54 protein-coding genes (2 of these 54 running past the window's edge) are annotated in these 56,259 nt (G+C 61.8%); 30 read left to right on the forward strand and 24 right to left on the reverse strand.

Annotated elements, in window-relative coordinates:
* The 3 genes in view from AB4874_RS03160 to trpE are tightly spaced (at most 34 nt apart) and all read left to right on the forward strand, a layout consistent with a single transcriptional unit that may run on beyond the window.
* Nucleotides 1-291, forward strand: the end of a protein-coding gene (locus AB4874_RS03160; RefSeq protein ID WP_368390901.1) for an aminotransferase. Its footprint begins 894 nt before the window's first position; the window shows 291 of its 1,185 coding nt (coding positions 895-1,185); its start codon lies off the left edge, out of view; it ends in the stop codon at nt 289-291.
* A 34-nt stretch (nt 292-325) separates the two neighbouring features.
* Nucleotides 326-2,170 carry a SurA N-terminal domain-containing protein gene (locus AB4874_RS03165; protein ID WP_295532932.1) on the forward strand — a complete coding sequence of 615 codons (1,845 nt, stop codon included), beginning with the start codon at nt 326-328 and terminating at the stop codon, nt 2,168-2,170.
* 11 nt (nt 2,171-2,181) lie between these two features.
* On the forward strand, nt 2,182-3,693 hold the full coding sequence (gene trpE, locus AB4874_RS03170) for an anthranilate synthase component I (RefSeq protein WP_368390902.1): 1,512 nt from the start codon (nt 2,182-2,184) through the stop codon (nt 3,691-3,693).
* 46 nt (nt 3,694-3,739) lie between these two features.
* Here the strand turns inward: trpE and AB4874_RS03175 are convergent, their stop codons facing one another.
* Nucleotides 3,740-5,569, reverse strand: coding sequence for a divergent polysaccharide deacetylase family protein (locus AB4874_RS03175; protein ID WP_368390903.1), 1,830 nt, complete (start codon nt 5,567-5,569; stop codon nt 3,740-3,742).
* A 192-nt stretch (nt 5,570-5,761) separates the two neighbouring features.
* On the opposite strand from AB4874_RS03175, the gene AB4874_RS03180 reads away from it, so the two are divergent.
* From AB4874_RS03180 to lexA, 6 genes are all read left to right on the forward strand, one after another.
* On the forward strand, nt 5,762-6,355 hold the full coding sequence (locus tag AB4874_RS03180; RefSeq protein WP_368390904.1) for an anthranilate synthase component II: 594 nt from the start codon (nt 5,762-5,764) through the stop codon (nt 6,353-6,355).
* A complete protein-coding gene (gene trpD, locus AB4874_RS03185) occupies nt 6,352-7,374 on the forward strand; it encodes an anthranilate phosphoribosyltransferase (RefSeq protein ID WP_295532936.1) in 1,023 nt (340 codons plus the stop codon). The genes AB4874_RS03180 and trpD overlap by 4 nt, the downstream gene beginning before the upstream one ends.
* Nucleotides 7,371-8,168, forward strand: a complete 798-nt coding sequence (trpC, locus tag AB4874_RS03190; protein ID WP_368390905.1) for an indole-3-glycerol phosphate synthase TrpC — start codon at nt 7,371-7,373, stop codon at nt 8,166-8,168. Before trpD ends, trpC begins: the two co-directional genes overlap by 4 nt.
* Nucleotides 8,165-8,635, forward strand: coding sequence for a cyclic pyranopterin monophosphate synthase MoaC (moaC, locus tag AB4874_RS03195; protein ID WP_295532938.1), 471 nt, complete (start codon nt 8,165-8,167; stop codon nt 8,633-8,635). The genes trpC and moaC overlap by 4 nt, the downstream gene beginning before the upstream one ends.
* A gap of 3 nt (nt 8,636-8,638) precedes the next feature.
* Entirely contained in the window at nt 8,639-9,823 is a 1,185-nt protein-coding gene (locus tag AB4874_RS03200; RefSeq protein ID WP_368390906.1) for a molybdopterin molybdotransferase MoeA, read from the forward strand.
* Nucleotides 9,824-9,913: 90 nt separating this feature from the next.
* Nucleotides 9,914-10,615: a transcriptional repressor LexA gene (gene lexA / locus AB4874_RS03205; protein ID WP_368390907.1), complete on the forward strand. Its 702-nt coding sequence runs from the start codon at nt 9,914-9,916 to the stop codon at nt 10,613-10,615.
* Between the two features lie 105 nt (nt 10,616-10,720).
* Here lexA and AB4874_RS03210 read toward each other — a convergent pair whose 3' ends face one another.
* On the reverse strand, nt 10,721-12,793 hold the full coding sequence (locus AB4874_RS03210) for a ComEC/Rec2 family competence protein (protein WP_368390908.1): 2,073 nt from the start codon (nt 12,791-12,793) through the stop codon (nt 10,721-10,723).
* A 153-nt stretch (nt 12,794-12,946) separates the two neighbouring features.
* Here AB4874_RS03210 and gltX point away from each other — a divergent pair, with 153 nt between their 5' ends.
* The 6 genes from gltX (at nt 12,947) to AB4874_RS03240 (ending at nt 18,680) form a co-directional block, all read left to right on the forward strand.
* Nucleotides 12,947-14,362, forward strand: a complete 1,416-nt coding sequence (gltX, locus tag AB4874_RS03215) for a glutamate--tRNA ligase (RefSeq protein ID WP_368390909.1) — start codon at nt 12,947-12,949, stop codon at nt 14,360-14,362.
* Nucleotides 14,363-14,442: 80 nt separating this feature from the next.
* The gene (gltA, locus tag AB4874_RS03220) at nt 14,443-15,738 is read left to right on the forward strand and encodes a citrate synthase (protein WP_295532943.1); all 1,296 of its coding nucleotides are present in this window, start codon (nt 14,443-14,445) and stop codon (nt 15,736-15,738) included.
* Nucleotides 15,739-15,979: 241 nt separating this feature from the next.
* Nucleotides 15,980-16,213 carry a cytochrome P450 family protein gene (locus tag AB4874_RS03225; protein ID WP_368390910.1) on the forward strand — a complete coding sequence of 78 codons (234 nt, stop codon included), beginning with the start codon at nt 15,980-15,982 and terminating at the stop codon, nt 16,211-16,213.
* A gap of 279 nt (nt 16,214-16,492) precedes the next feature.
* Nucleotides 16,493-16,669 carry a hypothetical protein gene (locus AB4874_RS03230; RefSeq protein WP_368390911.1) on the forward strand — a complete coding sequence of 59 codons (177 nt, stop codon included), beginning with the start codon at nt 16,493-16,495 and terminating at the stop codon, nt 16,667-16,669.
* 191 nt (nt 16,670-16,860) lie between these two features.
* Nucleotides 16,861-17,619 (forward strand): gamma-glutamylcyclotransferase, encoded by a 759-nt coding sequence (locus AB4874_RS03235; protein ID WP_368390912.1) that lies wholly within the window; start codon nt 16,861-16,863, stop codon nt 17,617-17,619.
* A complete protein-coding gene (locus AB4874_RS03240; RefSeq protein ID WP_368390913.1) occupies nt 17,616-18,680 on the forward strand; it encodes a dipeptidase in 1,065 nt (354 codons plus the stop codon). The genes AB4874_RS03235 and AB4874_RS03240 overlap by 4 nt, the downstream gene beginning before the upstream one ends.
* A 55-nt stretch (nt 18,681-18,735) precedes the next feature.
* On the opposite strand, the gene purD is transcribed toward AB4874_RS03240, so the two are convergent.
* Entirely contained in the window at nt 18,736-19,998 is a 1,263-nt protein-coding gene (purD, locus tag AB4874_RS03245) for a phosphoribosylamine--glycine ligase (protein WP_368390914.1), read from the reverse strand.
* 68 nt (nt 19,999-20,066) lie between these two features.
* Here purD and xseA point away from each other — a divergent pair, with 68 nt between their 5' ends.
* Nucleotides 20,067-21,662 (forward strand): exodeoxyribonuclease VII large subunit, encoded by a 1,596-nt coding sequence (xseA, locus tag AB4874_RS03250; protein ID WP_368390915.1) that lies wholly within the window; start codon nt 20,067-20,069, stop codon nt 21,660-21,662.
* Here xseA and AB4874_RS03255 read toward each other — a convergent pair.
* Both AB4874_RS03255 and AB4874_RS03260 read right to left on the reverse strand, forming a co-directional pair.
* Nucleotides 21,659-22,075: a hypothetical protein gene (locus tag AB4874_RS03255; protein WP_368390916.1), complete on the reverse strand. Its 417-nt coding sequence runs from the start codon at nt 22,073-22,075 to the stop codon at nt 21,659-21,661. The two genes, xseA and AB4874_RS03255, sit on opposite strands and share 4 nt — an antisense overlap.
* Before the next feature lie 52 nt (nt 22,076-22,127).
* Nucleotides 22,128-23,339, reverse strand: a complete 1,212-nt coding sequence (locus AB4874_RS03260; protein WP_368390917.1) for an alkane 1-monooxygenase — start codon at nt 23,337-23,339, stop codon at nt 22,128-22,130.
* Between the two features lie 105 nt (nt 23,340-23,444).
* Between AB4874_RS03260 and AB4874_RS03265 the strand changes: the two genes are divergently transcribed.
* The 4 genes from AB4874_RS03265 (at nt 23,445) to AB4874_RS03280 (ending at nt 27,026) form a co-directional block, all read left to right on the forward strand.
* Nucleotides 23,445-24,104 (forward strand): lysoplasmalogenase, encoded by a 660-nt coding sequence (locus AB4874_RS03265; RefSeq protein WP_368390918.1) that lies wholly within the window; start codon nt 23,445-23,447, stop codon nt 24,102-24,104.
* 27 nt (nt 24,105-24,131) lie between these two features.
* Nucleotides 24,132-25,319, forward strand: a complete 1,188-nt coding sequence (ftsY, locus tag AB4874_RS03270; protein ID WP_368390919.1) for a signal recognition particle-docking protein FtsY — start codon at nt 24,132-24,134, stop codon at nt 25,317-25,319.
* A gap of 177 nt (nt 25,320-25,496) precedes the next feature.
* On the forward strand, nt 25,497-26,399 hold the full coding sequence (locus AB4874_RS03275; protein WP_295532952.1) for an EamA family transporter: 903 nt from the start codon (nt 25,497-25,499) through the stop codon (nt 26,397-26,399).
* 6 nt (nt 26,400-26,405) lie between these two features.
* Nucleotides 26,406-27,026 (forward strand): inner membrane-spanning protein YciB, encoded by a 621-nt coding sequence (locus AB4874_RS03280; RefSeq protein ID WP_368390920.1) that lies wholly within the window; start codon nt 26,406-26,408, stop codon nt 27,024-27,026.
* 16 nt (nt 27,027-27,042) lie between these two features.
* Here AB4874_RS03280 and AB4874_RS03285 read toward each other — a convergent pair whose 3' ends face one another.
* Nucleotides 27,043-27,732 (reverse strand): glutathione S-transferase N-terminal domain-containing protein, encoded by a 690-nt coding sequence (locus tag AB4874_RS03285; protein ID WP_368390921.1) that lies wholly within the window; start codon nt 27,730-27,732, stop codon nt 27,043-27,045.
* Nucleotides 27,733-27,763: 31 nt separating this feature from the next.
* Nucleotides 27,764-28,681: an alpha/beta hydrolase gene (locus AB4874_RS03290; RefSeq protein ID WP_295532955.1), complete on the reverse strand. Its 918-nt coding sequence runs from the start codon at nt 28,679-28,681 to the stop codon at nt 27,764-27,766.
* A 197-nt stretch (nt 28,682-28,878) separates the two neighbouring features.
* Here AB4874_RS03290 and AB4874_RS03295 point away from each other — a divergent pair, with 197 nt between their 5' ends.
* Together AB4874_RS03295 and folE2 are read left to right on the forward strand one after the other, a co-directional pair.
* Nucleotides 28,879-30,054, forward strand: coding sequence for an aminotransferase class V-fold PLP-dependent enzyme (locus tag AB4874_RS03295; RefSeq protein ID WP_368390922.1), 1,176 nt, complete (start codon nt 28,879-28,881; stop codon nt 30,052-30,054).
* A 95-nt stretch (nt 30,055-30,149) separates the two neighbouring features.
* Nucleotides 30,150-31,244, forward strand: a complete 1,095-nt coding sequence (gene folE2 / locus AB4874_RS03300) for a GTP cyclohydrolase FolE2 (protein WP_368390923.1) — start codon at nt 30,150-30,152, stop codon at nt 31,242-31,244.
* Between the two features lie 114 nt (nt 31,245-31,358).
* On the opposite strand, the gene pyrG is transcribed toward folE2, so the two are convergent.
* Nucleotides 31,359-33,002: a CTP synthase gene (pyrG, locus tag AB4874_RS03305; RefSeq protein WP_368390924.1), complete on the reverse strand. Its 1,644-nt coding sequence runs from the start codon at nt 33,000-33,002 to the stop codon at nt 31,359-31,361.
* Nucleotides 33,003-33,165: 163 nt separating this feature from the next.
* On the reverse strand, nt 33,166-33,624 hold the full coding sequence (gene secG / locus AB4874_RS03310) for a preprotein translocase subunit SecG (RefSeq protein WP_368390925.1): 459 nt from the start codon (nt 33,622-33,624) through the stop codon (nt 33,166-33,168).
* Between the two features lie 264 nt (nt 33,625-33,888).
* On the opposite strand from secG, the gene AB4874_RS03315 reads away from it, so the two are divergent.
* The 3 genes from AB4874_RS03315 (at nt 33,889) to AB4874_RS03325 (ending at nt 36,126) form a co-directional block, all read left to right on the forward strand.
* Nucleotides 33,889-35,184: an adenylosuccinate synthase gene (locus tag AB4874_RS03315; protein WP_295532960.1), complete on the forward strand. Its 1,296-nt coding sequence runs from the start codon at nt 33,889-33,891 to the stop codon at nt 35,182-35,184.
* A gap of 4 nt (nt 35,185-35,188) precedes the next feature.
* Complete coding sequence (locus AB4874_RS03320; RefSeq protein ID WP_368390926.1) at nt 35,189-35,422, forward strand: DUF2842 domain-containing protein; 234 nt, start codon at nt 35,189-35,191, stop codon at nt 35,420-35,422.
* A 62-nt stretch (nt 35,423-35,484) separates the two neighbouring features.
* Nucleotides 35,485-36,126, forward strand: a complete 642-nt coding sequence (locus AB4874_RS03325) for a LysE family translocator (RefSeq protein WP_368390927.1) — start codon at nt 35,485-35,487, stop codon at nt 36,124-36,126.
* Between the two features lie 78 nt (nt 36,127-36,204).
* On the opposite strand, the gene AB4874_RS03330 is transcribed toward AB4874_RS03325, so the two are convergent.
* On the reverse strand, nt 36,205-39,069 hold the full coding sequence (locus tag AB4874_RS03330; protein ID WP_368390928.1) for a hypothetical protein: 2,865 nt from the start codon (nt 39,067-39,069) through the stop codon (nt 36,205-36,207).
* A gap of 141 nt (nt 39,070-39,210) precedes the next feature.
* Between AB4874_RS03330 and AB4874_RS03335 the strand changes: the two genes are divergently transcribed.
* The gene (locus AB4874_RS03335; RefSeq protein ID WP_368390929.1) at nt 39,211-39,870 is read left to right on the forward strand and encodes a thiamine diphosphokinase; all 660 of its coding nucleotides are present in this window, start codon (nt 39,211-39,213) and stop codon (nt 39,868-39,870) included.
* Nucleotides 39,871-39,885: 15 nt separating this feature from the next.
* Here AB4874_RS03335 and AB4874_RS03340 read toward each other — a convergent pair whose 3' ends face one another.
* The 11 genes from AB4874_RS03340 to AB4874_RS03390 form a co-directional block, all read right to left on the reverse strand.
* Entirely contained in the window at nt 39,886-40,824 is a 939-nt protein-coding gene (locus AB4874_RS03340) for a LysR family transcriptional regulator (RefSeq protein ID WP_368390930.1), read from the reverse strand.
* Nucleotides 40,825-40,885: 61 nt separating this feature from the next.
* Nucleotides 40,886-42,205 (reverse strand): helix-turn-helix transcriptional regulator, encoded by a 1,320-nt coding sequence (locus AB4874_RS03345; protein ID WP_295532966.1) that lies wholly within the window; start codon nt 42,203-42,205, stop codon nt 40,886-40,888.
* 77 nt (nt 42,206-42,282) lie between these two features.
* Nucleotides 42,283-42,444, reverse strand: a complete 162-nt coding sequence (locus AB4874_RS03350; protein ID WP_368390931.1) for a hypothetical protein — start codon at nt 42,442-42,444, stop codon at nt 42,283-42,285.
* 160 nt (nt 42,445-42,604) lie between these two features.
* Complete coding sequence (locus tag AB4874_RS03355) at nt 42,605-43,036, reverse strand: hypothetical protein (protein ID WP_295532968.1); 432 nt, start codon at nt 43,034-43,036, stop codon at nt 42,605-42,607.
* 132 nt (nt 43,037-43,168) lie between these two features.
* Nucleotides 43,169-44,155, reverse strand: coding sequence for an ABC transporter substrate-binding protein (locus tag AB4874_RS03360; protein WP_368390932.1), 987 nt, complete (start codon nt 44,153-44,155; stop codon nt 43,169-43,171).
* Between the two features lie 64 nt (nt 44,156-44,219).
* Nucleotides 44,220-45,068: an ABC transporter permease gene (locus AB4874_RS03365; RefSeq protein WP_295532970.1), complete on the reverse strand. Its 849-nt coding sequence runs from the start codon at nt 45,066-45,068 to the stop codon at nt 44,220-44,222.
* On the reverse strand, nt 45,068-45,928 hold the full coding sequence (locus AB4874_RS03370) for an ABC transporter permease (RefSeq protein ID WP_295532971.1): 861 nt from the start codon (nt 45,926-45,928) through the stop codon (nt 45,068-45,070). The genes AB4874_RS03365 and AB4874_RS03370 overlap by 1 nt, the downstream gene beginning before the upstream one ends.
* Before the next feature lie 36 nt (nt 45,929-45,964).
* Entirely contained in the window at nt 45,965-46,753 is a 789-nt protein-coding gene (locus AB4874_RS03375) for an ABC transporter ATP-binding protein (protein WP_368390933.1), read from the reverse strand.
* Nucleotides 46,750-47,172 (reverse strand): VOC family protein, encoded by a 423-nt coding sequence (locus AB4874_RS03380; RefSeq protein WP_368390934.1) that lies wholly within the window; start codon nt 47,170-47,172, stop codon nt 46,750-46,752. Before AB4874_RS03380 ends, AB4874_RS03375 begins: the two co-directional genes overlap by 4 nt.
* 7 nt (nt 47,173-47,179) lie before the next feature.
* On the reverse strand, nt 47,180-48,631 hold the full coding sequence (hydA, locus tag AB4874_RS03385; protein ID WP_368390935.1) for a dihydropyrimidinase: 1,452 nt from the start codon (nt 48,629-48,631) through the stop codon (nt 47,180-47,182).
* 126 nt (nt 48,632-48,757) lie between these two features.
* A complete protein-coding gene (locus AB4874_RS03390) occupies nt 48,758-50,008 on the reverse strand; it encodes a Zn-dependent hydrolase (protein WP_368390936.1) in 1,251 nt (416 codons plus the stop codon).
* Nucleotides 50,009-50,134: 126 nt separating this feature from the next.
* On the opposite strand from AB4874_RS03390, the gene AB4874_RS03395 reads away from it, so the two are divergent.
* Nucleotides 50,135-50,797 (forward strand): TetR/AcrR family transcriptional regulator, encoded by a 663-nt coding sequence (locus tag AB4874_RS03395; RefSeq protein WP_295536098.1) that lies wholly within the window; start codon nt 50,135-50,137, stop codon nt 50,795-50,797.
* 144 nt (nt 50,798-50,941) lie between these two features.
* Entirely contained in the window at nt 50,942-51,571 is a 630-nt protein-coding gene (locus AB4874_RS03400) for an outer membrane protein (protein WP_368390937.1), read from the forward strand.
* A 158-nt stretch (nt 51,572-51,729) separates the two neighbouring features.
* Here AB4874_RS03400 and AB4874_RS03405 read toward each other — a convergent pair whose 3' ends face one another.
* Both AB4874_RS03405 and aptA read right to left on the reverse strand, forming a co-directional pair.
* Entirely contained in the window at nt 51,730-52,536 is an 807-nt protein-coding gene (locus AB4874_RS03405; RefSeq protein WP_368390938.1) for a hypothetical protein, read from the reverse strand.
* Between the two features lie 148 nt (nt 52,537-52,684).
* Complete coding sequence (gene aptA / locus AB4874_RS03410; protein ID WP_368390939.1) at nt 52,685-54,010, reverse strand: omega-aminotransferase AptA; 1,326 nt, start codon at nt 54,008-54,010, stop codon at nt 52,685-52,687.
* A 198-nt stretch (nt 54,011-54,208) separates the two neighbouring features.
* Between aptA and AB4874_RS03415 the strand changes: the two genes are divergently transcribed.
* Together AB4874_RS03415 and AB4874_RS03420 are read left to right on the forward strand one after the other, a co-directional pair.
* On the forward strand, nt 54,209-54,859 hold the full coding sequence (locus AB4874_RS03415) for a TetR family transcriptional regulator C-terminal domain-containing protein (protein WP_368390940.1): 651 nt from the start codon (nt 54,209-54,211) through the stop codon (nt 54,857-54,859).
* A 117-nt stretch (nt 54,860-54,976) separates the two neighbouring features.
* Complete coding sequence (locus AB4874_RS03420) at nt 54,977-55,561, forward strand: hypothetical protein (RefSeq protein WP_368390941.1); 585 nt, start codon at nt 54,977-54,979, stop codon at nt 55,559-55,561.
* A 34-nt stretch (nt 55,562-55,595) separates the two neighbouring features.
* On the opposite strand, the gene preA is transcribed toward AB4874_RS03420, so the two are convergent.
* Nucleotides 55,596-56,259, reverse strand: the 3' portion of a protein-coding gene (gene preA / locus AB4874_RS03425) for an NAD-dependent dihydropyrimidine dehydrogenase subunit PreA (RefSeq protein WP_368390942.1). Its footprint extends 635 nt past the window's final position; the window shows 664 of its 1,299 coding nt (coding positions 636-1,299); the start codon falls outside the window, past its right edge — the gene reads right to left on this strand; it ends in the stop codon at nt 55,596-55,598.

The raw sequence follows: 56,259 nt of genomic DNA on the forward strand, positions 1-56,259 counted from the left end.
CTCGCACGCCGCACCGCGATGGCGCAGGGGCTTGAGGCCCTTGAGGGGTGGGAGTTGCTCGGCTGTGGCGCCTATTTCGCCTATGCCACCCATCCCGACCCGCGCCCTTCGCCCGAATATGCCCGCGCGCTGGTGCGCGAGGCGGGGGTCTTGATGCTGCCGGGCACCATGTTCATGCCCCAAGGCAGCGCCCAAGCCACCCGCCAAATGCGCATCGCATTTGCCAATATCGACACCCCTGCCATCACGGAATTGATGGCACGCCTTGCAGCCCTGCAGCCAAAGCCCTAAACACCGCCAAAAGAGCGTCCGAGGAGGAAAGCCCATGAAGCTGCGCAGTCACGGCAAGAGCGTGGTCGTCTGGATCTTGCTGGCAATGCTAGTGCTGGGGCTTGGGGGCTTTGGCCTGCGCTCCTTTTCGGGCAATGTGAAATCTGTGGGCACCGTGGGTGAGACGCAGATTCCGGTCAGCGAATACGCCCGCGCGCTGCGCCAAGAGATGCAAAGCCGCTCGCAGCAATTGGGCCAAACCGTCACGATGGCACAGATGCAATCGACGGGGCTGGATCAGCAAGTGCTGAGCCGCCTTATCGGCGAGGCGAGCCTTGGCGAAGCGGCACGCCGTCTGGGCGTTTCGGTCGGGGACGCCGAGTTGCAAAAGCAAATCTTGGATGTGCAGGCCTTCCACAATGCCAGCGGCAAATTTGATCGCGAGACCTATAAATTCGCATTGCGCCAGCAGGGCTACAGCGAGCCGCAATTCGAAACCCAACTGCGCGGCGACCTGTCCCGTTCGATCATCCAAAGTGTGGTGGGTGGCGGCGTGAAAGCCCCCGAAGCGGTGACGGATGCCTACACCCAATTCGTGTCTGAAAAGCGTGGTTTTACTTGGGCCGAAATCACCGAGGCCGATCTGGCAACCCCAGTGGCCAAACCCACCGATGCGCAACTTCAGGCCTATTACAAAGACCACATCGCTGATTTCACCGCACCCGAAACGCGCGACATCACCTATGCGTGGCTGACGCCCGAGATGCTCAAGGACAAGGTCAAAATCGACGATGCGACCCTAAAGCAAGAGTATGACTCGCGCATCTCCGAGTTCAAGCAACCCGAAAAGCGGCTGGTCGAGCGGCTGGTCTATCCCGATATGAAATCGGCCGAGGCCGCCAAGGCGAAGCTCGATGCCGGCAAGGCAAGCTTTGCCGATCTGGCCAAAGAGCGCGGATTGACCCTGCAAGATGCCGATCTGGGCGATGTCAGCCAAGACGAACTGGGCAAGGCGGGGGCTGCGGTCTTCGCGCTCAAATCCCCCGGCGTGGTTGGCCCGATTGACACCGATCTAGGCCCCGCGCTGCTATCGATGAATGGCATTATCGCGGCGCAACAGACCTCGTTTGCTGATGCGCGTGAAGAGCTCGCCGGAGAGGCCGAGACCGAAAAAGCCCGCCGCGATATTTCGCAGGAAACCGAAAGCCTGTCGGACAAGCTGGCCGGAGGGGCCACGTTGGAAGACATGGCCAAGGAAACCGATATGGAGCTGGGCAAGATTGCCTTCACCGCCGACAGCAAAGACGGCATTGCGGGCTATGACGAGTTCCGCAAAACGGCGCTGGCCGTGACCAAGGAAGACTTCCCCGATCTGGCGAATCTATCAGATGGCGGCGTCTTTGCGCTGCGTCTTGATGACATCGTGCCCCCGACGCCGATCCCCTTTGACAAGGTGCGCGACAAGGTGGCCGCCGCTTGGCATGCCGATCAGGCAGTGACGGCCCAAGAAGCGCGCGCCAAAGCAGTTCTGGACGAGATCGCTGGCGGCAAAACGCTGGGCGCGACGGGGCTGCTCACCACCGTGGTGCCTAGCATTGCGCGCGGTGGCTTCTCCGATGATCTGCCCCCCGCCGTGATCGGCAAGGTTTTCGCCACCGATCCGGGCAAGGCCGCGCAGGTCAGCGCCAATGGCAAGGTTTATGTGATCGTCACCGACAAGATCATCAAAGCCGATATGACCGATGCTGACGCCAAGCTGATTTCCGGCCAGATTGCCCAGCAGCTTTCGCAGTCGCTGGCCAATGACTTGCTCAATTTCTACGCAACTGCGGTTGAGAGCGAGTCGGGCTTCACGCTTGACAGCCAGGCCGTGACAGCCGTGCAGTCGCAGATCCAATAAGGAGGCCGCAGGTGGTCGCTCTTTCGCCGTCCTTCGAGGAATTCGAGGCCCGCTGGGCCAAGGGGCAAAACCAGCTGGTTTATGCGCGCCTTGCGGCGGATCTGGACACGCCGGTCTCGCTGATGCTGAAATTGGCCGAGGCGCAGCCCAATTCCTTCATGCTGGAATCGGTGACGGGCGGCGAGGTGCGCGGGCGCTATTCGATCATCGGCATGAAGCCCGATGTGATCTGGGAATGTCGCGGCACGCAGGCACGCATCAACCGTGCCGCGCGCTTTGACGAGGCGTGGGAAGACCTGCCCGGCCATCCCTTTGAATCCCTGCGCGCCCTGATTGCCGAAAGCCGCATCGAGATGCCCGAGGGGCTCCCGGCCGCCGCTGCCGGTCTGTTTGGCTATCTGGGCTATGACACGATCCGGCTGGTTGAGAACTTGCCCAATGTGAACCCCGATCCCATCGGCGTGCCCGATGCAATGTTGCTGCGCCCGTCCGTCGTGGCGGTGCTCGATGGGGTGAAGGGGGATGTGATCTTGTGCGCGCCTGCGTTCCAATCCTCGGGTCTGTCGGCGCGCGCGGCTTATGCGCAAGCCGCCGAGCGGGTGTCGGATGCGCTGCGCGATCTGGATCGCTCCCCCACCGAAGGGCGCAATCTGGGCGAAATGCGTCAGGTCGGCGAGATGCGCTCGAACTTCACCCAGCAGGGCTATATGGAGGCGGTCGAGCGCGCCAAGGATTACATCCGCGCGGGCGACATCTTTCAGGTCGTGCCCGCGCAACGCTGGGCCGCCGATTTCCCGCTGCCGCCCTTTGCGCTGTATCGCAGCTTGCGGCGTACCAACCCCTCGCCTTTCATGTTCTTTCTCAACTTCGGTGGCTTCCAGATCGTCGGCGCCAGCCCGGAGATCCTCGTGCGGTTGCGCGAGGGTGAGGTCACGATCCGCCCGATCGCCGGCACCCGCCCGCGCGGCGCGACCCCGGCCGAGGACAAGGCGCTGGAAGAAGATCTGCTGGCGGACAAGAAAGAACTGGCCGAGCATTTGATGCTGCTTGATCTCGGGCGCAACGATGTGGGGCGCGTCGCCAAAATCGGCACCGTGCACCCGACCGAGAAATTCATCATCGAGCGTTATTCCCACGTCATGCATATCGTTTCCAACGTCGTGGGCGAGCTGGCTGATGGGCAGGACGCGCTCTCGGCGCTGCTGGCCGGTCTGCCTGCGGGCACCGTTTCGGGCGCGCCGAAAGTGCGCGCGATGGAGATCATCGACGAGCTGGAGCCCGAAAAGCGCGGCATCTATGGCGGGGCCGTGGGCTATTTCGCCGCCAATGGCGAGATGGACATGTGCATCGCGCTGCGCACCGCGCTGGTGAAGGATGAGACGCTGTATATTCAAGCCGGGGGCGGTGTTGTCTATGACAGCGACCCGCTTGCCGAGTATCAGGAAAGCGTGCACAAATCCAACGCCCTGCGCCGCGCCGCCGAAGATGCGGGCCTGTTCGTACAATCGCGCTCTAACAGCTAAGCGGCCGGGTCTTACGCGGCCTTTCCCGTTGTACGGGCGCGGTAGCTCAATTGCCCGCCGCAGCACCTTGCGTGTTTTGCAGCGCCACTGCCGACACCGGGGCAAGATCGTATTTCGTCCCCGCGTCGGGGGCCCATTGTGTCAGCGCGCTCACCGTTTCAGGCCAAGCCGACAGCATCACAACGATCTGCCCATTGCGATCTGCCTCAAACCCGGCACGCGACAGCATCCGCTCGACCACCGGGGCTTTTTCGCGCGCGCCATCCAGCACCCGCCAGATTTTCGCGCGCGGCAAATCCACCGTAGACGCGATCTGATCGGCGGAATCAAAGCCACGGTTCTGCGTGACCAGCCCCAGCCCCTCGCGCCCCAATGTCGACACCATCTGGCGCGCCAGATTGCGCGTGTTCTGGAAGACGGGCTTGGGGCGTTCAACTACAGCCACGGCTTCGGGGATCACTTGGCGCCATGCCTCCAGCGCGACCTCAAGGTCTTCGGGCGTGGCATCGGGGGGCAAATCTGCCGCCAAGATCGCGACCTCATGCCCTGCCGCGCGCAACGCCTGCGCATCCTCGGCCGCGTTCGGGCGGGTGGGATCAATCGCGATGGTGACGGGGAAATCAAGCGCGGCGATGGTGGCGGCATCAAGTCCGCCGGCCTCGATTCCCGGATCAATCAATACCACCGAATACAGCGCCTTGGCGTCGTCATGAACGAAGGGCAACGCGTAACGTTCAATCGGCGGGAGATCGGTATTATCGGCAGCGGGCGCTTGATCTGCGCCAGGGCCGCCATCCGCTTCGGGCGCGTCGGCGGGGGGCGTATCTGCGCCGGGCGCGCCGATTTGGGGCAAACGATCCACGATGACATTGGGCGCAGAGCGAAAGCCCTCAACGGGCTGGCCCGGCAGGCGCTGCGGCTCTGAGCCAAGGGTGATGACGCGCGGCTTGGCTGGCGGCATGTCGGGCATGGCTTGCCCGTCAGCATCGGGCTGAGGCACCTCTGCGGGCGCCATATCGGGTTGCGCGTTTGGCTGCGGCGCGGGTTGCAATTCTGGCTGCGGCATGTCCGCCGCGGCGATTTTCGGCAAATCGGGCAAGGCAGGCGCGGGGGCTTCACCTGACGGGGCCAGTGCTTCACTGGATGGGGCCGCCGCGCTGTCGGGCAGCGCGGTGATGCCAGCGCCGCTTGGTCTGCCAAGCCCCTGCACATCGGGTAGCGGGGGCAAATCCGCCATCTGCTGATCCGGTGTCGCCGATCCCGCATCCGTTCCTTGCGCCGGTTCGGGGCTGCTCGGCGCGGGGCTGGAGGCGGTTTGCGTGCCAGACCCTGCCGGAGCGCCTTGCGGCGCAGCCGGGGCCACGCTCGCCGCCGGTGGCGGCGTCATGGCAGGAGGCGCGTCAGGCATCGTAACCTTGGCCTCGGGTTCGGGGCGCGCCTCACTTGCACCCAGAACCGGGGTTCGCACCTCACCAGGCGGGGGCACGGGAATCGGCTGTTCTGGCGCCGGCGCTTGGACTAGCGCCTGCGAGGCCTCTCCCGCTTGGGGCTGAGGCGTGGGGGCCAACGCATCGGTCACCGGGCGCGTGCCCGGATCGCTGGCCGCGATCTGTGCGCCGACCTGATCGCTATTGGATTGGCTGACAGGCGCGCGCGGTGTCGCACTGGGCGCACTTAGCGGCGCACCTGCGGGATTGGGCATATTGGGCACCTGATCCGAGCGACCGCGCGCGAAATCCGACCCCGCGGGCACATCAACAGGACCGACGGCAGGCGGAGTGGATCGCGGCAATGGGGCCATGATCGAGGCCGTGCCCAGAACCAGCACGCTCACCCCGGTTCCCAGCGCCGCCCCTTTGAGCACCGATCGCATCATCTGCCTGCCTCCACTGCCCGCGCGCGTCGTTTTACGCGCGCATCCTTTTGCACGAGGCCTTGACCCTACCCCGTCGCTAATTGCATCTATAGCCCGACCCGATCCCCGGTTCACCCCTCTTTTGCTGCAAGGCGCAAATTTGCCTGCAACTTTCAGGGCCAGACGGGGGACCCCAAAACGCGAGGCCCGGCCATGCTGCTGCTCATCGATAATTATGACAGCTTCACCTATAATCTGGTGCATTATTTCGGTGAATTGGGCGCAGATGTGCAGGTCTGGCGCAACGATGCGCTGGATGTGAGTCAAGCGATGGGCATGGGGGCTGAAGCAATCGTGTTGTCGCCCGGGCCCTGCGACCCTTCGGCGGCGGGGATTTGTCTGCCGCTGACGCTGGCTGCGGCCGAGGCTGACCTGCCGCTATTGGGGGTATGCCTTGGGCATCAGACCATCGGGCAGGCCTTTGGTGGCAAGGTCGTGCGCCACAGCGAGATCGTGCATGGCAAGATGGGCGAGATCCTGCATCAGGGCAAAGGCGTGTTCGCTGGCCTGCCCTCGCCGCTGCATGCGACGCGCTATCATTCGCTGGTGGTCGAACGCGAGAGTCTGCCTGAATGCCTGGAAATCACCGCCGAGTTGGCCGATGGCACGATCATGGGGCTGCGCCACCGCGAAAAACGCATCGAGGGCGTGCAGTTTCACCCCGAATCCATCGCCTCCGAACATGGCCATGCCATGCTGAAGAATTTCCTGACAGAGGCAGGCGTTAGCTTGAAGGTGCCCGCATGAGCGACGCAATGAAACCGCTGATCTTTGCGGCTTCCGAAGGTCCGCTGAGCCGTGCGCAGGCCGAATCCGCGTTTGAAATCCTGTTCAACGGCGAGGCCACCCCCGCCCAGATCGCCGGTCTGTTGATGGCGATGCGGGCGCGCGGCGAAAGTGTATCGGAATACGCCGCCGCCGCCGCCGCGATGCGCGCCAAATGCGTGCCCATCACCGCGCCCGAAGGTGCGATCGACATCGTGGGCACGGGCGGCGACGGAATGCACACGCTCAACATCTCGACCGCCGCCGCCTTTGTCGTGGCTGGTGCGGGTGTTCCGGTGGCAAAACACGGCAACCGCGCGGCCAGCTCGAAATCGGGCACGGCGGATGTGCAGGGTGAGCTGGGTATCGACGTGATGGCAGGCCCCGCAGCGACCGAGCGTGGTCTGGCCGAGGCGGGGATCGGCTTCATGATGGCGCAGATCCATCACCCCGCGATGAAACATGTGATGCCGGTGCGCCTTGAACTGGGCTGCAAGACGATCTTCAACATCCTCGGGCCGCTGACCAACCCCGCAGGCGTCAAGCGCCAGTTGACCGGGGCTTTCGCGCCCGATCTGATCTGGCCGATGGCCGAGACGTTACAGATGCTGGGCTCTGAAAAGGCGTGGCTCGTGCATGGCTCGGACGGCACCGATGAAATCACCATCACCGGCGTGACAGACGTGGCCGCGCTGGAAAATGGCAAGGTGCGCGGGATGCAGATTCATCCCGAAGATGCGGGCCTGCCGGTGCATCCGTTCCGCGATATTCTGGGCGGCACGCCGGCCGAGAACGCGACGGCTTTGCGCGCGCTGCTGGACGGGGAGCCTTCGGCCTATCGCGACGCAGTCATCCTGAATGCCGCCGCCGCGCTGGTGGTGGCTGACAAGGTGAGCGATCTGAAATCAGGCGCAGAAATGGCCGCTGAAAGCATCGATTCCGGGCGTGCAAAGACCGCGCTGGAAACGCTGGCCCGGATCACGCAAGAGGTCCGCGCATGAGCACGATCCTCGACAAGATCAAGGCCTACAAGCTTGAGGAAATCGCCGCTGCCAAAGCCGCGCGCCCGCTTGCCGACATCGAGGCCGAAGCACGCGCCCAAGGCTCCACGCGCGGCTTTGCCAAAGCGCTCAGCGCCAAGGCCGCCACCGGCTACGGGCTGATCGCAGAAATCAAGAAAGCTTCGCCCTCCAAGGGCTTGATCCGCCCCGATTTCGACCCACCCGCACTGGCGAAAGCCTATGAAGCAGGCGGCGCGGCCTGCCTGTCGGTGTTGACCGATACGCCCTCGTTCCAAGGCGCGCCGGAGTTTCTGAAAGCGGCCCGCGCCGCCTGTGCCCTGCCCGCTTTGCGCAAGGATTTCCTCTATGACACCTACCAAGTTGCCGAGGCGCGCGCTTGGGGGGCTGATTGCATCTTGATCATCATGGCCTCTGTCGAGGATGCGCTGGCGGTCGAGCTGGAAGATGCCGCAATGGGTTGGGGCATGGATGTGTTGATCGAGGTGCATGACGCCGAAGAACTGGAGCGCGCCCTTAAGCACCTGAAATCGCCGCTGCTGGGCGTCAATAACCGCAATCTCAAGACCTTCGAGGTCACGCTGGACGTCACCCGCCAACTCGCCCCCGAAATCCTGTCCGCCGGGCGCGATCTGGTTTGCGAAAGCGGCATTTTTACCCGCGAAGACCTCGCCGCGATGGCTGAGGTCGGCGCGCGCCGCTTCCTGATCGGCGAAAGCCTGATGCGCCAAGACGATGTGGCCGCGGCCACCGCCAACTTGTTGGAGGTCGCATGAGCCTGAGCCATTTCGACGAGGCCGGGCAGGCCCATATGGTTGATGTCTCCGACAAGGAGGTGACCGACCGCATCGCCGTGGCTGAGGGCTGCGTGAAGATGCGCCCTGAAACCCTTGATTACGTTCTCAAAGGCAGCGCGAAAAAGGGCGACGTGCTGGGGATTGCGCGGATCGCAGGGATCATGGCGGCCAAGAAAACCGCCGATCTGATCCCGCTGTGTCATCCGCTGCCGATCACCAAGGTCACGCTGGAATTGACCCCGGATACGGACTTGCCCGGCGTGCGCATCACCGCCACGGTCAAGACCTCGGGGCAGACCGGCGTCGAGATGGAGGCGCTAAGCGCGGTGTCGGTCGCGGCGCTGACCGTCTATGACATGCTCAAGGCGGTGGAAAAGTCGATGACCATTGAAGGCATCCGCGTGGTGCTCAAAGATGGTGGTAAATCCGGACGATACGAGGCGTAGCATATGCTGTCAGTCGAAGAGGCGCTGGAGAAAGTTCTGGCATTGGTCGCCACGCTGGGGTGCGAAACCGTGGCGCTGCGTGACGCGCGTGGCCGGGTGATGGCCGCGCCCGCACAGGCGCAGCTGACCCAACCGCCGTTTTCGGCCTCGGCAATGGATGGCTACTGGATTGCCGCCGCCGATCATCGCCCCGGCGCGCGCCTGCGGGTCGAGGGCGAAGCCGCCGCCGGGCGCAGCTATCAGGGGCCGCTGGCCCCCGGTCAGGCCGTGCGCATCTTCACCGGTGCGCCGGTGCCCGGCCCCGATGGCGTCGTCGTGCTGCAGGAACATGTTATCCGCGAGGATGACACGATCACGCTGGCGCAAGACCTTGAAAGCCATGGCAATATCCGCCCCGAGGGGCAAGACTTCAAACGCGGCGACAGCTTTCACCCGAAGCGCCCGCTGAGTGCGCGCGATCTGGGACTGCTGGCCTCGATGAACGTCTCCGAGCTGAGCGTCTATCGCCGCCCCGAAGTCGCGGTGATTGCGACCGGCGATGAACTGGTGATGCCCGGCGAAACGCCTGGCCCTGATCAGATCATCTGCTCCAACAGCTTCATCGTCACTGCCTTGGCCGAGTCTGCCGGCGCGCGCGTGCGTCTGTTGCCGATTGCGCGCGATGATCGCGAGTCTTTGCGCGCGGTGTTTGATCTCGCCAAGGGCGCCGATCTGGTGGTGACCTCGGGCGGGGCCTCGGTTGGCGCGCATGATCTGGTGGGCGAGGTCGCGGGCGAACTGGGGCTGGAGCGCGCCTTCTGGAAGATCGCGATGCGTCCGGGCAAGCCGCTGATGGCAGGCAAGATGGGCGATGCTGCGATGCTGGGCCTGCCGGGAAACCCGGTCTCGGCCACCGTTTGCGCCGAGCTGTTCCTGCGCCCGATGCTGGCAAAATTGCAGGGGCTCGACCCTGCCCCGCGTATCGAGCCTGCCGAGCTGGCCACCGATGTTGCCCCCACCGGCGCGCGCACCCATTACATGCGCGCCACGCTGAGCCCCGGTGACCCGCTGCCCCGCGTGACGCCATTCGCGGCCCAAGACTCCGCCCTTCTTGGTGTGCTGGCGACGGCGGATTGCTTGCTTATCCGTCCGAAGGATGATGTGGCGCGCCGTGCCGGTGCGCGGGTCAATATCTTGCGACTCGATTAAGCGCGACAGCTAGAACACGTTGACACGGGGCGCGACCGGGGCTAGAACATAACCTGAACGCTTGCCGAGGGCCATGTCAAAGAGGTGAACATGCTGACGCGTAAACAGTTGGAATTGCTTGAATTCATTCAAAAGCGGATGAACCGCGACGGGGTTCCGCCTTCGTTCGATGAGATGAAAGATGCGCTGGATCTGCGCTCCAAATCCGGCATTCATCGCTTGATTACGGCGCTTGAGGAACGTGGCTTTATCCGGCGTTTGGCACATCGCGCGCGCGCGATTGAAATCGTGAAACTGCCCGATGTGTTAGAGAAAAAGCTCGGCGCACCGTCTGGGTTTAGACCCAAGGTGATTGAGGGCGACAAGGTCGATCCTCCGCGTAATGCGATGCCTGTCGAGGCGGTGCATGCGCTGGAATTGCCCGTCATGGGCCGCATTGCAGCCGGTGTCCCGATTGAGGCGATCTCAGAAGTCTCCCATCACGTGGCCGTGCCCGGCGCGATGGTGTCCGGGCGTGGCGAGCATTACGCACTGGAAGTCAAAGGCGATTCGATGATCGAGGCCGGGATCAACGATGGCGACATCGTCGTGATCCGCGAAACCGGAACGGCAGAGAATGGCGATATCGTCGTGGCGCTCGTGGACAGCCATGAGGCGACGCTCAAGCGGTTTTATCGCCGCAACGGGATGATCGCGTTGGAGGCCGCCAACCCGGCCTATGAGACGCGGTTGTTGCGCGACGATCAGGTCAAGGTTCAAGGGCGGCTTGTCGGGCTGATCCGGAGTTACTGATACGCATCGGCACAGGGTTTAGGGGCGTCCTGTCGGGCGCCCTTTTTGTATGCTCCGCGCCCGGACTGCGCGGTCGGATCATGAGTATTTATGGCTAGATGAAACCTAGCGGCTCCACAATCGGGGGCCGGGGCGCGCTTGGGCCATCACTTCGCCTTGGCCATCCAATGCGATTGCCCCCGTTTTGCGCAACCGAGTTTGATCCCATAGGTCACAGCCTTTCGGCGCGGATTTCACGCGCGCGTTGATCACGATCAGCGCATTATCGCGACAGGCTGTGTCGAGATTCGAGAGCGCACTTTTGCCACTTAGATGGATCAGTTTTCGCCCGGCGAAACGTGCCTCTCGCGCGCTATTAGGGCCGCTGAAAGCGGCTCTTTTGGCCCCGAGCGCAGCAGTCGCGGAATCGCCGTCGGCCTCCAGCCAGCGCGCGCCGACAAATTTGGCCGCAGGTTTGGAGAGCGCGCGGCCTTGCGAGGTCATCAACCCGACCAGTTCGCCCTCGGGTGCAATTAAAAGCGCGGGTTGGGCTTGGGGGGCGCGCAGCCATAAAACGCCGCTGAGCGCGATGAGAAGGATGGCCAAGCTGCGCCCTGCCCCGCGCATTAAGACCGCCCCGAGCGCCCCCAAACACAGCAACGGGATCACCCATGGCCCGGGCTGCGTGACGGGAACCACCGCGCCCTCAATCGTCGCGAAATAATCGGCCACCGCAAGAATCCAGCGCGTGCCAAGCCCCATCACCCAAAGGGCAGGTGCCGAGAGCCCGATAAGCGACAGGATCGCCGCAATGACACCTGCGGGCATCACCACCATGCCCATTGCTGGCACCGCCAGAAGGTTGGCGAAGACGCCATATTCCGACAAGCGGTGGAATTGTGCGGCCACGATGGGCGCGGTGGCGGCCCCTGCGATCACCGAGGTCGCAATCAGCATTGCCAGCGGGCGCAGCAAGCGGGGAATGTGGCGCGCCACACGGGCCCATGGGCCCAGCGCGACAATCAGCGCGGTGGTGGCAGCAAATGACATCTGAAACCCGGGAGCGATCAGGCTTTCGGGGTGCCAGATCAGCAGCACCGTGGCCGCCAGCGCGACCCTGCGCAGGCTGAGCGCGCGCCGATCAATCAACACCGCCAGCAGCATCACCGTCACCATGATCCAGGCGCGTTGGGTCGACACGGCAGCACCGGACAGCCACAAATATCCGGTGGCGGCGAGCAGCGCGACGATAGCGGCGATCTTTTTGACTGGCCAGACCAGCGCGCGATTGCCCCAAAGCGCCAGCCCATAGCGCACCAGCGCAAAGACGAACCCCGCCAACAGCCCCATATGCAGCCCTGAAATCGCGATCAGATGCGCGAGGTTGGAACGCCGCATCGCCTCGCGCGTGGCCTCACTCAGACCCGAGCGATCCCCCGTCAGCAGTGCCGCGGCAATCGCGCCCGGCTGGCCGGGAATACGCGCTTGAATCGCTTGCGATAACGCACGGCGGGCGCGATGCGCGCTAAGGCCAAGATCGCTGCGCTCAGGCGGAGCCGCGCGCAGAACTGGCACGCTGGTATAGCCAATTGCGCCCAGCCCGTTAAACCACGCAGCGCGGCGAAAATCATAGGCACCCGGCGCGGCAGGCGGCGGCGGGGGCATCAGATGGGCGGTGGTCATCACGAAACTGCCGGGCGGGGGCACATCACTGTCGCCCATATCGCCCAGCGCGATGCGCACGCGCTTGGGCAGGGTGCGCGCGTCGATGCGCACCTGATCGAGCGTGATGCGCAGCTTGTCCGAGGCGGCACGATCGATCCCGATCACGCGCCCCTCGACGGGGCCGTAATAGCGATAGCTTAGAACCGGGGCCGCGACCGCATGCGCGCGCGCCCCCGCCAGCAAGAACCCCGCGCAGGCCAGGGCAATGATTGCTGCACCAAAGCGCACCCAGTCTGCCCCGCGCAGCCAAAGCCAACTGGCCATTATTCCGACAATCGCCGCCATCGCGTAGCTTGGTGTTCCGGGCTCGGATCGGGCGGCGAAATAGGCACCGATGCCCAGCGACAGCGCCACGGGAACCCATAAGAAAAGCCGCGCACGAGCCCGCGTCAGCGCAAGCGCCGGGTCCGCCAATCCGCCAAGCAGAACACGCCCCAGCGCCCCGAGCAAACGCCCCGCGCGTGGCCGCGTCATCGCCCCCTCACGGGGGCTCGATCCGATCCCTTGCCAAGCCACGCTTGTCTTGCGCCCCGTCCCTGCTTATGCATCCAACCGAGAAAGCCTAAGCGCTTTATGGTTTCCAAAACGTTAACGCGCGCCCGAAGCCGCGCGGTAGAAAGGCCCCAGATGTCGGATCAGCTCTCCCCCTCGCAGATCGTCACCCGCTTTGCCCCCTCGCCCACTGGCTATCTGCATATCGGCGGGGCGCGCACGGCATTGTTCAACTGGCTGTTTGCGCGCGGCCATGGCGGAAAATTCCTGCTGCGCATCGAGGACACGGATCGCGAACGCTCTACCCCCGAGGCGACAGCGGCGATTCTGCAGGGGCTCGATTGGCTGGGGCTGGATTACGACGGGGAGGTGGTCAGCCAAGCTGCAGGCGTTGCGCGTCATGCCGAGGTGGCCCATGAGATACTTGCCACCGGTCGGGCCTATAAATGCTTTGCCAGCCAGGAAGAAATTGCCGAATTTCGGGACACCGCGCGGGCCGAGGGACGTTCAACCCTGTATCAAAGCCCTTGGCGCGACGCCGATCCCGCCACTTACCCCGACGCGCCTTTCGTGATCCGCCTCAAGGCCCCGCGTGAGGGCGCCACGGTGATCAAGGATGCCGTGCAAGGCGATGTCACGATCCGCAATGATCAGCTTGATGACATGATTTGTTTACGTTCCGATGGCACACCCACCTACATGTTGGCCGTCGTCGTGGATGATCATGATATGGGCGTGACCCATGTGATCCGGGGGGATGACCACCTGACCAATGCCGCACGCCAAATTCAAGTCTATCAGGCAATGGGCTGGGACGTGCCCGTTTTCGCCCATATTCCATTGATCCACGGCCCCGATGGCAAGAAGCTGTCCAAGCGCCACGGCGCGGTGGGCTTGGAGCAGTATCAAGCAATGGGCTACCCGGCATCCGGCATGCGCAACTACCTCGCGCGGCTCGGCTGGAGCCATGGCGATGACGAATTTTTCAGCGACGAACAGGCCAAGCAATGGTTCGGTCTGGGCGGGATCGGCAAGTCGCCCTCACGGCTGGATTTCAAGAAGCTTGAGAATATTTGCGGTCAACACATCGCGATCTCGCCGGATGCCCAATTACTAAGCGAAATCGACAGCTATCTCGCAGCCGCAGAAAAAAAATCCCTCGACCCGACGCAGCGTGAGGCGCTGTTGGCAGCCTTGCCCGTCGTCAAGGGAAGCGCGAAAATCCTGCCGCAACTTCTTGAAAAGGCTCATTTTGCGCTGACATCCCGGCCGATCGAGGTTGAGGAGAAAGCCGCGAAAGCGCTTGATGATGTATCCCGTGGTATACTGAGAGAATTGACCTTCGTGCTGCAACGCGCTAATTGGTCGCGGGAAGAACTGGAGGCAGCCGTTGGAGAAGTCGCCAGCGCCCACGGGCTTGGTCTGGGAAAGATCGCAGCCCCGATGCGCGCAGCCCTCGCCGGACGTGCCGCCACCCCCAGCGTATTCGAGATGATGCTTGTTCTTGGCCAAGAGGAAACCTTGGCGAGACTAAGCGACAAGGCGGCCTGAGGCCTGGCCGCCCTATCCGGGCCGATACCCGGACGCCTCAGACCGGCGCGGCCCAGCCGGACGATTGAAAGGGAAGATACATGGCTGAGACCTCAAAGACTGCCACGCTAACGCTGCATGGGGAGACCTATGAACTGCCAGTGTTGTCGCCCTCTGCCGGCCCGGACGTGGTCGACATTCGCAAGCTTTATGCGCAAGCTGACGTGTTCACCTATGACCCCGGCTTCACCTCGACCGCCTCGTGCGAAAGCTCGATCACCTTTATCGACGGTGACAAGGGCGAACTGCTGTATCGTGGCTATCCGATCGACCAACTTGCCGAGAAATCGCATTATCTTGAGGTCTGCTATCTGCTTTTGAACGGCGAATTGCCCAACAAAACCGAGCTTGAAGATTTCGAATATCGCATCACCCGCCACACGATGGTGCACGAGCAGATGCACAATTTCTTCCGCGGGTTCCGTCGTGACAGCCACCCGATGGCGACGATGGTGGGCGTGGTTGGCGCGATGTCGGCCTTCTACCACGACAGCCTTGATATCAACGATCCGTGGCAGCGCGAAGTGGCCTCGATGCGCCTGATCGCAAAACTGCCGACGATCGCCGCAATGGCGTATAAGTATTCGATCGGTCAGCCCTTCGTCTATCCGCGCAACGATCTGGGCTATGCTGAGAACTTCCTCAACATGTGTTTCTCGGTGCCTGCCGAGCCTTACAAAGTTGAACCGGCGCTGGCCAAGGCGATGGACCGGATCTTTACGCTGCATGCCGATCACGAGCAGAACGCCTCGACCTCGACCGTGCGTCTAGCCGGGTCTTCGGGCGCCAACCCGTTTGCCTGTATCGCCGCCGGTATCGCCTGTCTTTGGGGGCCCGCACATGGCGGCGCAAACCAAGCGTGCCTTGAAATGCTGCGCGAAATCGGCACCGTGGATAAAATCCCGGAATATATCGCACGCGCCAAGGACAAGGATGATCCCTTCCGTCTGATGGGCTTTGGTCACCGGGTGTATAAAAACTTCGACCCGCGCGCCAAAGTCATGAAGGAAAGCGCTGACGAGGTGCTTGATCTGCTGGGCGTGCATGATAACGAGACGCTTCAGGTTGCCAAAGAACTGGAACGGATCGCGCTGGAAGATCCCTATTTCGTTGAGAAAAAGCTCTATCCCAACGTCGATTTCTACTCGGGGATTATCCTCGAGGCGATGGGCTTCCCGACCTCGATGTTCACCCCGATCTTCGCGCTGTCGCGCACCGTCGGCTGGATCTCGCAGTGGAAAGAGATGATCGAGGATCCGACCAACAAAATCGGTCGCCCGCGTCAGCTTTATACCGGCGCGACGACGCGTGATTATGTGGACGTGTCCAAGCGCTAAGCCGTTGTGACAGGATTTGACGGGCCGAGGGGGAAACCTTCGGCCCGTTTTGCATGTCCAGCGCGAAAGGTCCCATCGCACCGCCCATGCGCATCGTTGCCTTGCGGGCCACCGATGTCACGCAACGGACGAGTGATCCGAGGTTGATGCTGCTGTCAAGCGGCGCCGCATATCAGCGCCTGCGCGATCCTTTCACCAAGGCCCTTCGCTCCCCCCGTCTATACGCACCAAGCGCGATCAGGTGCTTGCCGTTGCAGACCATGTGGTCGCCGATCTTCCGCGCGGCGAGGCGTTCGATTGTCTCGACCTGTATGCATCGCGCTTGCCCGCCAAGATAGTTACCACCGTGCTTGGGCTTCTCCTTAATGAAAGCCGCTGGTTTGCCCAACAGTCCAATGCGCCGAACCGTTGTCTGAGAATCCTCTATGACCTGACGAGTCACGACGAATTTGAGGCCGCGGCAGAAGCACTGTAGCACTTCACCGAGCAGGCCCTTTAGCGGCGGGCGTGCATCGTTGTCTTGGCGAAATGCTGGGGTTCGGTGGCCTTCGCAGATCGACGCCGATGATCGCACGCATTCCCTGACACAGCGCGCCGCTCTTAAAGCGGAGCGTTTCACGCAAGGTTCGCGGCACCGCGAGACACTCGGGCGATCCGTCACATCAAAGACCGACCAAGCCGCCCCTTTGGCGCGTGCCCACCCTCGGCAGATGATGCGTGACAAGAACAGGGCGGATCAGGTAGGTTTATGTCCATGAAACATGTCCCTAAAGAAACCACGGATGATGCGCTTATTCAGGAATTCCTGAACAAGGGCGGTGAGGTCAAGATTGGCAAAACCAAACCCCTTCCAAACGAATTGGGTTTGAGCAACAACGCCTGGAACAACAAACTCACCAAAGAAGAAAAGTCCGCGCGCAACAAGAAATGATGGCGCTTGAGTGCATCCGATTTTCCTGCGTGTGAGGCCTGCCTCGCACGCGCGCAAATCCCTGTGCGCAAGCGGATTGTCGGTCGCTCCGCCTGCGCGGCAGGCGGGCCCAGACGGCAAAACAGGGATCCGGCATCGCGATCTGCATAAATCTGAGGGATGGGCGCGGCAGCAGAAAAAGGAGCCGACCCGTGGACCTCAAGACTGATCCCTTCGCCCACCATCCCGAATTGCGTGGCAAGATCGCGGACCCGCTGACTTCGTTCTTTCGCGATTTCAGCGTCGACTCCGTGCTCAAAATGCATCCCGAACTGGCGAGCGTTATGGAATGGGTTTATTCCAACGAGGCCCGCGAAGATACACGCCGACACTGCCTTGCAGATCGCGGCCCCGATGATCTTTGGGTCTTCGCCTATGGTTCGCTGATGTGGGATCCGGCGCTGAGCTTTAGTGATGTGCGCCGCGCCTATGTACCAGATTTCGCCCGGCGGTTTATCTTGGTCGACGACAATGGCGGGCGGGGCACAAAGGACAGCCCCGGGCTGATGGCGGCACTGGATCAGGGCGATGGCTGCGCGGGGCTGGTCTTTCGCATCTCCGCCCAAGACGTGGAGCGCGAAACGGAAATCTTATGGCGTCGCGAAATGATTGGGCCGGGGTATTTGCCCGTTTTCGTCACCGCGCAGATCGACGGCAAACCCGGGCGCGCGCTGACCTTCGTGGCCGATCATTGCGCCGATGTGATCGACGCCGATCTGAGCCGCTCCGATCAAGTCCGCCTTATCGCGCATGGCGCGGGCTTTCTTGGCACGAGCAAAGCCTATCTGGAAAACATCGTCACCCAGTTCGCGCATCTTGGCATCGTCGACGCAGATTGCTCTGCCCTGCTGCAAGAGGTCGAGGCTTTTTTAATCTCACAAAACGTCCCTGTCGCAAGGACACAACCATGACCGACCTGATCCCCTTTTTCGATGGGCATAACGATTTCTTGCTGCGCCTGATGATGTCGCCAGCGCCGCGCGAAGAGACGTGGCTCGGCTCGGGCGGCAAGGGGCATCTTGACCTCAAGCGCATGAAAGCGGGCGGGTTTGCGGGGGGGCTGTTTGCGATTTTCGTGCCACCGCAATCCAAAGGTCCCCCGCCCGATTTCGGGGCTTTGATGGCCAATCCTCCCTATGACTTGCCGATGCCGCCTCTGATGACCCATGATGTGGCCCAGCCGATTGCGCTCAGGATGGCGGGTTTACTGCAGTGGATGGAACGCGCCGCACCGCAAGATTTCAAGCTGTGCCGCTCGATGTCAGATATCGCGGCGGCGATGGCGCAGGATGTGATCGCAGGCGTGATGCACATGGAAGGCGCCGAGGCGATCGGCCCCGATCTTGATGCGCTTTATCTGTTTCATGACATCGGGTTGCGCTCGCTTGGGCCGGTCTGGAGCCGCCCGACGATCTTTGGCCATGGCGTGCCGATGGCGTTTCCAGGCACGCCCGACATTGGCCCCGGCCTGACGGAAAAGGGCAAAGATCTTGTGCGTCTGTGCAACGATCTGGGCGTTGTGATCGACCTGTCGCACATGAACGAAGCCGGGTTCAACGATGTCGCCGCCCTTTCGAGCGCGCCCCTTGTGGCGAGCCATTCCAACGCTTTCGCGCAGGCGGCCTCACCCCGCAATCTGACCGATCGCCAGTTGCACCAAATCCGCGACAGCGGTGGGCTGGTGGGGTTCAATTACGCGACCTTCTATCTCAACGCCGATGGTCGGGCCCGCACGGACATGGGATGGGACGTATTGCTGCGCCATATGGATTATCTGATCGCGCAGCTTGGCGAAGACCATGTCGCCCTTGGCTCAGACTTTGACGGTTGCATCATTCCCGATCTGATCGGTGATGTGACCGGCGTGCAGGCGTTTTTGTCAGAGTTGTCGCGCCATGGCTATGATGCAGAGCTGCTGTTCAAGCTGGCACGCGGCAACTGGCTGTCGTGCCTCGGGCGCATATTGCATTAACGCACTCCAACCAGACCGAAGGGTCGGAATTTGGGCCTGACCCCGCGTGGCTATCTTATAGCGCGCGCCAGCCAATATCGCGGCGCACAAAGCCCTCGGGCCAGTCAATCGCATCGACCATCGCGTAAGCCCGATCGCGCGCCTCTTGCAGGCTGGTCCCGCGTGCGGTGACGTTCAAAACCCGCCCGCCATTGGCCAGAATTTGCCCGTCTTTGCTGCTGGTGCCCGCGTGAAACACCATGTGAAAGCTGTCCCCGGGCAAGGCGTCAAGCCCGCTGATCTCAGAGCCTTTCTGATACGCGCCGGGATAGCCCTGCGCGGCCATCACCACCGTGATCGCGTGATCGGGGGCCCATTGCGCGCGCATCTCTCCCAGCCGCCCCTCGGCGCAAGCCAGCAGCAAATCAAGCACTTGCGCGCCAAGGCGCAGCATCAGCACCTGACATTCTGGATCACCAAAACGCACGTTATATTCCACCAGCCGCGGCTGGCCGTCCTTGATCATCAGCCCGGCATACAGCACCCCCTGAAACGGCGTGCCCCGTCGCGCCATCTCGGCCACGGTGGGGCGCACGATTTCGGCCAGCGCCTTTTCTTCGATCTCGGGCGTCAGCACGGGGGCGGGCGAATAGGCGCCCATGCCGCCAGTATTGGGGCCGGTATCGCCCTCGCCGACGCGCTTGTGGTCTTGCGCGCCGCCAATGGGCAAAATGTCGGTGCCATCGCACAGGATGAACAGCGAGGCCTCCTCGCCCTCCATGAATTCCTCGATCACCACCTCGGTGCCCGCATCGCCGAACGCGCCACCGAAAATCTCGTCGATACCGTCCAGCGCCTCATCAAGCGTCATGCCCATGATCACGCCTTTGCCCGCCGCCAGACCATCGGCCTTGATCACGATGGGCGCGCCTTGCTGGCGCACATATTCCTTAGCCACTTGCGCATCGCTAAACCGCGCATAACCCGCCGTCGGTGCGTCGCAAGCATCGCAGATTTCCTTGGTGAAGGCCTTGGAGGCCTCAAGTTTGGCAGCCTCGGCCGAAGGGCCGAAGGTCAGATAGCCCTGATCGCGCAACGCATCGGCGACGCCAGCGGCCAGCGGGGCCTCGGGGCCGATCACGACGAAATCGATCGCATTGGCCTCGCACAGTTCCAGAACGGCCGCTGTGTCACTCGGGTCGATCGCCGCGCAATCGGCGATCTGCGCGATGCCCGCATTGCCCGGCGCGACGATCAGCCGATCGCATTTCGGGTTTTGCTTGATCGCCCAAGCCAGCGCATGTTCGCGCCCGCCGCCGCCCAGAACCAAAATGTTCATCACACGCCCCCTTGGCCTTGCCGTTTGCGCCTTCTAAGCTGGGCGCAAGAGTGAGGCAAGGCTGGCGAATGGACCTTTTGGACGACGAGAGCGGCTCGAACGCGCATGATTACACCGTTTCCGAGATTTCGGGGGCGGTCAAACGCGTGATTGAGGGCGAATTTGGCCGTGTGCGGGTGCGCGGCGAGGTCGGGCGGGTTTCGATGCCGCGCTCGGGGCATATGTATTTCGACCTCAAGGATGATCGCTCGGTGATCGCGGCGGTGTCTTGGAAAGGCCAGGTCGCCAAGATGGCCGTGCGTCCCGAAGAGGGCATGGAGGTGATCGCGACAGGCAAGCTGACCACCTTTCCGGGGCAGTCGAAATATCAGCTGATCGTGGATGAGGTCGAACCCGCCGGGGCGGGCGCGCTGATGGCGATGCTAGAGGCGCGGCGCAAGCAACTGGCGGGCGAAGGGTTGTTTGATGCCGCCCATAAACGCGCGATCCCGTGGTTGCCGCAGGTGATTGGCGTTGTGACCTCGCCCTCTGGGGCAGTAATCCGCGATATTCTACACCGGCTGCGCGAGCGGTTTCCGCGCCATGTGCTGATCTGGCCGGTGGCGGTGCAGGGGCAAGCCTGTGCGCCCGAAGTGGCCCGCGCGATCCGTGGGTTTAACGCGATGAAGCCGGGCGGGCCGATCCCGCGACCCGATCTGATCATCGTGGCGCGCGGTGGCGGCTCGATCGAGGATCTCTGGGGGTTCAACGAAGAGGCAGTGGTGCGCGCCGCCTTTGACAGTGAGATTCCGCTGATTTCGGCGGTGGGCCATGAGACCGACACGACGCTGATTGACTATGCCTCGGATCGCCGGGCCCCCACGCCGACGGCAGCCGCCGAGATGGCGGTGCCCGTGCGCGCCGAGCTGGCAAGCTGGCTGGCCGAGGTGCAGGCGCGCATGGGGCGCGCGGCCCGCGGGCGGCTGGAGCAGCGCGATCAACGGCTGCGCGATCTGTCGCGCGGTTTGGGCCGCCCCGAGACGCTAACCCAACCAGCGAGGCAGCGGTTCGATATGTGGGCGGATCGGCTGGGGCCTGCGCTGCGCACGCTGGTGCTGCGCAAGGGCACGCGGTTTGCCCCACTATCGGCGCGGATCGAGCCGCGCCTTCTGCGTCAGTTCATGGCAAATGAATCGCGCCGCTTGGAGGGGTTTGCGGGCCGCTTGCGTCCCGCCCCGGGCGCGCGACTGCGCCGCGCGCAAAGTGATCTGGATATGTTGGCGCGTCGATTGCAGGCAGCAAATGCGCGGATGATAACCGAAGCGCAGCGCCGCAATCGCGAGGGGGGCGCGCAACTGACGGCCCTTGCTGCCCGGCTTGATCGTTTGCCGCAAGCAAAGATCGAAGCGCTGCGCGAGCGGCTGGATCGGCTGGACCGGATGCGCCAGACGCTGGGCTATACCGAGACGCTAAAGCGCGGCTATGCCGTGGTGCGTGGACCGGACGGCGTAGTGACCAGCGCAGAGGTTGCAGGCAAACAACCCGGCCTTGAGATTGAATTCTCCGATGGCCGCCTGGCGGTCATTCCCGGCGGGGGAGGCACATCAGCGTCGCCCGCCAAGCCCAAGCCCAAGCCGACCAAGAAGAAATCCGATCCGGGCGCCGATCAAGGCAGCCTGTTCTAAACGCCCAGATCGGGCCCCTGACAGCTTAGCGGATCATGGCTTTCGCTGAGACTGATGAGCGGCGCGCCCGAGGTATCGCCCTTGAATTTAGCAACCAACCCCTGCGGGCTGTCGTAAAAGGTCCAGCATTGCAGCGGCACGAAGTCACCGTAATCAAAGCAGATATATTCATCGCTTTGAAACCAGTCGCCTTCCTTGCATTCGCTTTGCGTAAAAGCCCAGATAACCTTGTGGCCGGGTTTATATTGCTCGGTCCCGTAGGGCTGGCCCTGCGCGGAATAGGTAATCGTGCGGCCCTGCGTGCGGGCATCAAATTGCTCGGCCGTGAGGGGCGCGCCGAGATCGGCGGGCTGGGCCATCACGGGCAAGGTAGTTAGCGCGGCAAGGCAGGTCAGGACAAGAAATCGGCGCATCGGGACTCCGGGGTCAGATTGCCTCCAGAGTGTCAGATCGCGCAGCCCTTGCCTAGCCTTGAGCGCGCCTCTCAGCGGCCTTCAGCGCGGCCACACGCTTGTCCATCACGCGCCGCCAGAGAGGCGGGATCAGCGCCAGCGCGGCCATCGCGGGCAGGCTGCGCGGCAGAACCGGGCGCTGCGGCGCATCCAGATCGCCCAGACGCAGCGCGGGATATTCGCGCCCCGGATGGGCGTGGTGATCGGAATGGCGCGGCGCATTCAGCATCCACAGCGCGGAGACCGGATGGGGCGCATCCCAGCTATGGCGCAGGCTCACCGGTTCGTAGCTGCCATCGCCCCGGCGCACCCGCTCAAGCCCGTAATGTTGCACATAATCCGACAGCAGCAGCTGCAACTGCGCATAAAGGCACAAAAACAGATAGGCGAGCACTCCGCGCAGCCCAAAGATCCCCCCAAACAGCAGCACAAACCACAGCGCGCCCAGAACATAAGACGGGTAAGGGCCGAGCGCTGCGATACGCGCGCGCAGCCGCTTGCGCCAATCAGCGCCCTCCGGCAAGGTCCGCCGCTGCGCCAGATTGCGCTCCATCTCTAGCCCCGCAACGAAGCTGCCACTCCAGGCGCGCGGCACGAAAGACCAAAACCCCTCACCCGGCTGGGCGGAATTTGGATCATCTGGCGTAGCGACAAAGCGGTGATGCACATGGCGATGGGCCGAGCTGTGATGACCGTATAGCAGCGAAATATAAACCCATTTCCCGAGCGCAAACAGACGCTTGTCGCGGCGGTGGATCAACTCATGGGCGTTGGAATTGGACACTTGCCCGAAGAACAACCCATAGGCCAGCAACACCGCGACCCAAGACGGACCTTCCAGCAAGGTATGGCCCGACAGCGCCGCAACCCCAAGGATCAACAGAACGAAATGCGCGCCCGCCAAGGCGATCGACAGCGTATCAGCGGCGGGAAATTCGGATCCCTCGGGCGCATCGGGGGCGGCGCGCGCGACGATCTCATCAAGCGCGAAAATGAACAACGCAATCCAGATCAGCGCCAGCCACGCCGGCCAGCCGCCAAAAACACCCGCCCAAATCAACAGCGGTACCGGCGCGAAGGTGACGATGGCAAAGGTATCGACCTCGGGGGTGGCATTGGTGAGATCAAACAGCGTCGCCAACGGTCCGGGCAAGCGATCGCGCCAGCGCGGACGCTCTTCAGGGATCACCTCAAGATTTTTTTGCAAATCAGGCTCTTGCGTCATGTTCGCCTCTGCTCTGCCTCTGCGTTTTCTCGTCATCTTAACGCCGATTTCGACCATTTTACGGCAAGACTTGCAGGGGCGTAAAAAATCTGTCCCTGTAGCGCGATGACCATAATCCTTCTTTTGCCGTTTGCCACAGCCCTGATGCTGGCCGTGATCTATCTGATCTCCTTCGCGGGAGCTACGCCAAGCTGGCGCAAAACCGCGATCAAGACCAGCGCGGTTGCCTGTCTGGTGCCGCTGGCGCTGATGTTGCATATGCCCGGCTGGATCGTGATCGGGCTGGCGCTGGGGGCGGTGGGGGATTTTGCGCTTTCGCGCCCCGGACAAGGCGCGTTTCTTGCGGGAATGGTGGCCTTTGCGGCTGGGCATCTGGCCTATCTGGTGGCGTTTATCGGGCTTGGCGCGCAGTGGCCCAACTGGCCCGCGACAGCAGTGATGGTCATGCTTGCCGGTGCAGTCGAGATTTGGGTCGTGCCCCATACCGGCGCGCTGCGTTGGCCGGTGCGCGGCTATATTCTGGTAATCGTTGCGATGGCGATTGCGGCGATGGGGCTGCCACCCGAGGCGACGGCGCTGTCATTGGGTGTAGTGCTTTTCGTGACGTCGGATGCAATCCTGTCAGTCGAGACATTTGTGATGCAAGAGGGCGCGCGCAAGCGTCTGGCCTCGCGCGCGCTTTGGCTGTTTTACTGGTCGGGACAGGCGCTGATTGCAATCGGGCTGGCATTGGCCCCTCTTTTCACCGGGCCTGCGATGAATTAGGTGGAAAGCAACGAAAGGCCTGCCACGATGTCGTTTTTCAAAAAGCTCAAATCCCGCCTGACGCGATCCTCCTCCCAGCTTGAACAAGGGCTGGAAGATATCGTGGCTGAAAATGCCGCCGAGGAAGAGGCGACCGCGTCCCCCTCAGACCCCGAGGCGACCCGCCCACAGGCGTCTGAAACCGAAAACCTGCCCGATCCGACCTTTCCCGCGCCGGGCTATGTGCCAGCGCCCGTGACCGAACCGGTTCAAGACAAGAATGCGCAGATCGCCAAAGCGCCACTTGATATTGAACCCGCCCCCGCGCGTCCTGATCCGAGCCCGAAAAAACCGGGGCTATTGGGGCGCATTTTTGGCGCTGAGCCGACAGTCGATGCGCCACGCCGGGTGCTTGACGATGCGATGTTGGAAAGCCTTGAAGAGTTGCTGATCACCTCGGATATGGGCGTTGATACGGCGTTGCGCGTCACGGCCAACCTCGCCGAGGGGCGGATGGGGCGCAAGCTGTCCGTGCCTGAGATCAAGGGCCTTCTGGCCGCCGAGATCGCGCGCATCATGGAGCCGGTGGCCAAACCGCTACCGATCTATCCCAAAAAACCGCAGGTCGTACTGGTAGTTGGCGTCAATGGCTCGGGCAAGACCACGACGATCGGCAAGCTGGCCTCGCAATTTCGCGCCGCCGGCAAACAGGTGGTAATCGCGGCGGGCGATACGTTTCGCGCCGCGGCGGTTGAACAGTTGCAAGTCTGGGGAGAGCGCGCGGGCGTGCCGGTGCTGACCGCGCCCGAAGGATCTGACCCCGCATCCCTTGCTTTTGACGCGATGAAAAAGGCCGAAGAAGACGGCGCCGATCTGCTGATGATCGACACCGCCGGACGGCTGCAAAACCGCGCGGATCTGATGGAGGAACTGGCCAAAATCGTGCGCGTGATCCGCAAGCGCGATCCAAGCGCGCCCCATAATACGATCCTCGTTCTGGATGCGACGACGGGACAAAACGCACTGCAGCAAGTCGATGTGTTTCGCAAGATTTCGGATGTGTCAGGCCTTGTCATGACCAAGCTCGACGGCACCGCCAAGGGCGGCGTGCTGGTGGCTTTGGCGGATCGGTTTGGCCTGCCCATCCATGCCATCGGGGTGGGCGAGCAGATCGACGATCTTGCACCCTTCGATCCCGAAGAGTTCGCTCAGGCACTGGTTGGGCTGGAACGCTGATATCTTGAAAAAAGGGGCGCTGCCCCTCGGGCTACGCCCTCACCCCGGGATATTTGGGTCAAGAGGAAGAGAGGACTCTTGCCTTCCTCTTGACCCAAATATCCCGGGGGTGAATGGCCGACTGGCCAGAGGGGGCAGCGCCCCCTCCCCTGACGCGATGACGATAAGGACGCTGCTGTGAGCGATTGGATCATTTCCGTTTCTGGCACCGAGACGGGCCGCCATCTAGCGCTGGGATTGGCGCTGCTTGCCGCGTTTTTACACGCCTTGTTTGGCGCGCTACAAAAGGGGCGCCATGACCCGTGGCTTAGTCGGGCGGCGATTGACGCAAGCTATGGGATTATCGCGGCTCCCTTCGCGCTGTTCGTGGTGCCGTGGCCCGAGCCCTATATGTGGGCGATTTTCGCCACCGTTTTCGTGATCCATGTCTGCTACAAGTTGTTGCAGGCGATGACCTATTCGCGCGGGGCCTATACGGTGGTCTATCCTGTGGTGCGCGGCACTGCGCCGCTTTTCGCGGTGATCGGGGCCGGGATTGTGTTTGGCGAGCATTTCACACTGGGCCAATGGGCGGGTGTGGGCGTGTTGTTGGCCGGGATCTACGGCTTGGCGCTTTATAATCTGCGCACGATCACACTGGACCGTGAAACGATGGTGCCCGCGCTCGGCCTTGCGATTGCGACCGGGGCCTTCGTGGCGCTTTACACCACCTATGACGCCTATGGTATTCGCGCGACGGCCGATCCTTTTACCTTTCTGGCGTGGTTTTTCTTTATCGACGGTTGGTTCATGCCGATCTTTACCGCGCGGCGCTGGCGCAAGATGCCCGGTAGCGAAATCGTGCCTTTGCTGAAAAGGGGTGTTATTGGCGCGATTGTTGCCTATTTCTCCTTTGGCTCGATCATGCTGGCGACGCGGCTGGACAAGGTCGGCGAGGCGGCGGTGTTGCGTGAGACATCGACGGTGTTTGCGGCCCTGATTGGCTGGCTGGTGCTGGGCGAAAAAGTGGGGCCGCGACGCACGGCGTTGATGGCGCTCATCGCGGTTGGCGCGGTGATTGTGGAAATGGCAGGACGGTAGAAGCAGATGGCAGGCAAAAAGATTTCCCCATGGGTGAAGGGCGCGCTTGATTGGGGTCCGTTGGTGATTTTCTTCATCGCGTTCAATCGCTTGAAGGACGGCCATTATGAGATTTTGGGCCGGGATTATTCCGGCTTCATCCTCGCCACGGCGCTGTTCGTGCCCCTGATCGCGGTCTCGACGCTGATCTTGTGGCGCCTCACGGGCAAGCTATCGGCGATGCAGATTGCAACGCTGGTGCTGGTTCTGATCTTTGGCGGGCTATCGGTCTGGCTCAATGATCCGACCTTTTTCAAGATGAAGCCCACGATCATCTACCTGCTGTTTGCGGGCATCTTGGGCGCGGGTTTGCTGCGCGGCAAAGCGTGGTTGCAGCTTGTCATGGAAGAGGCCCTGCCGATGCAGCACGAGGGCTGGATGATCCTGACCCGCCGCTTCGTTGGGTTGTTTCTGGCGCTGGCGGTGGCCAATGAAATCGTCTGGCGCACGATGTCCGACAGCATCTGGGTTGACTTCAAAACCTTCGGGCTGCCGATCATCCTGATCGGTTTCATCATGGCGCAAGCCAAACTGTTTGAGCGCTACGGCATCGAGAAACCGGAAGAAGACGGCGCGCCCCCGGAATAGGGACGCGCCGCAGCGTTCAGCGTTTGAATAGCACTTTCTGGGCGTCACGGCTGCTATTGTCGCCCCGATTGTCCGCCGCCAAGGCACGACCGGCCTGCACCGCTGGACGCGCACTCAGCTCATCGAGCCAGCGTTTCAGGTTTGGCTTGTCATCAAGCGTTTGCTGCTGACCCTCCCAAAGCGAGGCCCAGCCCCAGGCCGCCATATCCGCAATCGAATAGAAATCGCCCGCTAGGTAGCGGTTTTCGGCGAGACGGCGATCCATCACGCCGTATAGGCGCCCCGTCTCGGTACGGTAGCGATCCTTGGCATAGGGCAGGTCTTGCGGGGGCTCAAGGTTGGGGGCGTATTTCAAGAAATGGTGCGCCTGCCCCGCCATCGGGCCCAGCCCGCCGACCTGCCAGAACAGCCATTCCTCGACCGCGATCTGCTCGCGCACAGTCTCGCCGTAGAACTGCCCTGTTTTGCGCGCGAGATATTGCAGGATCGCGCCGGATTCGAAGATCGAGATCGGCGCGCCATCGGGCCCCTCGCGGTCGATGATCGCCGGCATCCGGTTATTGGGCGAGATCTTGAGAAACTCGGGCTTAAACTGATCGCCCGCGCCAATATTGATCAGATGGGTCTCGTAAGGCAGCCCCATCTCTTCCAGCGCGATAGAGATTTTCCAGCCATTGGGGGTGGGCCAATAGTAAAGGTCGATCATGGAGTTCGCTTTCGCAGATTGTGTCTTTGACTTAATCTGCTCTGTGACCCGCCAAAGGCAAGGGCGCAAGGGCTGTGCGTTGGCGCGCAAACAGGCGCGACCAGCGGGGCGCTTGTACCTGCGGCAGGGCTTGGGCGAGATACGGTAGCGGCAGGCGCTCGGGCGCGCGCAGAACGGCGCGATACAAATCAAACAGCCCGTCGCGCATGTAGCACGAGAAATGGCACACGCGCCGATCCGACAGCGCCACGGGATAACCGATATCGGCCAAAGTCGCGATCACGTCGGGGGCGTCGATTTGCAGATCCACCCAGTTGCGCAAAGGGCGGCTGAGCCCGTTGCCAATACAGCGTTCGCGCCCGCGCCCGACGCCCAATTCCATCAGGAAATCGAACAGATCGTTTTCGCGCGTGGTGACATTGAGCACCTCGCAGGCGCGCCCGGCGGGGCTGGCCATTGCCTCTTCGGCGCGGCTTTGAAATTCCGCTGCTGCGAGCAGCACCATGCGCGAAACGCGCCCCGCATGAAGATAGCGCAGCGCGCGCAACCCGACATGGCAGCCCATCGAATGCCCGATCAGCCCGACGGGTCGGTCCGAAACCTCACTGAGTTGCGTGATCAGACGCGCCAGACGCTGGGCTGCAATTTCGGCCATGTCATAGATGCGCGCCAGCCGCCCCGTCGATTCCCAGCCAAAGCCGATCGCGAGCCCCTCGCCCGGGTTTTGCCCGCCAAAGCCAAGCGCACGCGGCCAGCTGGTGGCGGTGTGCAGGTCAAAGCTGGGCTCAAGCGCAAAGATATGGGAGTGCGGGTCGCGTTTGGGATCGCTGGGCGAGAACCCGTAGCCATGCACCATCACGATGATCGGCGCGCCCTCGGGCAGCGCATTTGCCTGCGCAATCAGGTCGGCGGGCGGGGCGCCTTCAGCGTTGATGTTAAACAGCGGCATCTGGTTCTGTCCGGGCTTATATTGCGGTTTTGTTAGATCGCAACGCGGCATCTGGCGCTGTGGTTCCGCGTGTCGCTGCGGCGAAATCGCCCGTTAACCTGTGCAATCGGTGTTATCTGGCCGGTCCAAAGCGTTGACCCCGCGGATTGAGGGCGCTATCGCAGCGTTGACGCGACCAACCGTCGCAGGAGAGAGCCATGACCGATCGCAAGTTCCGCACAAAGCTCGTTCACGCAGGCATTCGCCGCAGCCAATATGGCGAAATGGCCGAGGCGATGTTTCTCACCCAAGGGTTTGTTTACCCCTCAGCCGAGGCCGCCGAGGCGCGCTTTCTCGATCAGAGCAAGGATGAGTTCATCTATGCGCGCTATGGCAACCCGACCACGCGGATGTTTGAAGATCGCATGGCCGAGATCGAGGGCACACAAGATGCCTTTGCCTGCGCCTCGGGCATGGCTGCGATCAACGGGGCACTGAGCGCGCTGGTAAAGGCGGGCGATCATATCGTCGCGGCGCGCCAGATGTTTGGCTCGTGCCTGCATGTTCTCAAGGTGTTGGAGCGCTTTGGCGTCGCGGTCACGCTGGTCGATGGCACACAGCTGGACGAGTGGCGCGCGGCGATGCGCCCCGAAACGAAGATTTGCTTTTTCGAGAGCGTGTCCAACCCCGGCCTTGAAGTAATTGACATCGCAGGCGTCGCGCAAATCGCCCATGCGGGGGGCGCGGTAGTGGTTGTGGACAACGTCTTTGCCTCGCCCGTGTTTTCCAACGCGGTCAGCTTAGGTGCCGATATCATCGTCTATTCCGCGACCAAGCATATCGATGGCAGCGGACGGGTGCTGGGTGGCGTGGTGCTGGGAACGCAGGACTTCATCCGCGGCCCGCTGGAAACCTATGTCAAACATACCGGCGGCGCGATGAGCCCGTTTCATGCTTGGTTGTTGCTATCGGGCTTGCAGACGCTTGATCTGCGGGTGCGCGCGCAGGCGGTCAATGCGGCAGCGGTGGCGACCGCGGTGGCCGGGCACAAGGCGCTAGCGCGCACGATTTATCCCGGCCTGATCGAGCACCCCCAGCACGCGCTGGCGATGGATCAGATGGGATCGGGCGGCACAATGATCGCGCTCGATCTGGCGGGGGGCAAAGCGGCGGCGTTCCGCTTTCTCAACGCGCTTGAGATCGTGTTGCTGTCCAACAATCTGGGCGATGCGAAATCCATCGCGACCCACCCAGCCACGACGACGCATAAAAACCTTAGCGAGGAAGAACGCGCGGCGATCAATATCACGCCGGGCTTGGTGCGCATTTCGCTTGGAATCGAGGATGGGCGCGATCTCGTGGCAGATATCCGTGGCGCACTTGATGCGGTTTAAGGGGTGATCCATCCGGCGATCTAGGGCGTATTCTCTTGGACATTCCCCCCGAACTCCCCATATCAAGCGGGACCGGGTCAGCCGGAGGATAGGATATGAACGTGCAGGGCAAGATCGACACTCCTGATCAGCTGGAGGCCAGAGCCGCGCTTGAGACGCTGCGCAGTTGGGCCGCGCAGGCGGATCCGGTAGAGGTGGCGCGGCTAGACCCGGCGATCTCGCGCCTGCTGCCGGGCCATGCCGTGGCAAACTATCCCGATCTCAGCCGTCAGTTTGACCCCGATTTTATAGCCGATGCCGTCTATAAAGCGACCCTGCCCGATTTGCAAAACGGGCCGTCCTCGTTGATCGTGGGGGCAAAGACCCGGATCGAGCATGTCGGCATCTCCAATTTCCGCCTGCCCGTGCGATTTCGCACTCGCGACAATGGCGATCTGACGCTTGAGACTTCGGTCACGGGCACGGTCAGCCTTGAGGCGGAAAAGAAGGGCATCAATATGAGCCGCGTGATGCGCAGCTTTTACAGCCATGCCGAAAAGAGTTTCTCCTTCGAGGTGATGGAAGCCGCGCTAAACGATTATATGGACGATCTCGACAGCTTTGACGCGCGGCTGATGATGCGGTTCTCGTTCCCGGTCAAGCGCCCGTCGCTGCGCTCGGGGCTAGAGGGCTGGCAGTATTATGACATCGCGCTGGAGCTGACCGAGATGGGCGGCGTGCGCACCAAGGTGATCCACCTCGATTACGTTTATTCCTCGACCTGCCCCTGCTCGCTGGAACTGTCCGAACATGCGCGCACAACGCGCGGCCAGCTTGCCACGCCGCATTCGCAGCGCTCGGTTGCGCGGATTTCGGCGGTGGTTGAGCCGGGTAAATGTCTGTGGTTCGAAGACCTGATAGATCTGGCCCGCACGGCCGTTCCCACCGAAACCCAGGTCATGGTGAAACGCGAAGACGAACAAGCCTTTGCCGAATTGAATGCCGCCAATCCGATCTTTGTCGAGGACGCGGTGCGCTCGTTTGCCCAACAGCTATTGGCAGAGCCACGGATCGGTGATTTCCGCATTCTCGCCAGCCATCAGGAAAGCCTGCACAGCCATGATGCTATCGCGGTGCTGACCGAGGGCGAAACCTTTGCGCAAGCCAGCCTTGATCCGCAAATTTTTGCCACTCTGGTGCATCGCGGCTAAGGCAATCTGACTTAGAACAGCAAAGACACCCAGCGTCTTCAGGGCCCCAATTTTCGCGCAGAACCGCGCGAGAGTTGGGGCCTTTTGGGCACGGCCATCAGGCCGAGAAATGCGTTACACCAGACGGCTTTGATCCAGCGCCGCCTTGATGAACCCGGCAAACAGCGGGTGGGGCGCGAAGGGTTTGGATTTCAGCTCTGGGTGGAATTGCACGCCGATGAACCACGGGTGATCCTTGTGCTCGACAATCTCGGGCAGGCGACCATCGGGCGACATGCCAGAGAATTCCAATCCGCAGGTTTCGAGCGGTTCGCGATACTTGATATCGACTTCATAACGGTGGCGATGGCGCTCTTCGATATCGGTCGTGCCATAAACCTCGGCCACTTTCGATCCCGCCTGCAAGACGGCCGAATAAGCGCCCAGCCGCATCGTGCCGCCCTTGTCGTCATCAAGCTTGCGTTCGACCCGGTGGTTGCCCTGCACCCATTCCTTGAGGTGGTAAACCACGGGCGTAAAACGCTTTTTCCCCGCCTCGTGGTCAAACTCCTCAGAGCCTGCATCGGCAACGCCCGCCAGATTGCGCGCGGCTTCGATCACCGCCATCTGCATACCAAGGCAAATCCCGAGGTAAGGCACGCCCTTTTCACGGGCAAATTGCGCGGCGCGGATCTTGCCTTCGGTGCCGCGTTCGCCAAAGCCGCCGGGGACCAGAATGGCGTGATAATTTTCCAGATAGGGCGCGGGGTCTTCGGTCTCAAAAATCTCGGCGTCGATCCACTCGGCTTTGACGCGCACCCGGTTGGCCATGCCGCCATGGGTCAGCGCTTCGGCGATGGATTTATACGCGTCCTCAAGCTGGACATATTTGCCCACGATCGCCACGCGCACTTCGCCCTCGGCATTGTTGAGACGGTCCATCACGTCTTCCCAACGCGTCAGGTCGGGCTTGGGTGCAGGCGAGATGCCAAACGCATCCAGCACCGCCTGATCCAGCCCCATCCGGTGATAGGCCAGCGGGGCCTCATAGATCGATTTCAGATCATAGGCCGGAATGACGGAATCGGGGCGAACATTACAGAACAGCGCGATCTTGGCGCGTTCCTTTTCCGGAATCGGATGCTCGGACCGGCACACCAGCACATCGGGCTGCAAACCGATCGAGCGCAGTTCCTTGACCGAGTGCTGCGTCGGCTTAGTTTTCAGCTCACCCGAAGCCGCCAGATAAGGCAGCAAGGTCAGGTGCATGAAAATGCACTGGCCGCGCGGGCGATCTTGGGAAAACTGGCGGATCGCCTCGAAGAAGGGCAAGCCTTCGATATCGCCGACCGTGCCGCCGATCTCACAAAGCATGAAATCGACCTCATCATCGCCGACATCAAGGAAGTCTTTGATTTCGTTGGTCACATGCGGAATCACCTGAATCGTCTTGCCCAGATATTCGCCGCGCCGCTCTTTTTCGAGAACGTTGGAATAGATCCGCCCCGAGGACACGGAATCGGTATTGCGCGCACTCACGCCGGTGAAACGCTCGTAATGGCCCAGGTCCAGATCGGTCTCGGCCCCGTCATCGGTGACGAAAACTTCGCCATGCTCGAACGGGCTCATCGTGCCGGGATCGACGTTGAGATAGGGATCGAGTTTGCGCAGGCGCACTGAGAACCCGCGTGCCTGCAGCAGTGCCCCCAAAGCGGCCGATGCCAACCCCTTGCCGAGCGACGAAACAACGCCGCCGGTGATGAAGACATATCGTGCCATGGAGACCCCCGTGATCTGCAAAATTCAAAGCTGCTTCCCGGCCCGAAAGGGCACAGGATCACGGGGGGCAATGCTTACACGATTCGCGACCCGCCCGCAACCGGACCGCAAAGTATTGGGCTTATATCTTGCCACCCCCCAAGAGGTAGTGGCGCAAAGACGGTTAGTTTGCAGGCGGCGGCGTCACCGGGCCGGTCGCACCATCGGTTGTGCTTTCCCCCGACGTGCCGCCCGTGGAGGCCGCTGAACCGCTCGGCGCAGGCGGCATCACAACCCCAAGAGAGCCTGCATCCGAAGCCGGATTGGCGGGCGCCGCAGGGGCGGTTGCGTCACTTGCAGGCGCGGTCTGCTCGGTCGTGGCGCGATCAAGCACCGATTCGTCCTTGGCCTTTTGCGCGGCCAGCACTGTCAGCGTCACCGAGGTCGCAAGGAACCCCACGGCCAGCAGCCAAGTCAGCCGGGTCAGCGCATTGGCGGCCTGACGACCCGTCATGACACCGCCGACACCGCCGGAACTGGAACTGCCCATGCCAAGCCCACCGCCCTCAGAGCGTTGCAGCAGCACTACGCCAATCAGCAGCAGTGCGAGGATCAGATGGATTGAGAGAACGACGTTTTCCATTGAACGAGTCCGGGCCTTCCTAGTTCGACGCGCCTATCTAGGCGCAAGAGCCAAAAGTCGCAAGGCCGAGTTGCCGGTTTTTCCCAATCGGCGGCGCAAAACCCATCGCGAGCACCGCTACCGAGGGCAGAGCAGAGCGATCCGGCGGCACAAATACCAGTTGTCGGGCTTGCCCGCATCACAGCAAATCGCAAAACCGGGCTTTCGCTATGTTCCGCCAGCCGCTATATCTCGCGCGGTTTCATACCTGCCAAGGAGAGAGCAATGGCCAATGTCGTCGTCGTCGGCGCCCAATGGGGTGACGAGGGGAAAGGCAAGATCGTGGACTGGCTGAGCGAGCGTGCCGATATTATCGCGCGCTTTCAGGGCGGTCATAACGCGGGCCATACGCTCGTGATCGACGGCAAGGTCTATAAGCTGAACGCGCTGCCCTCGGGCGTGGTGCGCGGCGGCAAGCTATCGGTGATCGGCAATGGCGTGGTGCTGGATCCCTGGCACCTGGTCACAGAGATTGCGAAAATTCGCGAACAAGGTGTGACGATCAATCCCGAAACGCTGATGATCGCGGAAAACACGCCGCTGATTCTACCGATCCATGGCGAATTGGACCGCGCGCGTGAAGAGGCGTCTTCCAAAGGCACCAAAATCGGCACGACCGGGCGCGGCATTGGTCCGGCCTATGAGGATAAAGTCGGGCGGCGCTCGGTGCGCGTGGCTGATTTGGCTGATGAGGCGACGCTGATCGCGCGTGTCGACCGGGCGTTGCAGCACCATGACCCGCTACGCAAAGGTCTGGGCATTGCGCCGGTGGATCGCGACGCGCTGATCGCGCAACTCAAGGAAATCGCGCCGGAAATCCTGCAATACGCCGCCCCCGTCTGGAAGGTGCTGGCCGAGAACCGCAAGGCCGGCAAGCGCATCTTGTTTGAGGGCGCGCAGGGTTCGCTGCTCGATATCGACTTTGGCACCTATCCGTTCGTGACCTCCTCAAACGTGGTGGCTGGTCAGGCGGCTGCGGGCACCGGCATGGGTCCGGGCGCGATCGATTTCGTCCTTGGCATCGTCAAAGCCTACACCACCCGCGTCGGCGAGGGCCCCTTCCCCACCGAGCTTGATGATGCAGACGGTCAACGGTTGGGCGAGCGGGGGCGCGAGTTCGGCACCGTCACCGGGCGCAAACGGCGTTGCGGCTGGTTTGACGCGGCGCTGGTGCGCCAGACCTGCGCGGTCTCGGGCGTGTCGGGCATTGCGCTGACCAAGCTGGACGTGCTGGACGGGTTCGAGACGCTGAAAATCTGCGTCGGCTACGATCTCGACGGCAAGCAGCTGGATTATCTGCCCACGGCGGCCGATCAGCAGGCGCGCTGCACTCCGATTTATGAGGAAATCGAGGGTTGGAATGCCTCGACCGAGGGCGCGCGCAGCTGGGCCGATCTTCCCGCCGCCGCGATCAAATATGTCCGCCGCATCGAAGAGCTGATCGACTGCCCGGTCGCCATGCTCTCTACCAGCCCCGAACGCGACGACACGATCCTCGTCACCGATCCGTTCGCGGATTGATCGGATGGCGCTAAGCTATAAGGCCCGCCGTCGCCTCTCGATGCTGGCCCTCGTGATCGGGCTGCCCGCCTATATCATCGTGGCGGTCAGCATCGTGAACTGGGCCGAGGCGCGCTGGGGTATGATGCCGTGGTGGGGCTCGGTGCTGGTTTATATCGTGCTTGGTGTGATCTGGGTTGTGCCGCTCAAGCCGATCTTTCGCGGTGTTGGCAAGGACGACCCCGACGCGCCGCAGTAAGAGCGCTTGCGCGTCGCTTTGGCCCAGCCCAAAATCACGGCAAATCCTGTGATGAGGCCCCAATGGACATGCTCGCCCCGCTTTTGACCTATAGCGCAGCCCTTGCGATTGCCGCCGTCATCCCCGGCCCCGGTGTTGCGGCATTGGTGGGCCAGTCTCTGGGCAGCAATTTGCGCAGCGCGTTTGCATTTTTGGCCGGGCTTGCCTTGGGCGATGTCACCTATCTCGCCGTGGCCGTGGCCGGACTGGCCGCGATTGCCAAGCTGTTTGCGGGCGTCTTCATCGTGATCAAATGCCTTTCGGGGCTATATCTGCTTTATATCGCCTACAGTTTCTGGACGAGCCGCGCAGGCTTGGCCAAAGTGCAAAGCACGCGCGAGCGCACCGGGTTTCGCGCTTTCGCAGCTGGATATGCGATCACGCTGAGCAATCCCAAAACCGTCGTGTTCTATCTGGCACTGTTGCCAAGCGTGCTTGATCTGGGTCGGGTGAGTACGACGCAATGGGCCGCGCTTTCGATCCTGACGGTGCTGATCTTGTTCGCGGTTCTCTCGCCCTATGCTGTTTTGGCGAATCGCGCGCGCGCGATGATGACACGACCCGCAGCACTCGTGCGCCTCAACCGCGTGGCGGCTGGCATCATCGGGGCTGCGGGTGGGGTGATTTTGGGCGAAGCAGCGCGTCAGATTTTCCGCCGCGCCTGACCCGAAACAGAAAACGGGCGACCCCTCAGGACCGCCCGTCTTATCAGTAACCTTAACGTCCCCGCGTTATGGCCTAACTTATTGGCCAGACGCCATTTTTGCTTCGTCGTAATAGCGCGATGCGGTGGTGATCGCATATTGGCCGCGCTTAACCTTGGCGATTTTTCCCTGACGCAGCAAGCGCCCGAAGACCCGCATCCGCTCTTCGCGCGGCACTTCGGCGGTCTCGCTCATCGCGGTCAGCTTGCGCATGATTTGCGGCGGCGAGAAATGCGGGCGCCCCTCGACAGCCGAGGTATAGGCCGCAGCCGCTTCAAGGAGATCCGACAGGCCCTGCGTGCCAAGGGTTTCGGCAAACTCGGCAAAGCTCGTGGCCTGATTGGGGGCCATCGTTTCGACCTCGTCATCCAGTGCCTCTGCCAGTTGCGCGCTCGAAATGCGGCGCGGGCGGATCACATGGGTCGTGGGCGTACGTGCCCCGGCGACTTCCTCTTCCACCTCGGCCTCGCCAACATCGACGCGCTGTTCTGACACCAGAACCAGCGGTGCCGGGCGCAGCGCATCGGGGCGGCGCGCGATGCGCTCATTGCCACTGCTCACCGGACGGCGCGGGCGCACAGCCTGCGTCAGATCCTCGCGATAGGGCTCGATCGCGTGCTCATCCTCAATGCTCCTGCGGGCCGTGTCTTGGCCCTTTGAGATACGGTCGGCAACAGTCGCGGCCACGGCGGCCTTGAGATGCGCGATGGCCGAAAAGCGACGGCGCGTTTCCACGACCTCGGACTGTTTGTCGGCCTCTTGCATCAAGCGCGCGGTTTCATCCTCGCGCGTGTCGAAGGCTGCCTGAATGACGGGGACCTCTGCCTCTTCGGTCTCTGCAGACTCAGCTTCGGCGTGCTCGTCTTGGGCGCGTTCTTCTGCGTCAAACTCCGCTTCTTCCGTTTCGACCGACTCATCGTCTGCATCTTGCGTGCCAGCCACGTCCTGCTCATCCGTGTCGACCTCGGCCGTTTCCAATTCGGCTGTCTCGACCTGCGGCTCGCTGGCCTCTTCGGGGGCCTCTTGGATCGCGTTCAGCTCGGCCTCAAACTCAGCATCTTCGTCAAACGCGACCGGTTCAGCCTCGGCCTCAACGTTCTCAGCCTCGGCGACAGCGTCTTCGACATCCGCGCCCTCAGGCGTAACGTCGTTTGACTCAGCCTCTTGTGCAGCCTCTTCGCGGCCTTGTTCCAGGGCGAACTGTTCAAAAATGTCTTCACCCTCGTCATCGGCGTCAAGCATCGCCAGTTCACGCAGCAGATCAGCCTCTTCTTCCTCAGAGAGCGCCCCTTTCGGCGTGTCCTCGACAGGGGCTTCGGTCTGTGCAAGCGGGGCGTTGTCTTCACCCAGCTCGGCGGCAATGCGTGCAGCCAGATCGTCCTCCTGCGCAACATCCTTATGTTGAGCCGCGGCCAGCGCCTCCTCGGCCTGCGAAACTTCATTGTCGGCTTCGGGCGCGTCGCTCAGCTCTTGGGTGATGACCGGGGCGGCGTTGTGATCTGGGCGGCGCACCTTGATGACGCGGGCGCGCACGCGCTGGATCATCGAAGCGGGCGCGCTGTCTGCCACGTCGTCTTGGGCTTCATCCGTATCGCGCGTCTCACCTTCGACTGCGGGCGCTTCGAGCGCCTCGTCACCAGCCACATCATCCTGCGCCAGATCGTCCTGCGCGTCTTGCACGGTCTCAACAGTGTCTTGCGCCCCGTCGTCAGGTGACATCGCCGCTTCGATCGGCGCGGCGTCTTCCGCTTGCGCTGCGTCCTCAATCGCTTCCGCCTCGGGGGCCGACAGATCAGACGCGGCGTCTTGATCCGCAACGTCGAACTGCGTCGCGACTTGCGCGGCGGCCGCTGCTTGCAGGGCCTGCATGCGGCGCGCCCGTTTGGCGGCGCGGCGCGAACGGCGCGCGGCACGGCGGCGAAGGGCTTCTTCATCCGCCTCACCTGCGTCGAGCGAGGTGGTATCTTCTGCATCGTCCTTACCGGCGATGTCATCCGCGTCTGCGTTATCTTCGAACTCAGCCGCAGCAGAGGCTTCGACAGCCTCCTCCGCTTCGATGTTTGCCACTTCTGCGTTCGAGATTTCAGTGTCCGCTTGCATGTCCTGCTCGGGCTGAAGCGCCTCGGCAAGGGCTGCGGTGACATTGTCTTCGAGTGCCACCTCGGCAGGCTCAGCCGAAGCCGGGGCAGCGTCTAGCGAGGCATCCAGCGCCTCATCAACATCAATTTCATCCGCACCAAGCGGACCCGAAATATCCAGCGCAAAGCCGAAATCTTCGGAGTCGGCGACCGGTTCAATATCGGCATCCGCCAGCAACGCCTGAGGCATCACATCGGCATGCTCGTCTTCATCATAGGCGTCCGGGCCAGCGCTGCGGGCACGCGCCACGGCGGCACGGATACGCTGCAATTTCGCGGCCACCGATTCGGGTTCAGCCAGCGTAGCGTCGGGCGCGCCTTTGGGTGCAGGCGAAACCTCGGGGGTGGTAGTCTGTTCGGGGGCGGGATCACGCGCAATCTCCCCCTCGGGTTTGCGCACCTCTGTCGGGGTCGCTACCAGCGCAAGCGGGGCTGCATGGTCCGGCTTAGGCGTTTCGTCTTGCTGGGGCGCGACGGGTTCAGCGGCCGGATTCTCGGCCTCGCCCACATCGTCATGCTGACGCAAAATAACGCCGTTTTTATGGATTTTCGCCTCAACTCGACGATTGATCTCGCGTTCCGCAATCCGATGCAGCATTTCTGCGTCGGGTTGCGGAGGTTCTGCTCCGAAATACCGATCTTCTGCAGCAAGATCACGGAAGTATTCCGCAATCGCCTTCATCGTGTTGAAGGTGTCGTCGAACCCTTCGAGGGTACACGAAAAAGTACCGTAGGAGACGGTCAGGATCTTGTTTGAACCAATCATGGACCACTCGCTTTCATTTGGACCTCATTGTCGCCACCATCCGCCCAAACTGGTGCTTTCCCGTGAACGAAACAGGGCATTTAAAAGGAATTTTATAGGTCTTGATTGTGTTCGCGTGCCATATTCGTCATCAATCATGCCATGTTCCACCCGATTGTAAACTCACCCTGCGGCGTAACACTCCTCGGCGCAGGCGCAGTAAAACCGCAAGATGTTGACGAAGCGTTGACAATCGCCCCCTGCCTAGTGGCGGCGGATGGCGGAGGCGATCACGCGCTTGCACTGGGATTGCGTCCCGAGGCGGTGATCGGCGATCTCGACAGCCTGTCTCAAGCGAATCGCGCCCTGTTGGAGGGGCGCGTGCACCTCATCAACGAACAAGATAGCACGGATTTCGCCAAATGCCTGCGCATGATCGAGGCGCCCTTCGTTTTGGCGCTCGGCTTCACCGGGTTGCGGCTGGATCATACTTTGGCCGCGATGAGCGACGTGATCCGCAGCACGCAAATCGTGGTGATGCTGGCCGAGGCCGAGGTGATCATCCGCTGCCCACCCCAGATTGCGCTGGATCTGGCACCGGGCACGCGGATCTCATTGTTTCCATTTGGCCCGGCAACGGCGCGCTCGACGGGGCTGCGCTGGCCGCTCGACGGAATCGCCTTTGCGCCCGATAGCCGGGTTGGCACCTCGAACGAGGCGCTAGGCGCGGTCGAGCTGAACGTAGAGGGATCGGCGCTATTGATGCTGCCGCGTGAGAGCTTGGGCGCGGTGCTGAACGCATTGGGGTTGAACGTGGGCTGACACGGCGCTGCGCATTCAGCCCGGCTCGATGCGCAAAGCCCCCTCCAACCAAGGAGCCTCTAGCAATGCGGGCGCAACCACGCGCTGCGCCAGAAGCGTGCGCAGCCTAGCGGCGACCTCGCTGGGCCAGTCGCCCAAAACCCCGTCGCGCGCCGTCAGAGTGATGCGGCGCGACAGTGGGGCACCGGGCAGCGGTTTCAGCACCAACCCCGAGCGGCGCGCATGGCGCACTGCCGAGGGCGTCAGGATCGTCCAGCCCTGCCCCGCCGCAACCAGAGCTAAAATCGCCGGATAGCTATCAAGTTCAAGGCGATGCCCGCCCCCCACGCCCTCACGCTGTAAATGCGCCGCGATCTGGCGCCCCATCAAGGTGCGCTGCGAATAATGGATCAGCGGCAAATCCGCCCCCCCAGCCACCGGGCGCACCGCGATAAAAGGCTCGTGCAGCAGCGCGTGGATCTCAGTTGCATCGGGCGGCGGGCCTTCGGGTTGGGCGGCGACCGCCACATCCAGCCCCCGCGCCTCCAGCTTGGCCAGCAACCGATGGCTTGGCCCGGTTTCCAGCTCAAAGCGGCATTGGCGAAGGTCACTGGCCATGCCCGCCAGCAACAGCGGCGTCACCTCGGATTCGAAATCCTCGATCATGCCCAATCGAAAGCTGGTCAGCCCGGCAGGATCGGCCAGCGACACCCCGGCGCGCCCGCGTGCCAGCGCATCCAGCATCGCCTCGGCATGGGGCAGAAACCCGCGCCCGGCAACCGTCAACGCAAAAGGACGCGCCGAGCGATCCACCAATTCCGCGCCCAGCGCCGTTTCCAGCGCCGCAAGCTGCTGGCTGACGGTCGGGGCCGACACACCCAACCGGCGCGCGGCTGCCGTGATCGCGCCTTCCTCGGCGGTGGCGGTAAAGACTTCGACAGCCCAAAGGCTGACGCGGGGGGGCTGGGAGGACATCGCAAGGCTCCATAAATAGAGTGACCCAAGAGTGCCGTGCCCGCCGGCCTGAGGCAAGCGATTAGCCCAGCGCTACGATCGAAGGTTCGCGCCGCCCCGGGCACTGCGCGCGCGGACAGATCCGACAGGACGCACCAATGGCGCGGGCAGGCGCAGCTATAGTGTCATCCGGGGCGGGCAAGATCAGCATCATCGCCTCGCGCAACACCGGCCCGTCAAAGCCAACTGCGCGGGTTTCGCAGATCGCGTAGGTGACGAAGCGCTGCGGCACGCGGCCTGCAACATCCACCAGCGCGCGGATCGGATGCATCGGCTGAGACAGCGCCTCATAAAGCGGCCAAAGCGGACAGGCCCCCCCAAAGCGTGGCAGCGCAAACCCCGGCGCGGCGCGGCGAAAGGTCAAGCTGCCAGAGCCATCGCACATCACCAAACCCAGTGGTGCCAGCCCCGCCAGTCCGGGGGGCAAGGTCGCAAGCCGGCGCAGCACCACGCCGATACTGACCCCGAAAGCCTGCGCCAGCGCGCCGGGATCGGCCCCCAATTCGGCCAAACCGCGCGTAATCTGATCCAACGGCAAGGCCCGAGCATCCCGAGCCACCCGTTCAAGATGGGCCAGCGCCAAGCTGCGCGCCGCCGACGAGGCCAGTTCCGGCACGCCCGAAATCAGCGCTGCCAGATCCTTGGCGCCCGCCTCGATTTCGGGGAAATGCCAATCGCGCGCCTCAAGCCACGCCTCAAGCTGTTCTTGGGGAGACGACAGGCTGGTCTCGGATTCTTCCATCTCATCGAGATATCCGACCAACGCCTCGGCCGCGCTTGAAAGGCGCAGGCTTTCCGACTGAATTGTGGCCAGAAAACGCGCCTGCCATTTGGGTTCGATATCCTCGGTTTCCACCAAGATCGCGGCGCTGGAGCGCAACCCGGTCAGCGCCGAGAGCACCTCATGCAGCGAGGTCGCCAAAAACGGGTCTTGCGCCATGCGTTCGGCATAGCCTTCCAACACGCGCTCGAGGCTGCTGAGTCGCGTTTGCCGCGATGCCAATAGCCCCGCCCAACCGGGAAATCGGCCCACGAATTCTTCGATCCGCTCCAGATCGGGGGCGGAAAACGGGCCTGCGCCCTCGGCCTCAACGGCGGCCACCGCCTCGCGCAGACCATCGAAAAGCGCGTTGTCAGCCCCCTCCGAAAGCGCCAGCGGGTCAACGCCCATCGCGCGTGAGATACGCTCTATCAAAGCGTCGCTCACGCGGCGGCGGTTGTGTTCGATGAGATTGAGATAGGCTGCGGAAATGCCCGCAGCGCGCGCCAAATCTGCCTGCTTCAGGCCCAAAGATGTGCGGCGTTCGCGAATTCGCGTGCCGGTCAGTGCTGATTTGGCCATCGTGCCTCCTGCGCCCAGATTTACAGCTAGACGCAGGAGATACAAAGCATTTTACAAAGCGTTTACAGCATTCGTCATTACATCGGGTTTTCGATCGTGGCGCGCATATTGGGCACGTTCGCAGCGCTTTGATCATCGTTGCTCATTTTGCCTTGCATGTCGGCACAACCGGCCAGCGCGCTAAGTGCGACAGCGGCAAGCAGCGCCAGAACCGGTTTGTTTGTGAAGTTTTTTTGCATGACCTGTCTCCTGTCAATCGGGCTGGACCGTCCATGCCCTTTAAGTGAACCGCATAGTTCATTATGATGAGCCATGCTTTGATCTCGATCAACAGATTTCGACACGTTCCGGGGTGGTTACCCCACGTCTCACATCACGTTTCCAAGGCGTGAACGCGCGTCACTCAAAGGCGCGAAAGCGCACGCCATAGATCAGGGCGCGGTTAGAACAAGCATCCATCGCATCCATCAACCACACCCGGTCCGGCCCCGGAAACGCCGCGAGATGACGGCCCAACAAAGCCTCGCTTTGCGCAATATTGCCCGCCAGATCACCGCCGAAATCACGCAAGCGCTGCAACCAGAAGCCGCGCGCCTCATCCAGATAGCCGCCAAAGCTGCCACCGGGGGCGACCTGACGCACCACCGTGAGACAATAGCCTGCCTCAATCGCTTGGGTGGGGGTTTCGAAAACATAGCCTGCGGGCGCTGCGAATTGGCTTTTCCACGTCATCCAGAACAGCGCCACCAACACCAATGACCCGATCAGCGCATACACACCATTGCGCAGCCCAAGACTGTGGTGCCGCCCAAACCGTGCAGAATCTGCCATAGCCCTGCCTTCCTAAGCCCTTCGCATCCCATCAAAGCACCAAGGCCTTAACAACCCGTTCAAACCCGCAGCAAAAAGCCCCCCAGATCGCTCCGGAGGGCTGTCATTGCCGGGCAAAAGCGTGGCCCGAACTTATTTCAAACCGGCCGCATCGGTGACCGCATGGGTCCACGCGCCTTCGGGTTGCTTGGTGATAACCGGATCCGAACCGCCCTCCAGCAACACTTTGACCGTGCGCTCATAATCGGCCGGGTCGAGCACGCCGTCAGTGCCTTCGGTCAGCTTGGCGACCTCTTTCATCATGCCTTCCTGATGCTCGATGGTCTGCGCGCCGGTTTCGTCGTTATCCAGCACGATTTTCGCGGCTTCCTCGGGATGCTCTTCGGCGTATTTCCAGCCCTCCATCGAGGCTTTGACGAATTTCGCCATTTTCTCTACGAAGGCCGGGTCCTTGAGCTTGTCTTCCATCACGTAAAGACCGTCTTCAAGCGTTGCCACGCCTTCATCTTCGTATTTGAAGGTCACCAGCTGGTCGGGTTTGATCCCCGCTTCGAGCACCTGAAGATACTCGTTATAGGTCATGGTCGAAATACAAGCCGCCTGCTTTTGCAGCAGCGGATCGACGTTGAAGCCCTGTTTGAGCACCGTCACACCCTTGTCGCCGCCATCGGGCGGGATGCCCAAATGCGACATCCAGCTTAGGAACGGGTATTCATTTCCAAAGAACCACACGCCCAAAGTATGGCCGGGGAAATCGGCGGGAGTCTTGATGCCGCTTTCCTTCAGACAGGTCAGCATCATGCCCGATTTCTTATAAGGCTGGGCGATATTGACCAGCGCCAGACCCTTTTCGCGCGCCGCGAGTGCGGCCGGCATCCAGTCGACGATGACATCGGCACCACCGCCTGCGATCACCTGCTCGGGGCCGATATCAGGGCCGCCCGGCTTGATCGTGACATCAAGGCCCGCATCGCTGTAAAATCCTTTGTCCTGAGCCACATAATAGCCCGCGAACTGCGCCTGCGTGACCCATTTGAGCTGCAGTGTTACATCTTCATTGGCCCAGGCCGCGCTTGCCATGACTAGGCTTGCACTTACCCCCGCGATCAGTTTTTTCATCGTCTCTCTCCACTGTTGGCCCCGGATCTTTGCCCGGGATTTTTATATTTCTCAGGCGCGCTGCCTAAGCTCGGGCCCGTTGCGACGGGTGCCAGAACGTCACCAGCTTTTCGAGAAGCGCCACCACCCCATAAAAGCCCGAGCCCGCGAGGGCCGCAACGGTAATCTCCGACCAGACGAGCGGCAAATCAAGCTGCCCCACGGCGGTCGATATCCGAAAGCCCATCCCGCGGGTTGGACTGCCGAAAAATTCAGCAACAATCGCCCCGATCAGCGCCAGCGTCGTCGCGATCTTGAGGCCGTTGAACAAAAACGGCATTGCCGCAGGCAGGCGCAGTTTGATCAACCCTTGCCAGTAGCTGGCCGAATAGGTCGCCATCAAATCGCGTTGCAAATGATCGGTCGCGGCAAGGCCGGCGACCATGTTCACCAGCACCGGGAAGAACACCATTACCACGACAACGGCGGCCTTGGACTGCCAGTCAAACCCGAACCACATCACAAGGATCGGCGCGACCCCCACGATCGGCAAAGCGGCCACGAAATTGCCAATCGGCAAAAGCCCGCGCTGCAAATAGGGCGAGCGATCAATCAACACCGCCACCACGATCGCCGCGCCGCAGCCCATCACATAGCCAGAGAGTGCCCCCTTCAAGATCGTCTGCACGAAATCCTCGCGCAGGATCGGGCCCGATTGCGCGAAAGTCTGCGCGATCTGGCTGGGCGCGGGCAAAATCACCGGGCTGATACCAAGACCCAAAACCAGACCTTCCCAGACCAGCAACACCGTGATCCCGAACAGCGCCGGAATGGCAAATTGCGCCCAGCGCTGATGTCCATAGCGCCGCGCCATCCACGCATTGGCACCCCAAGCGCACAGCCAGAAGAGTATCGCGAAAATCGCCCAACCCATTACGCCATCCCCATCCGTTTGAGGGTGATCCGCTCGATCACGCCCACGATCCCGACCAGAATTGCTGCCAGCGCGGCGGCTGTAAACAGCGCCGACCAGATTTGCACCGTCTGCCCGTAATAGCTGCCCGAAAGCAGCCGCGCGCCAAGACCTCGGGTGGCACCCGCAGGCAATTCGGCCACGATGGTGCCCACAAGGCTCGCTGCCACACCCACTTTGAGCGAGGCAAATAGATAGGGCATCGACGAGGGCATCCGCAGCTTGCGCAACGTCTCGCCTTGACTGGCATTATAGGTCTTGAGCAGATCCAACTGCATGCTGTCAGGCGCGCGCAAGCCCTTCACCATGCCTACCAGCACCGGGAAGAAGCTTAGATACGCCGCGATCAGCGCTTTGGGCAGCAACCCGGTCACGCCAAGGCTCGCCAGCACCACGATCACCATCGGCGCAATCGCAAGGATCGGCACAGTCTGGCTGGCAATCGCCCAAGGCATCACCGACAGATCCATCGCGCGGCTATGGGTGATCCCCACCGCCAGCACGATCCCCAGCCCAGTGCCCAGCGCAAAGCCCAAAAGCGTCGCTGAAAGCGTGATCCAGCCATGATAGACAAGGCTGCGCTTGGAGGTGATGGCTTGACCTGCAAGCCCCTGCCATAGCCCTTGCGCCACCTGATGGGGCGCGGGCAAAACGGGGCGTTTCTGGTGCATCGTATCACTCAGAAGCTGCGAGACCGTCACGCTCTCGCCGGCCCGCGCGGCTTGGTCATAGGTCCATTTCGCATTCAGCGCGACCGAGCCAGCATACCAAAGCAGCACAATCGCGGCAAGAACGGTGAGGATGGGGGCAATCGACTTCATGCGCGCGCCCCCTGCCCGACCTGTTGGATGATCGCATCACTCATCATACGCATGCCCCGCGCGCAGACCTTCGCGCACCCGATGCGCGACTTGCAGGAATTCCTCGCTGTCGCGAATATCCAGCGGACGCGCAAAGCGGGGCAGCGGGCTGTCGATCACCTCATAGATTTGGCCCGGACGGGGCGACATCACCACGATCTTGGTGCTCAGATAGACCGCCTCGGGGATCGAATGGGTCACGAAACCGATGGTCTTCTGCGTACGCTCCCACAGCTTGAGCAGCTCTTCATTCAGCTTGTCCCGGACGATCTCATCAAGCGCGCCAAAGGGTTCGTCCATCAGCAAGATATCGGCGTCAAAGGCCAGCGCGCGCGCGATGCTGGCGCGTTGCTGCATCCCGCCTGACAGCTGCCAAGGGAACTTCTTGCCAAAGCCGTCAAGATCGACCAGCGATAGCACTTTTTCAACACGCTCGACCTGCTCGGCCTTGGAAAACCCCATGATTTCCAGCGGCAGGCGCACATTTCCTGCAATTGTGCGCCACGGATACAAACCCGCTGCCTGAAATACATAGCCGTAAGATCGCTCCTTACGGGCCTCCTCGGCGCTCATGCCATTGACGCTCAGCGTGCCACCCGTGGGGGTTTCCAGCGCCGCGATGCAGCGCAGGAAAGTGGTCTTGCCACAGCCCGATGGGCCGATGAAACTGACGAACTCGCCGCGCTCAATATCAAGGTTGATATCCTTGAGCGCATGGACCGGGCCATCATTGGTTTCAAATGTCAGGTCCAGCCCGCGGGCGGAAATAACCGGGGCTGCCGTCATGTGCGCCTCCACAGGGTTTGATCGGCGATCTCGACGCTGTTTCCTGCAGGATCGCGCAGGTAGATCGAGCGCGCTCCGTTTGGCCAACGAAAGTCAGCCTCAATCTCTACATCATTGTCTTTCAAGTGCTTTTCCCATTCATCTAGCAGCTCTCCCGTGCTGCCTATGCAGACATGCCCCGCCCCGATCGCACCATGCGGGGGCACGGGCAGTTTCGCGTCATCGGCGGGGGGCAGGCGTGTGGCCTCGGCGATGAAGGCCAAGATCACGCTTGGCCCGCAGCGAAAGAAGACATGCCGCCCCTCGACGCGCGCGATCCGCTCAAGGCCAAGAAGGCCGCCATAGAAGCGTTCGGTCGCGTCAAGATCACTGACATAAACCGCCGCTTCCAGAACACCGCTATGACCCGGAGCCCCCATTGCGACCCTACACTCCGCTCGCAGGAATTCCACTGCGCTGCACGGGGCGCGGCGCGGTGAGCTCTTTCCATGTCGACAGCGCGCGCGTCACCGGCATGCCGGGATCGCGGGCGACGAATTGGCCGTGGCCTTCCTTGGTCTTGATCTCACCATCGGCCCAGGCAACCACGCCGCGCGACAGCGTATAGCGCGGCAGCCCGGTCACTTCCTTACCCTCGAAGACATTGTAATCAATGGCAGATTGCTGCGTCTTTGCCGAGATGGTCTTGCTTGCCTTGGGATCCCAGACCACCAGATCGGCATCCGCGCCCACCAGCACCGCGCCCTTCTTGGGATAGAGGTTGAGGATCTTGGCGATATTGGTCGAGGTCACGGCGACGAACTCATTGGGCGTCAGCCGCCCCGTGCCAACGCCATAGGTCCACAGCATCGGCATCCGGTCCTCAAGCCCGCCCGTGCCATTCGGGATCTTGGTGAAATCGCCCACGCCATAGCGTTTCTGTTCCGTCGAGAAGGCGCAGTGATCGGTCGCGACGCAAGACAGCGTGCCCGACTGCAAGCCAGCCCACAGGCTGTCCTGATGCTGCTTATTGCGGAAGGGCGGCGACATCACGCGGCGCGCGGCATGATCCCAATCCTTGTCGAAATACTCGGATTCATCGAGTGTCAGATGCTGGATCAGCGGCTCACCCCAGACGCGCTTGCCATTCATCTTCGCGCGCCGGATCGCTTCGTGGCTTTCCTCACACGAGGTATGCACGACATAAAGCGGCACCCCCGCCATATCAGCAATCATGATCGCGCGGTTGGTGGCCTCGCCCTCGACCTGAGGCGGGCGAGAATAGGCATGACCCTCGGGGCCGTTATTGCCCTCGGCCAACAGCTTGGCTGACAACTCCGCCACCACATCACCATTCTCGGCATGCACCAAGGGGATCGCGCCCAACTCGGCGCAGCGCTTGAAGCTCGAGTACAACTCGTCATCATTCACCATCAGCGCGCCCTTATAGGCCATGAAATGCTTGAAGGTGTTGATGCCGTGCTCGGTCACGGTCTTCATCTCGTCAAAGACCTGCTTGTCCCACCATGTGATCGCCATGTGGAACGAGTAATCGCAATGCGCCCGGGTCGATTTATTGTCCCATTTCTTGAGCGCATCCATCAGCCCCTCACCCGGTGAGGGCAGTACGAAATCTACCACCATCGTGGTGCCACCCGCCAGCGCCGCCCGCGTGCCGGATTCGAAATCATCCGCGCTATAGGTGCCCATGAAGGGCATTTCCAAATGCGTATGCGGATCAATCCCGCCCGGCATCACATAGCAACCGGTGGCGTCCAAGCTCTCATCGCCCTTCAGGTCGGGGCCGATTTCAATGATCTGCCCGCCCTCAATCAGCACATCTGCCTTATAGGTCAGATCTGCGGTGACAATGGTTCCGTTCTTGATGACTGTGGTCATTCTTTCTCTCCCTTCGAAAGGCTGCAACCTTCCTCTTGATCGAAATATCCTCGGGGGCGCCGATTGATGCGCCATTGGTCCGAGCACCAATCGGCGACGGGGCAGACAGCCCCTCGGCGCCTGCCCTCAGCTCACGATTTTCGCCGTTTCAAGCGCCGCGTGGAACAGCACATCGGTGCCCGCCGCAGCCCATTCCTTAGAGATATCCTCGGCCTCGTTATGGCTAAGACCGTCTACGCAAGGGCACATGATCATCGCCGTGGGCGCGACCTGATTGATCCAGCAGGCATCATGGCCCGCACCTGAGATGATATCGCGATGGCTATAGCCCAGACGCTCGGCGGCGCTGCGCACGGCCGACACGCAGGTCGGATCGAACGCAACCGGATCAAAGCCGCCGGTTTTCTCGAATTCCACGCCCAGACCCACGTCGTCACAAATTTTCTGCGCCCCGACGCGCAGGCGTTTTTCCATATCCTCAATCACCGACAGATCGGGCGACCGGAAATCGACCGTAAATACGACCTTCCCGGGGATCACGTTGCGCGAATTGGGATAGACGTCGATATGACCCGCCGCGCCGACCGCATCGGGGGCGTGCGACCAGGCGATCTCATCGACCAGTTCCAGCACGCGCGCCATGCCAAGCCCGGCATTCTTGCGCATCGGCATCGGGGTTGAGCCGGTGTGGCTGTCCTTGCCGGTGATCGTGACCTGCGTCCAGCTGAGCCCCTGCCCATGCGTGACCACGCCGATATCTTTGCCCTCAGCCTCCAAAATCGGGCCTTGCTCGATATGCAACTCGAACATCGCATGCATCTTGCGCGCGCCGACCGTCTCATCGCCGACCCAGCCAATGCGTTTCAACTCATCGCCAAAGCTTTTGCCCTCGGCATCGGTCTTGCCATAGGCCCAGTCTTGGGTGTGAACCCCGGCAAACACGCCCGAGGCCAGCATGGCAGGCGCAAACCGCGTGCCCTCTTCATTGGTCCAGTTGGTCACTACGATCGGGTGCTTGGTCTTGATCCCCAGATCATTCATCGAGCGCACGGCCTCCAACGCGCCCAGCACGCCCAAAACCCCGTCAAACTTCCCGCCCGTGGGCTGGGTATCAAGGTGGCTGCCCATATAGACCGGCAGCGCGTCGGGATCTTGCCCGGGCCGCATGGCAAACATATTGCCCATGCTATCGACGCCCATGCTCATGCCGGCCGCTTCACACCATGACTGAAACAACGCGCGCCCCTCGGCATCCGCGTCCGTCAGGGTCTGGCGATTATTGCCACCCGCGACGCCGGGGCCGATCTTGGCCATCTCCATCAGACTGTCCCAAAGGCGGTCGGGATTGATACGCAGGTTTTCTCCGGGTGCAGACATTTATAGAACTCCCTGTCGGCTGGTGGGGCTTTGCCCTCTTGCGACGAATCTTGATCTGACCGTATGGTCAGGTTGAGTGGGCCACGTCCTGACCAAACGGTCAACAAAAATTCTGGCGGATCGCATATGAATGATGACGAGAATGGCAAAAGCCCAAAAAATGGGCGTAGCGGATCGGGAAGTCGGGCCGAGACGCGCCGTGCAACCGAAGAAGCGATCCTGAAAGCCGCCGAGACGGTCTTTGCCGAGGCGGGATTCGGCGGCGCGACGATGCAGTTGATCGCAGATGTAGCGGGCTTGCCGAAAGCCAACCTGCACTATTATTTCGATACCAAAGAGGCGCTCTATCGCCGTGTGGTCCAGCAGATTTTCAACATCTGGCTTGAGGCCGCCGACGGGTTTGATGCAGCCTCTGGCCCCGCCGAAGGGATCGGGGCCTATATCGATGCCAAAATGGAAATCTCGCGCCGCCACCCCAATGGCTCAAAGGTCTGGGCCAGCGAAGTGATGCACGGCGCGCCAGTGATCCAGGACTATCTGGAAACGACGCTGCGCGACTGGACCGAGGGGCGCGCCAAAATCATCCGGCGCTGGATCGCGCAAGGCCAGATGGCCGAGGTGGACCCCTACCACTTACTTTATATGCTGTGGGCAACAACCCAGCATTACGCCGATTTCGGCCATCAGATCGAGACACTGAACGGCGGCAAACCCCTGTCAGATGCGCAATGGGAAGCCACGAAAACCAGCGTCAAAGGCATCGTTCTACGCGGCATCGGGGTAGAGTAGCGCCTCTCGCCGGTCGTTCTAACAATTCGTGGCAATGCCGCAACGAAGCTGCAATTTCCGCAATGCTTCGCCAGAAGGATTTGATTAAAAGATTTTGTTTGATCTATTTCGTCGCCAGGGACTGATCGCATTTTGGGGTAAAAAATGAGTATGAGAACAATCATCGTCAGTGCGGCTATCGCACTCATCGGGCTCGTTCATAGCGCATCAGCCGAGAGCTTCTACGGTTATGTTCTGGCTAATCGGACGTATGTCGAGCCGCACTACATTTATGTCCCCGGTGACACGACGCCGATCAATGCGGATGGCAACGGAATCACGCTGGGTTTCGGCAAGGCACTTACGCCTGCCGTAGCCGTTGAGGGCGACATTTCGTTTGGCGACTATTCGTCCGACCGTATCGTGGGCAGCACCACCCCGTGCATCACCGCTGGAGAAGGCTGTACATTGAAGGCCGACTGGCTGGCAACCTTACGCGTTACCGCGCGCACCGAAATGGGCAAGTGGACGCCCTATGTGACCGCCGGTCTCGCGGCGGGCCATATCAAAGGCACCGCCGATACCGGCGCCTGTGGCGGGGATTGTAGCTATTCCAGTACGCAGCGGGGCTTTGCGCTCGGGCTCGGCACGGATTACGCCTTGAGCGACCGTATCGCGCTACGTGCAGAATTCATGCAGGTACTACTACAGAGCCCTGACTTCAGCGCGACGACTGTTACGTCGGGCGGCTATGCCTTTAGCCAGCTCCGTGTCGGCATGAAATATTCTTTCTAGGTCACACTTGCTTCACAGATTTAAAGGGGCGCGCATTCGCGCCCTTTTTTCATGCCAAACCAGTCGGATATCGACCTTTTCGTTCAGCTTCGACATGCAAGGGTAAGAAGGATCACTCGATCTTCTTTACCTCCTCTTTCAGGGCCCCAACCAAACCTTCAATCTGACCGGTCGGTTTGACGCGGGACGGACGAATCTGGCTGGGTCAGTGGCGCGACTTCGACCGACGCGGATGGTGCGCCTTCAACCCCCTCGGGCAAATGCGTTTGCGGCAATTTGGACCCCAGAAATTCGCTCCCCTCTGCGATTTCGGCCCCGCTTTTGAGGTTCGGCGCGGGGGCTGCCTGCATCGCCGCCCCCTCAGCGCCCAGATCAGAGCAGACATAGACCGTGCTCCCCACGATCACCGCCGTGGCCGCCAATGCAGGCGGGGAAGACGCCGCCAAAACACCGATCCCGGCCTTGAGCAGCTTGTCGCGCAACCGGCCGGATTGATCATGCACGATCTTGGTGCCAAGCCTGTCGCCAATCACCGCCCCGGCTGCATCCGCCGCGATATCGTCGGCTTGATCGCCCAGACCTTGCACGGTTTTCGCAGTGCCTATGAGGCGTTGGCAAAAGCTTTTCGACGGTTTGCGACACAGCCCATAGGCATCGCGCACGCCCTCATTATAGCCCAGATAGGTCTTTGCCTTGGGGTCCCATTGCAGGCAAAACGGCGCGCGCCCGCTATCCTCCAATTCAGGTGTCAGCGCGCGCAAAGTCACCAGCGCCGGGCAGGTCACATCGCCCGCCTCGCCAAACAGCTTTTCGCGCAAACTGCGGCTGTCTTTAAGCGCCGCATTGTCTGGATCATAGCGGAAATCATAGGTCTCGCCGCGAATCGAGGTCTTGCACGCAACCAGTTCAGCAAGCGCGGGTGTGGCGGGCAAAAGAAGGGCGAAAAGGAATGCGAGGCGCAGCATGGGGGAACCTCCGGGGCTGCGCGCAAGATAGGCTGCGCATTGCGCGGCACAAGGGGGTGCGCAGCGGCAAGCGGAAGCGCGCCGAGCGGAACCGAATACCCCCCGAAGCGAACTCCGGGGGGTTGAGACTGTCGTCAAAGGGACGGTCTTATTCGAGCGTTTCCAGCACGCCCTTGAGCGTCCCGATCAACTCGTCGATCTGCTCTTTCGAGATGATCAGCGGCGGCGACATGGCAATGATATCGCCCGTGGTGCGGATCAGGATGCCTTTTTCATAGGCCTTGAGGAAGGCGCTGAAGGCACGTTTCGTCGGCTCACCCGCGATCGGTTCCAGTTCGACCGCACCGATCAGACCCTCATTGCGGATGTCGATCACATGGCGCGTGCCCTTGAGCGAATGCAGCGCGTCCTGCCAATAGGGCGCAAGTTCGGCGGCACGCTCGAACAGGCCTTCCTGCTTATATGTCTCAAGCGTCGCAAGCCCAGCCGCCGAGGCAATCGGGTTGCCCGAATAGGTATAGCCGTGAAACAGCTCAATCATGTGCTCGGGACCGTTCATGAACGCATCATGCACCGCCCCCGTGGTCATCACCGCGCCCATCGGAATGACGCCATTAGTCAAGCCCTTGGCGGTGGTCATGATATCGGGCGTGACACCGTAATGCTGCGCGGCAAAGGCAGCGCCGAGACGCCCAAACCCGGTGATCACCTCGTCGAAAATCAGCAAAATACCGTGTTTCTTGGTGATCTCGCGCAGCTTTTGCAGATAGCCTTTGGGCGGCAACAACACACCGGTCGAGCCCGCCATCGGCTCGACGATCACGGCGGCGATGGTTTCCGCGCCATGCAGCGCCACGATACGCTCCAGTTCATCGGCCAGATGCGCGCCATGTTCGGGCTGCCCCTTGGAATAGCTGTTCTGCGCGGGCAGATGGGTGTGGGGCATGTGATCGACGCCGGGCACCAGCGGGCCAAAGACCTTGCGGTTGGTGACGATCCCGCCCACCGAAATGCCGCCGAAATTCACCCCGTGATAGCCCCGCTCACGCCCGATCAGACGGGTGCGCGCACCATCGCCGCGCGCACGGTGATAGGCAATCGCGAGCTTGAGCGCGGTCTCAACCGATTCCGAGCCGGAATTAGTGTAAAACACATGCTCCATCCCCTCGGGCGCGATGTCGATCAGTCGATTGGCCAGCTCAAACGCCATCGGATGGCCCATCTGGAAAGCGGGCGCGTAATCCATTTCGGCGGCCTGTTTCTGGATCGCCTCGGTGATCAAGGGGCGGCAATGACCCGCGTTGCAGCACCACAGCCCCGCCGTGCCATCCAGCACCTGGCGCCCATCCGAGGTGGTATAATGCATGTCCTTGGCACCCACGAACATGCGCGGGTTCTTCTTGAACTGACGGTTTGCCGTGAACGGCATCCAGAAAGCGTTGAGATCATTGGGGGTCTTGCGGTCGAGGGCCATGGCGTGTCTCCGGTCGGGCGGCCGGGGCAGTGCCACAGGCCAATGCATGCAATTTGACCATCTGGTCAGGGTCACGCTAGCACAGCCAAAAGACCAGTCAAGCAAGACCGCTTGCGAAAATATCGCGCCCCTGAAGGCCAGCAAAGATTGATCCGCGCGCGCGTTTCCGGTTACGTTATCGTGATTGGGAGAAAAGCCTTGAACGACAATGGAAACCCGGCGCGCTTTGACGATGCCAGCGCGGCTGAGAAACCGCTGACCCGGATTCAGAAATTGAATCGGCGCAAGATCCTTGAGGCCGCTCTGGAAGTGTTTTCCGCAAATGGGTTTCGCGGCTCCACACTGGATCAGATCGCTGCCGAAGCGGGGCTGAGCAAACCCAATCTGCTATATTATTTCCCCTCCAAAGAGGCGATCCACGGCGAGCTGATGATCGGGCTTCTGGATACGTGGCTGGCTCCGCTGCGCGCGATGAACCCCCAGGGCGATCCGCGCGCCGAGATCATGGGTTACATGCGGCGCAAACTTGAGATGAGCCGCGAAATGCCGCGCGAAAGCAGGCTGTTTGCCAATGAGATGCTGCAAGGCGCGCCGCGCATGGCAGACGATCTTGGCCATGATCTCAAGACTTTGGTCGATGCCAAGGCGCAGGTCATTCGCGACTGGATTGATGCGGGTCTGCTGGCGCCTGTCGATCCCCATCACCTGATTTTCTCGATCTGGGCGCTGACGCAGCATTACGCCGATTTCGAGGTGCAGGTGCGCGCGGTTCTCGGCCCCGAGACCGACCCGTTTGAGGGTGCGGGGCAGTTTCTGGACATGCTATTCGAGCGTTTGTTGGCGCCCTGATCGCGTCGTGTCTTCGCGCCGTTAACCCTGTGTCTGAACCGCTGCCGCGTCTTTACCTTTGTGAAACCTCTTGGGGGCAGACTCACCGTGTGGGGATGTTTATGCGAGGAAATGGGGATGGACCGGATATCGGGGCTGATGCCTCAAACAGGTTGGTCGCCGCTATTTAGCCCGGCGACACCAAAGAAGGCGCCTGCCAGTACGGTGGAACCAGCGGCGAAATCCGCGAATACGAATGGCGGCATGGGGGCCGGTACAGACACGCAAACTGCGCAGGATCATGCGCAAACCGCGCGTATGATCGGCGGTCTTGCAACGGCACTGCATGCCACGACCCTGCCGGAAACGGAGCCGGTCGGACCGCCGCCCGACCCCAACGCACCCTCGGGGCCGATGCCCACCTTTGATGTGTCGCCCCTTGAAGAGGCGGCGGCGCGGGTCATGGCGGCACCGGACATGCAGTCTGCTGCGCAAATGGCGCAAGAAGCGCCCGCTGAAGCGCGCGACACTCGCGCGGAGCCATCGACGGCACAAGATGCAGGACAAAAGGATGATACTGTACCCCAAGACGATGTCGGCGCAAAATCAGCCGCCGATGCACCAGACACCGCACCTCATACGGGCGTGACACACCAGATGCAGGACAGGCCGTGGCCTCAGGTGCCCGAGGACAGCACGCCCTATCTGGATGTGACGCGCTAATACGCCCCCCCGCTATTGGGGAGGGCGTGACCCCTTATTCGGCGGCGGTGGCCGAAGGGTTGTTGGGATGCGTCGTCCAGTTCGCGTAATCGCCCACCGTTTCCCCGGTGCGCGGATCGACGCTGCCCTTGGCCATTTGCTTCATCTCGATGCACTCGACCGGACAGACCTCGACGCACAGGTTACAGGCCACGCATTCCTCATCCTTGACGGTGAAGACGCGATCATCTGACATCGCGATGGCCTGATGACTGGTATCCTCGCACGCCGCGAAACAGCGCCCGCATTTAATGCAGTCTTCCTGAACGATCTCGGCCTTGGTGACGTAATTGAGGTTAAGATATTGCCAATCCGTCACATTGGGCACAGCCCGGCCCACCAGCTCGGATGTGTTGGTGAACCCCTTGCGATCCATATATTCCGACAGGCCCGAGATCATCTCTTGCACGACCTTGAAGCCATAGGTCATCGCCGCCGTGCAAACCTGCACATTGCCCGCCCCCAGCGTCATGAATTCTGCCGCATCGCGCCATGTCGTGACGCCACCGATGCCTGAGATTGGCAAGCCCGCTGTGTCGAGATCGCGCGCGATCTCGGCCACCATATTAAGCGCAATCGGCTTGACCGCCGGCCCGCAATAGCCGCCATGCGTGCCCTTGCCGTCAATCGTGGGCTCGGGTGCGAAATCATCCAGATCG

Source organism: Thioclava arctica (assembly GCF_040892615.1).
Taxonomy (GTDB): domain Bacteria; phylum Pseudomonadota; class Alphaproteobacteria; order Rhodobacterales; family Rhodobacteraceae; genus Thioclava; species Thioclava arctica.

What these genes read in the sequence shown, in the direction of transcription:
- AB4874_RS03340 (WP_368390930.1), bottom strand. Translation starts at nt 40,824, where the DNA reads ATGTCCTCCCAGCCCCCCCGCGTCAGCCTTTGGGCTGTCGAAGTCTTT.
- AB4874_RS03240 (WP_368390913.1), top strand. Translation starts at nt 17,616, where the DNA reads ATGACCGACCTGATCCCCTTTTTCGATGGGCATAACGATTTCTTGCTG.
- aptA (WP_368390939.1), bottom strand. Translation starts at nt 54,010, where the DNA reads ATGGCCCTCGACCGCAAGACCCCCAATGATCTCAACGCTTTCTGGATG.
- gltX (WP_368390909.1), top strand. Translation starts at nt 12,947, where the DNA reads ATGTCGGATCAGCTCTCCCCCTCGCAGATCGTCACCCGCTTTGCCCCC.
- trpC (WP_368390905.1), top strand. Translation starts at nt 7,371, where the DNA reads ATGAGCACGATCCTCGACAAGATCAAGGCCTACAAGCTTGAGGAAATC.
- secG (WP_368390925.1), bottom strand. Translation starts at nt 33,624, where the DNA reads ATGGAAAACGTCGTTCTCTCAATCCATCTGATCCTCGCACTGCTGCTG.
- AB4874_RS03400 (WP_368390937.1), top strand. Translation starts at nt 50,942, where the DNA reads ATGAGTATGAGAACAATCATCGTCAGTGCGGCTATCGCACTCATCGGG.
- AB4874_RS03395 (WP_295536098.1), top strand. Translation starts at nt 50,135, where the DNA reads ATGAATGATGACGAGAATGGCAAAAGCCCAAAAAATGGGCGTAGCGGA.
- AB4874_RS03230 (WP_368390911.1), top strand. Translation starts at nt 16,493, where the DNA reads ATGAAACATGTCCCTAAAGAAACCACGGATGATGCGCTTATTCAGGAA.
- AB4874_RS03320 (WP_368390926.1), top strand. Translation starts at nt 35,189, where the DNA reads ATGGCGCTAAGCTATAAGGCCCGCCGTCGCCTCTCGATGCTGGCCCTC.
- AB4874_RS03200 (WP_368390906.1), top strand. Translation starts at nt 8,639, where the DNA reads ATGCTGTCAGTCGAAGAGGCGCTGGAGAAAGTTCTGGCATTGGTCGCC.
- AB4874_RS03175 (WP_368390903.1), bottom strand. Translation starts at nt 5,569, where the DNA reads ATGATGCGATCGGTGCTCAAAGGGGCGGCGCTGGGAACCGGGGTGAGC.
- AB4874_RS03325 (WP_368390927.1), top strand. Translation starts at nt 35,485, where the DNA reads ATGGACATGCTCGCCCCGCTTTTGACCTATAGCGCAGCCCTTGCGATT.
- AB4874_RS03405 (WP_368390938.1), bottom strand. Translation starts at nt 52,536, where the DNA reads ATGCTGCGCCTCGCATTCCTTTTCGCCCTTCTTTTGCCCGCCACACCC.
- ftsY (WP_368390919.1), top strand. Translation starts at nt 24,132, where the DNA reads ATGTCGTTTTTCAAAAAGCTCAAATCCCGCCTGACGCGATCCTCCTCC.
- AB4874_RS03370 (WP_295532971.1), bottom strand. Translation starts at nt 45,928, where the DNA reads ATGAAGTCGATTGCCCCCATCCTCACCGTTCTTGCCGCGATTGTGCTG.
- trpD (WP_295532936.1), top strand. Translation starts at nt 6,352, where the DNA reads ATGAGCGACGCAATGAAACCGCTGATCTTTGCGGCTTCCGAAGGTCCG.
- AB4874_RS03295 (WP_368390922.1), top strand. Translation starts at nt 28,879, where the DNA reads ATGACCGATCGCAAGTTCCGCACAAAGCTCGTTCACGCAGGCATTCGC.
- gltA (WP_295532943.1), top strand. Translation starts at nt 14,443, where the DNA reads ATGGCTGAGACCTCAAAGACTGCCACGCTAACGCTGCATGGGGAGACC.
- lexA (WP_368390907.1), top strand. Translation starts at nt 9,914, where the DNA reads ATGCTGACGCGTAAACAGTTGGAATTGCTTGAATTCATTCAAAAGCGG.
- AB4874_RS03255 (WP_368390916.1), bottom strand. Translation starts at nt 22,075, where the DNA reads ATGCGCCGATTTCTTGTCCTGACCTGCCTTGCCGCGCTAACTACCTTG.
- xseA (WP_368390915.1), top strand. Translation starts at nt 20,067, where the DNA reads ATGGACCTTTTGGACGACGAGAGCGGCTCGAACGCGCATGATTACACC.
- AB4874_RS03350 (WP_368390931.1), bottom strand. Translation starts at nt 42,444, where the DNA reads ATGCAAAAAAACTTCACAAACAAACCGGTTCTGGCGCTGCTTGCCGCT.
- folE2 (WP_368390923.1), top strand. Translation starts at nt 30,150, where the DNA reads ATGAACGTGCAGGGCAAGATCGACACTCCTGATCAGCTGGAGGCCAGA.
- moaC (WP_295532938.1), top strand. Translation starts at nt 8,165, where the DNA reads ATGAGCCTGAGCCATTTCGACGAGGCCGGGCAGGCCCATATGGTTGAT.
- AB4874_RS03360 (WP_368390932.1), bottom strand. Translation starts at nt 44,155, where the DNA reads ATGAAAAAACTGATCGCGGGGGTAAGTGCAAGCCTAGTCATGGCAAGC.
- AB4874_RS03280 (WP_368390920.1), top strand. Translation starts at nt 26,406, where the DNA reads ATGGCAGGCAAAAAGATTTCCCCATGGGTGAAGGGCGCGCTTGATTGG.
- AB4874_RS03335 (WP_368390929.1), top strand. Translation starts at nt 39,211, where the DNA reads ATGTTCCACCCGATTGTAAACTCACCCTGCGGCGTAACACTCCTCGGC.
- AB4874_RS03285 (WP_368390921.1), bottom strand. Translation starts at nt 27,732, where the DNA reads ATGATCGACCTTTACTATTGGCCCACCCCCAATGGCTGGAAAATCTCT.
- AB4874_RS03420 (WP_368390941.1), top strand. Translation starts at nt 54,977, where the DNA reads ATGGACCGGATATCGGGGCTGATGCCTCAAACAGGTTGGTCGCCGCTA.
- AB4874_RS03315 (WP_295532960.1), top strand. Translation starts at nt 33,889, where the DNA reads ATGGCCAATGTCGTCGTCGTCGGCGCCCAATGGGGTGACGAGGGGAAA.
- AB4874_RS03330 (WP_368390928.1), bottom strand. Translation starts at nt 39,069, where the DNA reads ATGATTGGTTCAAACAAGATCCTGACCGTCTCCTACGGTACTTTTTCG.
- AB4874_RS03390 (WP_368390936.1), bottom strand. Translation starts at nt 50,008, where the DNA reads ATGTCTGCACCCGGAGAAAACCTGCGTATCAATCCCGACCGCCTTTGG.
- AB4874_RS03180 (WP_368390904.1), top strand. Translation starts at nt 5,762, where the DNA reads ATGCTGCTGCTCATCGATAATTATGACAGCTTCACCTATAATCTGGTG.
- AB4874_RS03290 (WP_295532955.1), bottom strand. Translation starts at nt 28,681, where the DNA reads ATGCCGCTGTTTAACATCAACGCTGAAGGCGCCCCGCCCGCCGACCTG.
- AB4874_RS03210 (WP_368390908.1), bottom strand. Translation starts at nt 12,793, where the DNA reads ATGACGCGGCCACGCGCGGGGCGTTTGCTCGGGGCGCTGGGGCGTGTT.
- AB4874_RS03260 (WP_368390917.1), bottom strand. Translation starts at nt 23,339, where the DNA reads ATGACGCAAGAGCCTGATTTGCAAAAAAATCTTGAGGTGATCCCTGAA.
- AB4874_RS03165 (WP_295532932.1), top strand. Translation starts at nt 326, where the DNA reads ATGAAGCTGCGCAGTCACGGCAAGAGCGTGGTCGTCTGGATCTTGCTG.
- AB4874_RS03375 (WP_368390933.1), bottom strand. Translation starts at nt 46,753, where the DNA reads ATGACGGCAGCCCCGGTTATTTCCGCCCGCGGGCTGGACCTGACATTT.
- pyrG (WP_368390924.1), bottom strand. Translation starts at nt 33,002, where the DNA reads ATGGCACGATATGTCTTCATCACCGGCGGCGTTGTTTCGTCGCTCGGC.
- AB4874_RS03265 (WP_368390918.1), top strand. Translation starts at nt 23,445, where the DNA reads ATGACCATAATCCTTCTTTTGCCGTTTGCCACAGCCCTGATGCTGGCC.
- hydA (WP_368390935.1), bottom strand. Translation starts at nt 48,631, where the DNA reads ATGACCACAGTCATCAAGAACGGAACCATTGTCACCGCAGATCTGACC.
- AB4874_RS03380 (WP_368390934.1), bottom strand. Translation starts at nt 47,172, where the DNA reads ATGGGGGCTCCGGGTCATAGCGGTGTTCTGGAAGCGGCGGTTTATGTC.
- purD (WP_368390914.1), bottom strand. Translation starts at nt 19,998, where the DNA reads ATGAACATTTTGGTTCTGGGCGGCGGCGGGCGCGAACATGCGCTGGCT.
- AB4874_RS03345 (WP_295532966.1), bottom strand. Translation starts at nt 42,205, where the DNA reads ATGGCCAAATCAGCACTGACCGGCACGCGAATTCGCGAACGCCGCACA.
- AB4874_RS03355 (WP_295532968.1), bottom strand. Translation starts at nt 43,036, where the DNA reads ATGGCAGATTCTGCACGGTTTGGGCGGCACCACAGTCTTGGGCTGCGC.
- AB4874_RS03365 (WP_295532970.1), bottom strand. Translation starts at nt 45,068, where the DNA reads ATGGGTTGGGCGATTTTCGCGATACTCTTCTGGCTGTGCGCTTGGGGT.